This window comes from Mycobacterium parascrofulaceum ATCC BAA-614, from assembly GCF_000164135.1.
GTDB lineage: Bacteria > Actinomycetota > Actinomycetes > Mycobacteriales > Mycobacteriaceae > Mycobacterium > Mycobacterium parascrofulaceum.
This window is the reverse complement of the sequence record NZ_GG770553.1, coordinates 295,785-341,406: the sequence shown is the minus strand read 5'-3', so window position 1 is coordinate 341,406 and position 45,622 is coordinate 295,785. Positions and strand designations below refer to the sequence as shown.

The 45,622-nt window shown below is 70.2% G+C and carries 49 protein-coding genes, 2 tRNA genes and 2 pseudogenes; 30 read left to right on the top strand and 23 right to left on the bottom strand.

The features are described 5' to 3' along the window. Both HMPREF0591_RS01715 and HMPREF0591_RS01710 read right to left on the bottom strand, forming a co-directional pair. A pseudogene (locus HMPREF0591_RS01715) lies at positions 1-305 on the bottom strand (L-selenocysteinyl-tRNA(Sec) synthase); the annotation flags it as partial. Positions 306-323: 18 nt separating this feature from the next. After that, positions 324-418, bottom strand: a tRNA-Sec gene (locus tag HMPREF0591_RS01710). A 27-nt stretch (positions 419-445) separates the two neighbouring features. Here HMPREF0591_RS01710 and selD point away from each other — a divergent pair. The 7 genes from selD (at position 446) to HMPREF0591_RS32065 (ending at position 6,376) form a co-directional block, all read left to right on the top strand. Beyond that, complete coding sequence (gene selD, locus HMPREF0591_RS01705; RefSeq protein ID WP_007166659.1) at positions 446-1,438, top strand: selenide, water dikinase SelD; 993 nt, start codon at positions 446-448, stop codon at positions 1,436-1,438. A gap of 60 nt (positions 1,439-1,498) precedes the next feature. Beyond that, on the top strand, positions 1,499-2,485 hold the full coding sequence (locus HMPREF0591_RS01700; RefSeq protein WP_007166658.1) for an LLM class F420-dependent oxidoreductase: 987 nt from the start codon (positions 1,499-1,501) through the stop codon (positions 2,483-2,485). 177 nt (positions 2,486-2,662) lie between these two features. Beyond that, the gene (locus HMPREF0591_RS01695; protein WP_007166657.1) at positions 2,663-3,592 is read left to right on the top strand and encodes an SRPBCC family protein; all 930 of its coding nucleotides are present in this window, start codon (positions 2,663-2,665) and stop codon (positions 3,590-3,592) included. Continuing rightward, positions 3,589-4,761, top strand: a complete 1,173-nt coding sequence (locus HMPREF0591_RS01690) for a zinc-dependent alcohol dehydrogenase (RefSeq protein WP_007166656.1) — start codon at positions 3,589-3,591, stop codon at positions 4,759-4,761. The genes HMPREF0591_RS01695 and HMPREF0591_RS01690 overlap by 4 nt, the downstream gene beginning before the upstream one ends. A gap of 26 nt (positions 4,762-4,787) precedes the next feature. Continuing rightward, positions 4,788-5,342, top strand: a complete 555-nt coding sequence (locus HMPREF0591_RS01685) for a type 1 glutamine amidotransferase domain-containing protein (protein ID WP_007166655.1) — start codon at positions 4,788-4,790, stop codon at positions 5,340-5,342. A gap of 99 nt (positions 5,343-5,441) precedes the next feature. Further along, positions 5,442-6,131, top strand: a complete 690-nt coding sequence (locus HMPREF0591_RS01680) for a HemK2/MTQ2 family protein methyltransferase (protein ID WP_007166654.1) — start codon at positions 5,442-5,444, stop codon at positions 6,129-6,131. Continuing rightward, positions 6,128-6,376, top strand: a complete 249-nt coding sequence (locus HMPREF0591_RS32065; RefSeq protein ID WP_007166653.1) for a CDGSH iron-sulfur domain-containing protein — start codon at positions 6,128-6,130, stop codon at positions 6,374-6,376. The genes HMPREF0591_RS01680 and HMPREF0591_RS32065 overlap by 4 nt, the downstream gene beginning before the upstream one ends. Here the strand turns inward: HMPREF0591_RS32065 and HMPREF0591_RS01675 are convergent. From HMPREF0591_RS01675 to HMPREF0591_RS01650, 6 genes are read right to left on the bottom strand one after another with little or no spacing between them, the layout of a single operon-like run. Next, positions 6,324-7,343, bottom strand: a complete 1,020-nt coding sequence (locus tag HMPREF0591_RS01675) for an iron-containing redox enzyme family protein (protein WP_040621653.1) — start codon at positions 7,341-7,343, stop codon at positions 6,324-6,326. The genes HMPREF0591_RS32065 and HMPREF0591_RS01675 overlap by 53 nt on opposite strands. Before the next feature lie 43 nt (positions 7,344-7,386). Further along, entirely contained in the window at positions 7,387-9,606 is a 2,220-nt protein-coding gene (locus tag HMPREF0591_RS01670) for a SpoIIE family protein phosphatase (protein WP_007166651.1), read from the bottom strand. After that, entirely contained in the window at positions 9,603-10,229 is a 627-nt protein-coding gene (locus tag HMPREF0591_RS01665) for a SpoIIE family protein phosphatase (RefSeq protein ID WP_007166650.1), read from the bottom strand. The genes HMPREF0591_RS01670 and HMPREF0591_RS01665 overlap by 4 nt, the downstream gene beginning before the upstream one ends. After that, positions 10,222-10,632: an anti-sigma regulatory factor gene (locus HMPREF0591_RS01660; RefSeq protein ID WP_007166649.1), complete on the bottom strand. Its 411-nt coding sequence runs from the start codon at positions 10,630-10,632 to the stop codon at positions 10,222-10,224. The genes HMPREF0591_RS01665 and HMPREF0591_RS01660 overlap by 8 nt, the downstream gene beginning before the upstream one ends. Then, on the bottom strand, positions 10,622-11,011 hold the full coding sequence (locus HMPREF0591_RS01655; protein ID WP_007166648.1) for an STAS domain-containing protein: 390 nt from the start codon (positions 11,009-11,011) through the stop codon (positions 10,622-10,624). The genes HMPREF0591_RS01660 and HMPREF0591_RS01655 overlap by 11 nt, the downstream gene beginning before the upstream one ends. A 21-nt stretch (positions 11,012-11,032) precedes the next feature. Continuing rightward, positions 11,033-11,935 carry an STAS domain-containing protein gene (locus HMPREF0591_RS01650; protein ID WP_007166647.1) on the bottom strand — a complete coding sequence of 301 codons (903 nt, stop codon included), beginning with the start codon at positions 11,933-11,935 and terminating at the stop codon, positions 11,033-11,035. 162 nt (positions 11,936-12,097) lie between these two features. On the opposite strand from HMPREF0591_RS01650, the gene HMPREF0591_RS01645 reads away from it, so the two are divergent. Together HMPREF0591_RS01645 and HMPREF0591_RS01640 are read left to right on the top strand one after the other, a co-directional pair. Continuing rightward, complete coding sequence (locus HMPREF0591_RS01645; protein WP_007166646.1) at positions 12,098-12,466, top strand: STAS domain-containing protein; 369 nt, start codon at positions 12,098-12,100, stop codon at positions 12,464-12,466. Positions 12,467-12,654: 188 nt separating this feature from the next. Next, positions 12,655-13,155, top strand: a complete 501-nt coding sequence (locus HMPREF0591_RS01640; protein WP_040621650.1) for a DUF6328 family protein — start codon at positions 12,655-12,657, stop codon at positions 13,153-13,155. On the opposite strand, the gene HMPREF0591_RS01635 is transcribed toward HMPREF0591_RS01640, so the two are convergent. Next, the gene (locus tag HMPREF0591_RS01635) at positions 13,123-13,815 is read right to left on the bottom strand and encodes an HAD family hydrolase (RefSeq protein WP_007166644.1); all 693 of its coding nucleotides are present in this window, start codon (positions 13,813-13,815) and stop codon (positions 13,123-13,125) included. The genes HMPREF0591_RS01640 and HMPREF0591_RS01635 overlap by 33 nt on opposite strands. Before the next feature lie 119 nt (positions 13,816-13,934). On the opposite strand from HMPREF0591_RS01635, the gene HMPREF0591_RS01630 reads away from it, so the two are divergent. The 3 genes from HMPREF0591_RS01630 (at position 13,935) to HMPREF0591_RS01620 (ending at position 15,086) form a co-directional block, all read left to right on the top strand. Then, entirely contained in the window at positions 13,935-14,333 is a 399-nt protein-coding gene (locus HMPREF0591_RS01630) for an MraY family glycosyltransferase (protein ID WP_007166643.1), read from the top strand. 84 nt (positions 14,334-14,417) lie between these two features. Then, the gene (locus HMPREF0591_RS33380; protein WP_007166642.1) at positions 14,418-14,708 is read left to right on the top strand and encodes a hypothetical protein; all 291 of its coding nucleotides are present in this window, start codon (positions 14,418-14,420) and stop codon (positions 14,706-14,708) included. A 75-nt stretch (positions 14,709-14,783) separates the two neighbouring features. Continuing rightward, positions 14,784-15,086, top strand: a complete 303-nt coding sequence (locus HMPREF0591_RS01620) for a DUF4193 domain-containing protein (RefSeq protein WP_007166641.1) — start codon at positions 14,784-14,786, stop codon at positions 15,084-15,086. A gap of 30 nt (positions 15,087-15,116) precedes the next feature. On the opposite strand, the gene HMPREF0591_RS01615 is transcribed toward HMPREF0591_RS01620, so the two are convergent. From HMPREF0591_RS01615 to ponA2, 5 genes are all read right to left on the bottom strand, one after another. Further along, positions 15,117-15,602, bottom strand: coding sequence for a hypothetical protein (locus tag HMPREF0591_RS01615; protein WP_007166640.1), 486 nt, complete (start codon positions 15,600-15,602; stop codon positions 15,117-15,119). Positions 15,603-15,770: 168 nt separating this feature from the next. After that, positions 15,771-15,844 (bottom strand) — tRNA-Pro (locus tag HMPREF0591_RS01610). A gap of 61 nt (positions 15,845-15,905) precedes the next feature. Then, the gene (gene cds1 / locus HMPREF0591_RS01605; protein WP_007166639.1) at positions 15,906-17,021 is read right to left on the bottom strand and encodes an L-cysteine desulfhydrase Cds1; all 1,116 of its coding nucleotides are present in this window, start codon (positions 17,019-17,021) and stop codon (positions 15,906-15,908) included. Next, positions 17,018-18,016, bottom strand: a complete 999-nt coding sequence (locus HMPREF0591_RS01600) for a metallophosphoesterase (RefSeq protein ID WP_083801921.1) — start codon at positions 18,014-18,016, stop codon at positions 17,018-17,020. The genes cds1 and HMPREF0591_RS01600 overlap by 4 nt, the downstream gene beginning before the upstream one ends. 85 nt (positions 18,017-18,101) lie before the next feature. Beyond that, positions 18,102-20,531: a transglycosylase/D,D-transpeptidase PonA2 gene (ponA2, locus tag HMPREF0591_RS01595; protein ID WP_007166637.1), complete on the bottom strand. Its 2,430-nt coding sequence runs from the start codon at positions 20,529-20,531 to the stop codon at positions 18,102-18,104. Between the two features lie 350 nt (positions 20,532-20,881). Here ponA2 and HMPREF0591_RS01590 point away from each other — a divergent pair, with 350 nt between their 5' ends. After that, positions 20,882-21,232, top strand: coding sequence for a WhiB family transcriptional regulator (locus tag HMPREF0591_RS01590; RefSeq protein ID WP_007166636.1), 351 nt, complete (start codon positions 20,882-20,884; stop codon positions 21,230-21,232). 21 nt (positions 21,233-21,253) lie between these two features. Here the strand turns inward: HMPREF0591_RS01590 and bagB are convergent, their stop codons facing one another. Together bagB and bagA are read right to left on the bottom strand one after the other, a co-directional pair. Next, positions 21,254-22,423 carry an ATPase BagB gene (bagB, locus tag HMPREF0591_RS01585; protein ID WP_007166635.1) on the bottom strand — a complete coding sequence of 390 codons (1,170 nt, stop codon included), beginning with the start codon at positions 22,421-22,423 and terminating at the stop codon, positions 21,254-21,256. Continuing rightward, positions 22,420-23,442, bottom strand: coding sequence for an ATPase BagA (bagA, locus tag HMPREF0591_RS01580; RefSeq protein ID WP_007166634.1), 1,023 nt, complete (start codon positions 23,440-23,442; stop codon positions 22,420-22,422). Before bagA ends, bagB begins: the two co-directional genes overlap by 4 nt. 78 nt (positions 23,443-23,520) lie before the next feature. On the opposite strand from bagA, the gene sp36 reads away from it, so the two are divergent. Genes sp36 through HMPREF0591_RS01570 form a run of 3 tightly spaced genes read left to right on the top strand, consistent with a single transcriptional unit; the run spans position 23,521 to position 24,938 of the window. Next, entirely contained in the window at positions 23,521-23,682 is a 162-nt protein-coding gene (gene sp36, locus HMPREF0591_RS31880) for a Sp36 family protein (RefSeq protein WP_007166633.1), read from the top strand. Continuing rightward, the gene (locus HMPREF0591_RS01575; RefSeq protein ID WP_007166632.1) at positions 23,683-24,147 is read left to right on the top strand and encodes a RidA family protein; all 465 of its coding nucleotides are present in this window, start codon (positions 23,683-23,685) and stop codon (positions 24,145-24,147) included. Then, positions 24,144-24,938, top strand: a complete 795-nt coding sequence (locus HMPREF0591_RS01570) for an MBL fold metallo-hydrolase (protein ID WP_007166631.1) — start codon at positions 24,144-24,146, stop codon at positions 24,936-24,938. Before HMPREF0591_RS01575 ends, HMPREF0591_RS01570 begins: the two co-directional genes overlap by 4 nt. Positions 24,939-25,006: 68 nt before the next feature. Here the strand turns inward: HMPREF0591_RS01570 and crp are convergent, their stop codons facing one another. Beyond that, positions 25,007-25,681 (bottom strand): cAMP-activated global transcriptional regulator CRP, encoded by a 675-nt coding sequence (crp, locus tag HMPREF0591_RS01565; RefSeq protein ID WP_007166630.1) that lies wholly within the window; start codon positions 25,679-25,681, stop codon positions 25,007-25,009. A 99-nt stretch (positions 25,682-25,780) separates the two neighbouring features. Beyond that, the gene (locus HMPREF0591_RS01560; RefSeq protein ID WP_007166629.1) at positions 25,781-26,176 is read right to left on the bottom strand and encodes a hypothetical protein; all 396 of its coding nucleotides are present in this window, start codon (positions 26,174-26,176) and stop codon (positions 25,781-25,783) included. A gap of 173 nt (positions 26,177-26,349) precedes the next feature. On the opposite strand from HMPREF0591_RS01560, the gene nth reads away from it, so the two are divergent. The 4 genes from nth to marP are packed head-to-tail and all read left to right on the top strand — an operon-like array spanning position 26,350 to position 29,737. Next, on the top strand, positions 26,350-27,030 hold the full coding sequence (nth, locus tag HMPREF0591_RS01555; protein WP_007166628.1) for an endonuclease III: 681 nt from the start codon (positions 26,350-26,352) through the stop codon (positions 27,028-27,030). 9 nt (positions 27,031-27,039) lie between these two features. Continuing rightward, complete coding sequence (locus HMPREF0591_RS01550; protein WP_007166627.1) at positions 27,040-27,687, top strand: TlpA disulfide reductase family protein; 648 nt, start codon at positions 27,040-27,042, stop codon at positions 27,685-27,687. A 29-nt stretch (positions 27,688-27,716) separates the two neighbouring features. Continuing rightward, positions 27,717-28,532 carry an NUDIX hydrolase gene (locus tag HMPREF0591_RS01545; RefSeq protein WP_040621645.1) on the top strand — a complete coding sequence of 272 codons (816 nt, stop codon included), beginning with the start codon at positions 27,717-27,719 and terminating at the stop codon, positions 28,530-28,532. Positions 28,533-28,543: 11 nt separating this feature from the next. Further along, the gene (marP, locus tag HMPREF0591_RS01540) at positions 28,544-29,737 is read left to right on the top strand and encodes an acid resistance serine protease MarP (RefSeq protein WP_085981552.1); all 1,194 of its coding nucleotides are present in this window, start codon (positions 28,544-28,546) and stop codon (positions 29,735-29,737) included. Here marP and HMPREF0591_RS01535 read toward each other — a convergent pair. Then, complete coding sequence (locus HMPREF0591_RS01535) at positions 29,730-30,683, bottom strand: alpha/beta fold hydrolase (protein ID WP_007166624.1); 954 nt, start codon at positions 30,681-30,683, stop codon at positions 29,730-29,732. The two genes, marP and HMPREF0591_RS01535, sit on opposite strands and share 8 nt — an antisense overlap. After that, positions 30,684-31,211 (bottom strand): phage holin family protein, encoded by a 528-nt coding sequence (locus tag HMPREF0591_RS01530; protein WP_007166623.1) that lies wholly within the window; start codon positions 31,209-31,211, stop codon positions 30,684-30,686. Between the two features lie 203 nt (positions 31,212-31,414). On the opposite strand from HMPREF0591_RS01530, the gene HMPREF0591_RS01525 reads away from it, so the two are divergent. Then, entirely contained in the window at positions 31,415-32,113 is a 699-nt protein-coding gene (locus HMPREF0591_RS01525; protein ID WP_007166622.1) for a chymotrypsin family serine protease, read from the top strand. A 2-nt stretch (positions 32,114-32,115) separates the two neighbouring features. Here the strand turns inward: HMPREF0591_RS01525 and acs are convergent, their stop codons facing one another. After that, complete coding sequence (acs, locus tag HMPREF0591_RS01520) at positions 32,116-34,065, bottom strand: acetate--CoA ligase (RefSeq protein ID WP_007166621.1); 1,950 nt, start codon at positions 34,063-34,065, stop codon at positions 32,116-32,118. A 116-nt stretch (positions 34,066-34,181) separates the two neighbouring features. Between acs and HMPREF0591_RS01515 the strand changes: the two genes are divergently transcribed. Continuing rightward, on the top strand, positions 34,182-34,724 hold the full coding sequence (locus tag HMPREF0591_RS01515; RefSeq protein ID WP_170826045.1) for a DUF4232 domain-containing protein: 543 nt from the start codon (positions 34,182-34,184) through the stop codon (positions 34,722-34,724). Positions 34,725-34,728: 4 nt separating this feature from the next. On the opposite strand, the gene HMPREF0591_RS01510 is transcribed toward HMPREF0591_RS01515, so the two are convergent. Continuing rightward, complete coding sequence (locus tag HMPREF0591_RS01510) at positions 34,729-35,550, bottom strand: hypothetical protein (protein WP_040620888.1); 822 nt, start codon at positions 35,548-35,550, stop codon at positions 34,729-34,731. Between the two features lie 76 nt (positions 35,551-35,626). On the opposite strand from HMPREF0591_RS01510, the gene HMPREF0591_RS01505 reads away from it, so the two are divergent. Genes HMPREF0591_RS01505 through HMPREF0591_RS01485 form a run of 5 tightly spaced genes read left to right on the top strand, consistent with a single transcriptional unit; the run spans position 35,627 to position 41,443 of the window. Next, on the top strand, positions 35,627-37,252 hold the full coding sequence (locus tag HMPREF0591_RS01505) for a peptide ABC transporter substrate-binding protein (RefSeq protein WP_007166618.1): 1,626 nt from the start codon (positions 35,627-35,629) through the stop codon (positions 37,250-37,252). 4 nt (positions 37,253-37,256) lie between these two features. After that, on the top strand, positions 37,257-38,183 hold the full coding sequence (locus tag HMPREF0591_RS01500; protein ID WP_007166617.1) for an ABC transporter permease: 927 nt from the start codon (positions 37,257-37,259) through the stop codon (positions 38,181-38,183). Next, complete coding sequence (locus tag HMPREF0591_RS01495; RefSeq protein WP_007166616.1) at positions 38,176-39,048, top strand: ABC transporter permease; 873 nt, start codon at positions 38,176-38,178, stop codon at positions 39,046-39,048. Before HMPREF0591_RS01500 ends, HMPREF0591_RS01495 begins: the two co-directional genes overlap by 8 nt. After that, positions 39,045-40,673, top strand: a complete 1,629-nt coding sequence (locus tag HMPREF0591_RS01490) for a dipeptide ABC transporter ATP-binding protein (protein ID WP_085981551.1) — start codon at positions 39,045-39,047, stop codon at positions 40,671-40,673. The genes HMPREF0591_RS01495 and HMPREF0591_RS01490 overlap by 4 nt, the downstream gene beginning before the upstream one ends. 11 nt (positions 40,674-40,684) lie before the next feature. After that, entirely contained in the window at positions 40,685-41,443 is a 759-nt protein-coding gene (locus HMPREF0591_RS01485; protein ID WP_007166614.1) for a hypothetical protein, read from the top strand. A 429-nt stretch (positions 41,444-41,872) separates the two neighbouring features. Here the strand turns inward: HMPREF0591_RS01485 and HMPREF0591_RS01480 are convergent, their stop codons facing one another. Next, complete coding sequence (locus HMPREF0591_RS01480; RefSeq protein WP_040620886.1) at positions 41,873-42,718, bottom strand: HAD-IB family hydrolase; 846 nt, start codon at positions 42,716-42,718, stop codon at positions 41,873-41,875. 481 nt (positions 42,719-43,199) lie between these two features. Between HMPREF0591_RS01480 and ssd the strand changes: the two genes are divergently transcribed. The 3 genes and pseudogenes from ssd to HMPREF0591_RS32855 all read left to right on the top strand — a co-directional run. Continuing rightward, positions 43,200-44,252 (top strand): septum site-determining protein Ssd, encoded by a 1,053-nt coding sequence (gene ssd / locus HMPREF0591_RS01475; protein WP_040621639.1) that lies wholly within the window; start codon positions 43,200-43,202, stop codon positions 44,250-44,252. Continuing rightward, positions 44,249-45,409, top strand: coding sequence for a TadA family conjugal transfer-associated ATPase (locus HMPREF0591_RS01470; RefSeq protein ID WP_007166611.1), 1,161 nt, complete (start codon positions 44,249-44,251; stop codon positions 45,407-45,409). Before ssd ends, HMPREF0591_RS01470 begins: the two co-directional genes overlap by 4 nt. Beyond that, a pseudogene (locus HMPREF0591_RS32855) lies at positions 45,406-45,622 on the top strand (type II secretion system F family protein); the annotation flags it as partial. The gene HMPREF0591_RS01470 and the pseudogene HMPREF0591_RS32855, both read left to right, overlap by 4 nt.

Sequence of the window (45,622 nt, the reverse complement as noted above, 5' to 3'; positions counted from 1 at the left end):
GTCCCGGCCGCGGCGACCACGGCGTCGACGGCGGCCCGCGACAGCGGCGCCCGGCCCAGGTTGGTGTGCACCACGACGCCGGTGGCGTTGAGGACCGGCCGCAGGCTGGACGCGGTGGTGGGCAGCGCGGCGACGGCGTGCTCGGCGACGCGTTCCGGCTCGATCTCCCCGGCGCGCGCCCGCCGCTGGGCGTCGGCGACCACGGACTTCACCAGCGCGCGGCCCAGCACCCGCTGGGCTTCGACCAGGCGAGGATCGGCGAGCAGTGTGTCGGTGCGCGGCACCCGCCGGCGCGGGTCGCTCATGCCGGTGCCGGGGGAGTATGGCGGAGGCGGACGGGAATCGAACCCGCCAGCGGCAGCGTCTGCCGTTCGACGGTTTTGAAGACCGCGCCGGTCACCAGACCGGACACGCCTCCTCGGACCATGCCGACAATTATGTATCCGTGACCTACCGACTGACCCAGTACGCCCACGGCGGCGGCTGCGCGTGCAAGATCCCGCCCGGCGAACTGGAGGAGGTGGTTCGGGGGCTGGGGGCGGGCGCGCCGCGCGACCCGGCCGGCGAGCTGCTGGTCGGGCTGGAACACGGCGACGACGCGGCGGCGGTGCGCATCGCCGATGGCACCGCGCTGATCGCCACGACCGACTTCTTCACCCCGGTGGTCGACGACGCCTACGACTGGGGCCGCATCGCGGCCACCAACGCGCTGTCCGACGTGTACGCGATGGGCGGGCGTCCCGTCGTCGCGGTGAACCTGCTGGGCTGGCCGCGCGACGTGCTGCCCTTCGAGCTGGCGGCCGAGACGCTGCGCGGCGGGCTGGACGTCTGCGCCCTGGCCGGCTGCCACCTGGCCGGCGGGCACAGCGTCGACGACCCCGAGCCCAAGTACGGGCTGGCCGTCACCGGGATCGCGGACCCGAACCGGTTGCTGCGCAACGATTCCGGCAAGCCAGGCACCCCGCTGTCGCTGACCAAGCCGCTGGGTGTCGGCGTGCTCAACAGCCGGCACAAGGCCACCGGTGAGCGCTTCGAGCAGGCGATCGCGGCCATGACCACCCTGAATGCGGCCGCGGCCGCGGCGGCGCTGGCCGCCGGTGTCGAATGTGCCACGGACGTCACCGGATTCGGGCTGCTCGGTCACCTGCACAAGCTGGCGCGGGCCAGCGGCGTGACCGCGGTCGTCGACGCCGCGGCGGTGCCCTACCTGGAGGGTGCGCGGGAGGCGCTGGCGGCCGGCTACGTCAGCGGCGGCACGCGGCGCAACCTCGACTGGGTGGCCCCGCACGTCGACGTGTCCGCGGTCGGCGAGGACGACGCCCTATTGCTCGCCGACGCGCAGACCTCGGGCGGGTTGCTGATCGCGGGCGAGATCCCGGGTGCGCCCGTCATCGGGGAGCTGGTGCCGCGCGGCGAGCACACGATCGTGGTGCGCTGACCGGCCGGCAGTTTGCGCCGCGGGCGTTACGCCCGTGACGAATCGGGTAATCCTGGCGGTATGACGAATTTTGGCTACACTCTCATGACCGAGCAGAGTGGACCCAAAGACCTTGTGCGGCAGGCTATTTCAGCCGAAGAGCGGGGCTTTGACTTCGAGGTTTGCAGCGACCACTTCTCCCCCTGGCTGATGTCGCAGGGGCACGCGCCCAACGCCTGGACGGTGCTGGGCGCGGTGGCGCACGCCACCGAACGGGTGGACCTCTACACCTACGTGACGTGCCCCACCATGCGCTATCACCCGGCCGTCGTCGCCCAGCAGGCCGCCACCGTGCAGATCCTCTCCGACGGCCGGTTCACCCTGGGCCTGGGCACCGGCGAGAACCTGAACGAGCACATCATCGGCCAGGGCTGGCCGACCGTCGAGCGCCGGCAGGACATGCTGCGCGAGGCGATCAAGATCATCCGCGAGCTGTTCGGCGGCCACCTGGTGAACTTCACCGGCGACTACTTCCGGGTGGACTCCGCCCGCCTGTGGGACGTGCCGGAGGTTCCGGTGGGCATCGCGGTGGCGATGGGCGGCACCAAGGCCATCGAGAAATTCGGCCGGCTGGCCGACCATTTCGTCGCGGTGGAACCCGACGGTGAGCTGGTGGACGCCTGGCACGCCGCGCGGCAGGCCGCCAACCTCGCCGGCGGCGGCCGCGTCGTCGGCCAGATCCCGGTGTGCTGGGACCCGGACCGCGACGTCGCCATCCAACGCGCCCACGACCAGTTCCGCTGGTTCGCCGGCGGCTGGAAGGTCAACGCCGACCTGCCGACGCCGGCCGGTTTCGCCGGCGCGACCCAATTCGTCCGCCCCGAGGACGTCGCCGGTTCCATCCCCTGCGGGCCCGACCTGGATGCTTTCGTCGAGGCCGTCCGGCCCTATTGGGAGGCCGGATTCACCGACGTGGCGCTGGTTCAGGTGGGCGGGGAGTCGCAGGACCTCTTCCTGTCCGAGGCCGCCGAGCCTTTGCTTGCCGCGCTGCGGAAGGCAGCAAACTAATCCGACGTTTGACCGGTGACCGCCCGGGTATCCGGCTGCAATCGTGCGCGCCCGCGTGCGGGCCGGTGTGGCGCGCGGATACCGGCTGGCAGCGCGATTACCCGTTAACCAGCAAAGCGGCCGTCTTCCAGCGACTTTGCCCGACATGTGTTCGCCGTAAGGCAAGGAGAGTTGACGATGGGCGATCGATCCGCCAGCACCACGTCCGCGTTGGTCAAGGCACTCAGCGGCGCGAGCTTCGGGCTGGGGGTGAGCGAGTTGGTGGCCCCCAACAAGGTTGCTGCGCTCGCCGGTGTCGACGACACCGCCCGGTCGCGCCGGGTCATCCGCGCGCTGGGCGCCCGCGAATGCGGCCACGGCGCGGCGCTGTTGGCCGGCCCCGGCAGGCTGGTGTGGACCCGGGTGGCCGGCGACGTCTTGGACGTGGCGCTGTTGGCGGCCGGGGTGGCCGCCCGGGGCCCGGGCCGACGGCGCCGGGGCGTCATCTCGGCCGTGCTGCTCACCGGCATCGGGGGGCTGGACCTCTACACCGCGTTGCGCACGGTCGGCGGCGGCGGCCGGCACCTCAACGGGGCCCGGCACCGGACCCTGCGCGCCGCGGTCACCGTGCGGCGCCCGCCCGAGGAGGTCTACCGCTTCTGGCGCGACCTGGAGAATCTGCCCCGCTTCATGCACCACCTGAAGTCGGTCACCCCCGCCGCCGACGGGCAGTCGCACTGGGTCGCCAACGCCCCGGCGGGACAGTCGGTGCGGTGGGACGCGCAGGTCACCGAGGACGAACCCAACAGGCGGATCGCGTGGCAATCGCTGCCCGGCTCGGCGATCGAGAACGGCGGCAGCGTCGAATTCACACCGACCGCCACCGGCGACGGCACCGAGGTCCGCGTCGGCATCGGCTACCACATCCCCGGCGGCCTGTTCGGCAAGGCGGCGGCCACCCTGTTCGGTGAATCCCCCGACCAGCAGGTCAACGACGACCTCCGCCGCTTCAAGCAGATCCTCGAGACCGGCCAGGTGCTGCGCTCGGACGGATCCCCCGAGGGGACGGCCTCGGCCCGCCAGATGCACCAGCAGCCCGCGCAACCGAACGAAGGAGCAAGCGCATGAAGGCCACCGTTTGGGCGGGCCGCAACCGCGTCCAGGTCGAATCGGTTCCGGACCCCAAGATCCTCAACGACCGTGACGCGATCGTGCGCATCACCTCGACGGCGATCTGCGGGTCGGACCTCCACCTGTACGACGGCTACATCCCCACCGTGAAGCGCGGCGACGTGCTCGGGCACGAGTTCATGGGCGAGGTGGTGGAAGTCGGCAAGTCCGTCGGCAACCTGGCCGTCGGTGACCGGGTGGTGGTGCCGTTTCCGATCGCGTGCGGGGCATGTTCCGCCTGTCGGCGCGACCTGTACTCGTTGTGCGAGAACTCCAACCCGAACGCGGGCATCGCCGAGAAATTCATGGGCCACTCGCCGGCCGGCCTGTTCGGCTACTCGCACATGCTGGGCGGATTCGCCGGCGGCCAAGCCGAATACGCGCGGGTGCCGTTCGCCGATGTGGGACCGTTGAAGATCGAGGACGACCTGACCGACGAGCAGGTGCTGTTCCTGTCCGACATCCTGCCCACCGGCTACATGGGCGCCGAGATGTGCGACATCACCCCGGGTGACGTCGTCGCGGTGTGGGGGGCCGGCCCCGTGGGCCTGTTCGCGATCATGAGCGCGTATCTGTTGGGGGCGTCGAAAGTCATTGCCGTCGACCGCGTTCCGTACCGGCTAGAGCTGGCCGAGAAGATCGGCGCCACACCGGTCAACTTCGCCGAGACTTCGGTTCTCGAGGAGCTGCGCGACATCACCGCCGGGCGGGGCCCCGACCATTGCATCGACGCCGCCGGCATGGAAGCGCGCAGCGGCTCGAGACCGGTGGACGCCTACGACCGCGTCAAGCAGGCGGCCCGGCTGGAAACCGAACGGCCGCATGCGATTCGCGAGGCCGCGATGAGCTGCCGCAACGGCGGCACCCTGTCGATCGTCGGGGTGTACGGCGGCCTGATGGACAAGTTCCCCATCGGCGCCGTGATGAACCGATCGCTGACCATCAAGACCGGGCAGTGTCACGTGCATCGCTACATGCGCCCCCTGCTGGAGCGGATCCGCAAGGGCGACATCGACCCGACCATCATCGTCAGCCACCACCTCACCCTCGACCAGGCGGCGCACGGGTACGAGATCTTCAAAAACAAAGAGGACCGCTGCACCAAAGTCATCCTGAACCCGACGTAGCCGAGGATTGGTGAAGGGAAATAGCCATGGCAAATGAATTGGAAGGCAAGAAAGTCGCGATTCTGGCGGCCGACGGCGTGGAGAAGGTGGAACTCGAACAACCGCGGGCGGCGCTCACCGACGCGGGCGCACAAGTCGAGCTGCTTTCGCTCAAGGCCGGCGAAATCCAGGCCCGCAACCACGATCTCGAGCCGGCCGGCACCTTCAAAGTCGACCGGGCGGTGTCGGACGTCGCGGTGGCCGAATTCGACGGGCTGGTGCTTCCGGGCGGCACCGTGAACCCGGACAAACTGCGGATGGATGATTCCGCGGTCCCCTTCGTGCGCGACTTCGTCACCTCCGGAAAACCGGTCGCCGCGATCTGTCACGGCCCGTGGACGCTGGTGGAAGCCGGTGTGGCGGAGGGTCGGACACTCACCTCGTATCCGTCGATCCGCACCGATCTGCGCAACGCGGGCGCCAATGTGGTGGACGAGGAGGTCGTCGTCGACGGCAATCTGATCTCCAGCCGCTCACCGAAGGACCTTCCCGCCTTTTGCGCGGCCATTGTCGAGCAATTCGCCCATGCGCCTGCGAGTTAGCGGAGAACGGCCTTTCCCCACGCCGTTTGAAGCCATCGGTTTGCGGGCATTACACAGGCCATGCAGTGATCGCCCCGGCGATCTGTCGAAAGGCCAAAGTTGACCACAACATATCCAGGACCCGCTGTCTCGGCCGCCGCCAACGTTTATCGGCCGCAAGACGATTCCTGCCTGCTGGTGGAGGTGATGCGGGAAAGCTCGCTCATTCCGGGACGACGCGTTCTCGACCTGTGTACGGGTAGCGGATTCGTCGCGATCGCCGCCGCCGAATTGGGCGGCGCGGACGTGACCGCCTTCGACATCTGCCCGCACGCGGTGGGCTGCTCCCGCGGGAACGCCGCCGCCGCCGGCGTCGACGTCGACGTCCGGAGGGGGACGTGGAGCGACGCCCTGGACTGCGCGCCCTTCGACGTCGTCGTGTCGAATCCGCCGTACGTGCCGACACCGCCCGACGGTGACACGGAATACATCAGCCCCGCCGCGGGGCCGTCGTGGGCGTGGAACGCCGGACCCGACGGCCGGATGTTGCTGGATCCGCTCTGTGAGGCGGCGCCGAAGTTGCTGTGCGACGGCGGGTCCCTGCTGCTCGTGCACTCGGCGCTCGCCGGCGTCCAACAGTCGCTGGATTCGTTGAAGTGGGCCGGCATGGACGCGAAAGTCGTTGCCTCGAAATGGATACCGTTCGGCCCGGTGATGACGGCGCGGGCGCGCTGGCTGGAAAGCGTCGGCTTGATCCCCCGCGGTCGCCGCGAAGAGGAGCTGATCGTGATCCGGGCGGACAAGCGGTGAGCGCCACCCGGGTGCAGGTGGTCCCGGGCGGGCCGGTGCTGGTGTCCGGCCCGGTGCGCATCGAGATGCCCAACGGGGAGGTCGTGGAGTCCGACCGGTTCATGGTGGCGATCTGCACCTGCCGGCGCAGCGAGAAGTATCCGCTGTGCGACACCAGCCACCGCAGGTGCCGGAACCTGGGGCGTCGCGCCGCTAGTCCAGCGCGCTCCGCAACGACGTCCGATCCTGCTCCCACGACGCCATAATCGCGTCCGCCAACCGGTTTTCGACCGCGGCGTGCGCGCGGATTCCGAACACCACGTCGCGATCGAGCTGCGGCTCGCGGGCGACCAGGTCGCCGACCACGTCGATGCGCACGACGTGCTCGTGCACCGCGTCGGCCTCGACATGCTCGGCGTAGAACTCGATGCAGGCCGCCGGCGCCCCCATCCGCTGCAGCGCCCGCACCATCCGCCGGGATCCCGGCGGGGAGGTGATCTCGGTGGACGCGAAGTGCCCGATCGCCGCGCCGCGCAGCTCGCGGTGCAGGCCGAAGAGCGACATCAGGTTGACCGCCGCCAGCGCCTCGGCGGTCACGACCTCCGCGTACGCCAGATAGCCGGTGTCGAGGTTGGCGGCCGCCATCAGGTCGGCGAACAGCTGCTGGTGCAGGCGCGGGCCCTGCCCGGCGCCGTATTCGTCGAATTCGACTGCCACGAAAGCCGCTTTGGCGACGCCCATCAGCCGCGGGATCGCCCACGCGTGCGGGTCGCCCTCCTTGAGGTGATACACCGACCGGTGCACGAAGTATTCACGCATCTGCTGCCAGGTCCCGGTGTCGCGCAGGTAGTACGACGGGCCCGTGCCGTCGGCCGGCTCGGCCGCGATGGCGTCCATTTCCGCGGCCGCCGTCTGGTCCGGGGCGATGGGCCCGACGTCGCGGCGCACGCCCGCCAAAAAGACGCGTTCCAGTTCGCCGCGCAGCGCCAGCAGCGCCGGATTCCACTCCCAGCTGGGGTCCACGCCCGCGAAGCCGCGGTAGTGCAGCTCGTAGCACATGCACAGCGCCAGCTGCAGATCCAGTCCGTAGGGATCCGAATCCCTAACGGAAGCCCCGATCCTGGTGAGGTGGTCGTGTGACGGCGGCCCGATGAGAGCGCGACGAACGGCGGTCGACAGCGGCCCATGGGCCGCCGGCAGGGCGGGTTCGGTCGTGATTGATGCGCGGGTCACGCCCTCGACTACCCGGTATCCGGGGGCGACAAACGGTGTGGCGTCACGCCGGTAGGGCCCCATCCGGCAGCCGAAACGTGATGTCGGCGGTCGTGCCGGTGGGCGCAGGGTCGAGGTCGACTGCGCTGCTGAGCGCCCTCATCAGCAACAACCCGCGGCCGCCGTTGTCCGGGTCGGCGGCCGGCGTCTTCCACGAGCCCTGATCGGTGATCCGGGCCCGGATTTCCCCTTGGGCGAGTTCGGCGTCGAGCACCATCGTGCCCAGGCGCTGTCCGGAGTAGGCGTGCTCGACGCAGTTCGTGCAGGCCTCGTTGACGACCAGCACGATGTCGGCGGCCGATTCGTCCGGCACGCCCGCGGTGCGCAGCCAGTCGGCCAGCCGATGCCGGATGCCGACCAGCCGCTCCGCGCTGGCCTCGGTTTCGATCCGGAGCGGGGATTGGTGATGCCGGTAGACCACCATCGCCACGTCGTCGTCATACCCCGCCGGGGGAGCCAGCTCACGCAGCACCGCGTCGGCGACCGAATCCAGCGGCAGCGCCGTCGTCTTCACCAGAACCGCTGCGGCGCGGGCGATTCCGTCGTCGATGGACTCGTGTTTGCGCTCCACCAGCCCGTCGGTGAACAGCATCAGGGTGGAGCCCGGCGGCAAGACGCGGCTGCTCTGCGGGCGCGGTTGCGGGCGGCGGACCGCGAGCGGGACCGACGCGGCGTCGGTCAGCATCGCGATCGTGCCGGGTTCGGGCCCGACGAGCACGGCGGGCATGTGGCCGGCGTTGCTGTACTGCAAGACCCCGGATTCGGTGTCCAAGACCGCCAGAAAGACGGTGGTGCAGTAGGCATTCGGGATGAGCGACGCCGCCGAGTCGAGTTGCTCGAGCAACAGCGCGGGCTCCGCACCGTTGATCAGCAGCGCGCGCGCCGAGCTGCGCAGCTGGCCCATGACCGCGGCCGCCGGCAGCCCGCGACCCACGCAGTCACCGACGACGATGCCGATGCGGTGATCGCCGATCGGCAGCACGTCATACCAGTCGCCGCCGATCTCCAGCGGCGGGACCGCGGGCTCGTAGCGCACGACGAACCCGGGCGGGGGCTGCATCGTCGGCAGCAGCGCGCGCTGCAACGTCAGCGCGGTCTCGCGGGCGGTCTCGAATTGGCGGACATGCTGCATCGCCAGGCTGAGGTGGCCGATGAGGACGGTGACCAGGAGCCGGTCCTCGGCGCTGACCCAGCGCGGCGTGCGCAGCTCGAGCCACAACGCCAGGTCGCCCGCGCCGGAGAGCACGGCCACCAAACCCTGTGCCTTGCCGGGCTTCTCGGGCCGCTCGACCGTCCTGGCGGTCAGCGGCAGCTGATGGCGCGCGTCTTCGAACGTGTGACGCAACCACGGATCCAGCCCGCGCCAGGATGTTTGAGACGCCTCGCCCGCAACCTGGACGATCGGTTCGCCCTCGCCGTTCGGCCAGGAGATCGCGACCACCCGTTGCACGTCGATGGCCGTGCTGCATTCGGCGAGGGTGATGGACAGCAGCTCGTCCACGCTCTTGGCCACCGCCACCGCCGTCGCCAACCGCAGGACGGCGCTCTCGCGCGCGGCGAAGGCCCGTTCGGCGGTGATGTCGCGGATGGTCCCCACGAAGACGCTTTGTTCGCTGCCGCTTCCGTGAACGGCGTTGATGCTCACCGTCACCCACACCAGGTGCCCGTCGTGGTGCCGGATCGGTGTCTCATACGCGGTGGTGCCGATGCTCTGGACCAGGGCCTGCTGCTGCCTTGCGCCCTGTTGGTCGACCAGCCACGGATGTGGCCACCGGTAGGGCAGGCCCTCGGCCGGATAGCCGAGTATGTCGATCAGCGCGTTGTTCATCTCGATCACGGCGCCCCGGTGATCGGCGACGAAGAACCCCTCCTGCAGCGAATTGACCAGCGCGGTGCGGAATTTGTCGCGGTCGGCCAGCCCCTCGGCGCGGGCCCGCTCGCGCGCGTAGCGCCTGGTGCCGTCCAAGAATCCGCGGGTGGCGACGTCGAGCGGGACGAGCATCTGCAACAGGAACTCCAGCGCGATCGGCGCGTCGATTTGGACGTCCTCGGCGACTTCGAGGATCAGCTGGACGTGGCGCTCGATGATCGCGAGGAGGCTGACCTCTTCTTGCAGGGCCCGCCGCCCGAGCTCGTACGCGACGGCCAGGCTGTCCTCGTCACGCGCCCGCAGGTAGGTGCGCAACGCCGCGGCGTACTGGGCGTGGAAGTCGTCGTCGCTCATACGGAGACTCCCCGATGACGGGCGGTCAGCACCATCGCGTCGTCGGTTTCCTTGGCGTCCTTGCCGAGCAGCTCTTCGGCTATCACGACGGCGGAGGCCGAGAAGTCGACGTGGTCGAGGTAGTCGCCGGCGATCCCGTCGGTGCTCATCACCAGCAGGTCCCCGGGGCGGATCGAAACCACCTGCGCCGGAAGGACTTCCGGGATGCGGTAGCCGACGATGCCCGCGGTCAGCCGCGCGCTGGAGCGGATCTGGACGCCGGTCGCGGACTTGGCCACCAGGTCGGCCGTGACGTTGCCGACTCCCGTCCAGGTCAGGGTGTTGGCCGCGAAGTCCACCCGCGCCAGGGTCATCGCGACGCCCCGGGTGCCCTCCAGCACCCGGTGGCAGAGCTGGACGAGGACTTCGAGCCGTTCGGAGCCGGAGCGGGTGACGGCGTCGATGGCGCGCAACGCGGCGGTTGCCGCCTCCGGTCCGTGGCCGAGGCCGTCCACCACCCCGAACAGCGCGGCCTCGCCGTCGACGTCGACCGCGAGGCCCCGGTCGCCGGAGATGTACTCGCTGGGCAGCGGGCGACCCGCCCGTGCCCATTCGATCGGCCCGATGCGGCCGTTCTCATGCACGGGGCGGCACCCATTTCCACATTTCGACGACCGTCCCCCGACCGGGCTCCGACTCGACGAACAACCTGTCCATCAGCCGGCGCGAACCGGGCAGGCCCATCCCCAGCCCCCGGCCGGTCGAATAGCCGTCCTCCATCGCCCGCTCGACGTCGGCGATGCCGGGTCCCTGGTCCTCGGCGCGCACCACCAGGGCCTTGCGCCCTTCCCGGTCGGCCACGAACACCCGAACGGCGCCGCGACCGGCGTAGCTGGTGATGTTGCGCGCGATCTCGGAGATCGCCGTGGCGATCATGGTGACGTCGGTGAGGGAGAATCCCAGATCGAGTGCGAGTTGGTGTCCCGCCTTGCGGGCGTCGACGATGTCGTCGGGGTGGTCGATGTCGACGACGATGTCAGCCCCCACCGTCGCGCCCGATCGTTGGTTTACGCTGTCCCAGTTGGCGATTCAGCAGGGCCAGGCCCTCCTCGAGGTCCAGCGCCGTGTTCATGTCGTCGAAGGCCAGGCCCAGCTGGACCATCGCGAAGGCCACCTCCGGCTGCAGGCCGACGATGACGGTGTCCGCGCCGCGCAGCCGGGTCATGTGCGCGATCGTCCGCAGCGATCGGGCCGCGAAGGAGTCCATCACGTCGATGGCGGTGACGTCGACGATGATGCCCTGCGCGCGGAACTGGCTGACCCGCTCCATCAGGTCGTAGCGGAGCCGCTCGGCGTCGGAGTCGCTCAGGGCTGCCTGCACCGAGGCGATCAGGATCGCACCCTGTTTGAGGATCGGTACCGGCATGGGGCCTCGCGTTCCTGATGTCTAGCCGGTCTGCTCGCCGGTGCGCGAGACCTCGTAGCCCAGCAGCCGCTCGGCCTCCTCGATGCCGCCCTGCAGGTCGCCGACGGCGTTCATCTTCGACAGGTCCAGGCCGATCGTCACCAGCGTCAGGGCGATCTCCGACGACAGGCCGGTGATGATCACGCTCGCGCCCATCAATCCGGACGCGTCGACGGTCTGCACCAGGTGGTTGGCCACCGTGGAGTCGATGGTCGGCACACCGGTGATGTCGATGACCACCACCTTCGCGCGGTTGGCGCGGATGGCCCGCAACAGTTGCTCGGTGACCTGGCGGGCGCGCTGGCTGTCCAGCACGCCGATGATCGGCAGGATCAGCAGCTGTTCGCGGACCTGCAGGACCGGCGTCGACAGCTCGCGGATCGCCTCCTGCTGCTGGCGGATGATGCGCTCGCGTTCCTGCACGAAGCTGACGGCCACGGTGTTGGCGATCCGGTTGGCCGCCGGTTCGTAGGCGTCCAGCACCCGGTTGAGCATCTCGAACTCGGTCTGGTACTTCTCGAACAGCGAGCGTGCCAGCACGTCGCGCAGCAGCAGCACGATGCCCACGACCTCGTCGGTCTCCACGCCGCGGGGAATGATGCGTTCGGACAGGTCACGCGCGTAGGCCTGCAGTGCCTCGACGCTGCCGGTCTCGAGCACCTCCACGTAGTTGTCGTAGACGGCCGTCGCCTCGGAGAACAGTTCTTCCGGTGTCATCGCGGTGAGCAGTTCGGCCTCGGTGATCCTGCGCGCCCATTCCTCGCGCAGGACGGTCCGGTTCTGCCGAAGATGCTGGACGAGCTGTGGTAGCAGGCCCTCGCTGGAGATGCTGATCGCCTGCGCGGTGGCACCCGCGCCGCTGAACTCCGCCGGCGAATGTGACATCTGGCCTCCCGACTGCCGGTCCGGGCCCCGCCCCGTGCAGGCTCGATTTTGCGAGACTAGCGTGGGTTGTCGCGGGGCAGGTGTTGAGGGCATATTCTTCTCGCAGTTCGCAACGCAGGCTAGGCTTGCACCACACTTAAAGCCCAGGACAAAGGACCGCCATTGTCAGCTCCCGATTCGATTACCACGTTGGTCGAGGACCATGATGGGGTGTCCGTGGTCAGCGTCAGCGGCGAAATCGATTTGGTCACGGCGCCGGCGCTCGAGCAGGCCATCGGCGCGGTGGTTGCGGACAATCCGGCGGCACTGGTGATCGACCTGTCCGCGGTGGAGTTTCTGGGTTCGGTGGGGCTGAAGATCTTGGCGGCGACGTATGAGAAGCTGGGCAACGCGACGGGGTTCGCGGTGGTCGCGCGGGGTCCGGCGACTCGGCGGCCGATCCACCTGACCGGGCTGGACAAGACCTTCCCGCTGTACCCGACGCTGGACGACGCGCTGACCGCGGTGCGGGACGACAACGTCAGCCGCTAGCCCGTCGCGCGGCGCAATGCCCCTTGGGCGCCAACGTGTTTGGCCGAATTGCCGGCGTCGCCGCGCGGACATGGATTCCCCATCGCCGGGCCCGGAATTCACTGCGTATCGCACAAGCCGGTAGTCACTGTCGCGGCCCGGCCGGCGAAACGGCGCCGGCGCACGCGGCGGGTGCGATGATCACGGCCATGGATGTCGACAATCCCCAAGACGACCAGCGGTGGAACAGCCGCGAGCGTGGGGAAACCGAACTGCAACGGCTGGACCGCAATTGGAACAGCCTGCTGCAGGAGCTGCGCGTGGTCCAGACGGGCGTGCAGCTGCTCACCGGATTCCTGTTGACGCTGCCGTTCCAGCAGCGTTTCGACATCCTCGCCCCGTCGATGCGCAGCCTGTATCTCGCGACGGTGGCATGTTCGGTCGGCGCAACGGTGCTGCTGATCGCCCCGGTCGCCATGCATCGCCTGCTCTTCCGGCGCCACCGCCTCAAGGTGCTGGTGTCCGCCGCGCACCGCTGCGCGTATGCCGGGCTGGCGCTGCTGGGCATGGCGCTGACCGGGGTCACCATCATCGTGTTCGCCGCCGTGGCCGGCAACCGCCCGGGCCTGGTCGCGGGTACGTGCGCGGTGGTGCTGTTCCTGCTCTTCTGGTCGCTGCTACCGCTGCTGCTGCGGACCCGCGGCATGTAGCGCGAGCTCGGCGATACTGGTCTCGTCGAGATGGTCGAGCAGGTCTTGCGGATCGGCGAATATCGGTGACGCGCCCGCCGCCTGCAGCTCCTCGCGCGCGATGCCGCCGCTGAGCAGCCCGATGCACGCCAATCCGGCTCCGGACGCGGCATGGGCGTCCCAGACGGCGTCCCCGACGAACACGGCGTGGTCGGCGTCGACCCCGGCGCGGTCCAGCGCGACCTGCACGATGCCGGGCTCGGGCTTGGCGGTGTCGACGTCGCGCGACGAGGTCATTGCGGAGATGACGTCGTCGCAGTCGAGGACCTTGCGCAGGATCTCCAGCTCGTCGTCGGGCGCGGAGGTGGCCAGCACCACCTGCAGGCCGAGCTCGGCCACGCGGCGCAGGAGCGCGCGGGCCCCGGGCAACGGCGCGAGCAGCGAGGTGCTCTCCCGGTAGTAGCGGCTGTGCCCGTCGCTCAGGCGCTCCTGGACCTCGTCCGGGGCGTCACCGGAGAGGGTGCGCACCAGCGTGGAGCCGTCCATGCCGATGCAGCGGTGGATCTGCCAGGCGGTCACGGGCAGCCCCTCGGCGTCGAAGGCGCGCAGCCACGTGTAGACGTGCAGATAGTTGGAGTCGACCAGGCTTCCGTCGACGTCGAACAGGACGGCGGGTTTCATCTGCGCGGCATACCCACGCCGGGCCCGGCTGACACCGGGGCATCGTCTCGTTTGGGTTCGAAGGCGGCGGGTAACCGCCGTGGTGGTCCGCGAGACGGTTGCGGTTCTCTAGTAGCGGGATGGCCCTGTTGGTGCGGCGTCCCGACCGGCAGGCCGCCAACCGCGCGAATCACCCCGGCAGACAATACTTCTCGCGAGGAGTGACGTTGGATTTCCGCAAACCTGACCCGGTCGATCACCAACGGACCGCCCGTCGGCACGCGGGCGAAACCGTCACCTACGGCGCGAACGCGCCCGGCCTGGCCGGTTCGGCCGTCGCGGTGGTTGCCCTGACCGTGGGCTTGTTCGCGTTGGCGACGGGTCACGCGGCGGCGGGCTGGACGGCCGTGGTGCTGGCCGCGGTGCTGGGCGCCGCAAGCGCGGTCTGGTTGGTGCGGACGCACCGTCGGGTGCGCGAGACCGAACTTGCCTGGCACGCCGCCAATTCCGACGAGCCCGCCCCGCCGCCGACCAGCTGAGCGCTGTGAGCTAACGAACACCGGCCGGCGGTCGGGTGCCCACAGGGACGTTTGAAAGCGCCGCTGACCGGGTAAAAGCGGATCATGGTCGCGCCAGTTTCGTTGCGAGCAGCAAACTACCCAGCCGAGCACGCGCCGGAGTTTCCGGTACTCGGACTCGTCGCCGTTGGGGTCTGGGCGGTCAGCCTGGCGATCGGTTTGGTCGAGCTGCTGCTGGGGCACGAAGGTGTCGCGATCGCGGCGCTGCTCGTGTCCGTCATCGCGCCGTGGCTGGGGCTGGCGCTGGCCCATTACCCGTCCGCCGTCAAGCGGCTGCGGCGCCTCGAGCCGCGGCGGCCGAACTTTTTCGGACCCACCGGTGTAACCCGCGCCTGAACGGGGTACTGCCTGCGCCAACGGGTGGGTACAGGAAAGTGCGTCAGCCCGGCTCATCAGCAGGAAGGAACCGCCATGCCGACCGCAAGCGACTATGACGCACGCCGGGTCTCCGACACCGAAGCCCCGGACAAATCGGCGATTCGCGAGCTAGCACCGACGTTGCAGGGACCCGCCACCGCCGTGGTCGACGAGGATCCCAACGACGTGCACTTCTTCGAGCTGCCCGGCGCCGACCTGTCCGGTGAAGAGTTGTCGGTGACGGTGATTCCTCAGCAGTCCGACGAGTTCACCTGCTCCAGCTGCTTTTTGGTGCAGCACCGCAGCCGGTTGCGCAGCTCGAACGCGGGCGTGTCCATCTGCGCCGACTGCGCGTAGCGCCGCTGAACCGCTGGGGCACAGGCCCATTCAGGCCTGCGCCCATTCGCGTTCGCACACCGCGCAACGCCGGATGACCATGGCCCAGCCCGGTTCGTCCCGGGTGGCTCCGCGGATCAGGTGGGCGGAGTTGTCGCCGCAACCGGGGCAGAGGCAGACGGCCCGGTAGGGCTCCGCGGCCTGGTCCGCCATCAGGCGGAGATTTTCCGCGCGGGAGAACGGCACGATCGCCAGCGGCTCGGGGCGGGCCGGGGGGTGCGGATTGTCGAACCACAACAGGCAGCAGGTCACCGTCGCCACCGCGGTGAAGACGGCCAAAATCATCGTGGGGATGTCCCAGGGCCAGTTCGGCGGGATGGGCGTCACCACGAGCACCACCAGCGACCCGCAGACCAGAAAGCCGATGACGGCGCCGGGCTTGGCAAACCGGTAGCCCCCGACGTTCAGGGCTTCCCACGCGCGAATCTCCTGCTGCCGCTGGGCGATCTCGGCCAGGGTGGGGTGGCGGCACGGCACCGCCGCCGGGCGACCAGCAAATTTTGTCGCCGTCCGGCCAACCCCGCGCGGCTTCCCCTGCCCGGACGACGGGCTCACCACGCCATGCGGGAAAAGCTTAATGGCAAAGCCGCGGCGCCGCAGTGTCAAGCTCTGCGGCCGGCCGCCATGCCAGCTAACACAACCGGGTCGGGGTGGCGGGATTTGAACCCACGGCCTCTTCGTCCCGAACGAAGCGCGCTACCAAGCTGCGCCACACCCCGCTTGAAGCTCCGACAGCCTATCGCACCGGCCCGTCGGCTGGCCAAACCGCGGGGTGGCCGGTCACTGCCACAGACAGGAGCGCTCGAACTCCACCAGCTCCGCGGCGGGGCCGCTGGTGTCGAGACCCTGCGCGCGGACCCACTCGTCGTCGAAGAAGGTGTCCAGGTAGCGCTCGCCGCTGTCGGCGAGCAGCGTGACCACCGAACCGCCGCGCCCCTCGGCGACCATCTCGGCGAGCAGGCCGAAGGCGCCCCACAGGTTGGTGCCCGTCGAGGGCCCCACCCGGCGTCCCAGGACGGCGCTGACGTGGCGGGCGGCGGCGATGGAGGCCGCGTCGGGCACCGCCACCATGCGGTCGACCACGCCGGGCAGGAACGACGGTTCGACCCGCGGCCGGCCGATGCCCTCGATCCGGGACGAGGTGGACATGACGATGTCGTAGCGGTCCTCGGCGTAGGCGGGGAAGAACGCGGAGTTCTCCGGGTCGACGACGCACAACCGGGTCGCGTGCCGCCGGTAGCGGATGTAGCGGCCGATCGTCGCGCTGGTGCCGCCGGTGCCCGCGCCGACCACGATCCACGCCGGAATGGGGTGGGTCTCCTCGCCCATCTGCTCGAAGATCGACTCGGCGATGTTGTTGTTCCCCCGCCAGTCGGTGGCGCGTTCGGCGTTGGTGAACTGGTCCAGGTAGTGCCCGCCGGTGTCGCGGGCGACGCGTTCGGCCTCGGCGTACACCTCGGCCGAGTTCTGCACGAAATGGCAACGGCCGCCCTGGGCTTCGATCAGCGCCACCTTGGACGAGCTCGTCGACGCCGGCATCACCGCGACGAACGGCAGGCCCAGCAGGGCCGCGAAGTAGGCCTCCGACACCGCCGTCGACCCCGACGAGGCCTCGACCACCGTGGTGCCCTCGTTGATCCACCCGTTGCAGAGCGCATACAGAAACAACGAGCGCGCCAGCCGGTGCTTGAGGCTGCCGGTGATGTGTGTGGTCTCGTCCTTGAGGTACAGCGCCACGTCGACGTCTGAGCCGTTTCCAGCCCACGCCTCCGGCAGGGGGTAGCGCAGCAGGTGCGTGTCCGCGCTGCGGCGGGCGTCGGCCTGGATCAGCCGGACCGCGTCGTCCGTCCAGCACCGCGCGCGGCTGCGGACCGCGATGCGGGTCCGCTCGGTCAACGCACCGAAACTGTCGGCTGCGAACGGCTCAGGTCGCTGGCCGAATCGCGACCGCCCATCGGGGTGGCGATCAACGTCAGCAGGGTGGCCTCGGGCCGGCAGCAGAACCGCACCGGCGCGAACGGCGAGGTGCCGATCCCGGCGGAGACGTGCAGCTGCAGGTGGGCACCCCACCGGGACGGCCCCTTGGCGCGGGAGCGGTCCAGTCCGCAGTTGGTCACCAGGGCGCCGTAGACCGGCAGGCAGACCTGCCCGCCGTGGGTGTGGCCGGCCATCACCAGCTGGTAGCCGTCGGCGGCGAAGCGGTCCAGCACCCGCGGCTCGGGCGAATGGGTCAGCCCGAGGCGCAGATTGGCGGCCGGGCTGGCCGGGCCCGCGATGGTCTCGTAGCGGTCCCGGTCGATGTGCGGGTCGTCGACCCCGGCGGCGGCGACGTGCAGGCCGGTCACCTCGAACTCGCGCCGCGTGTGGGTGAGGTCGAGCCAGCCGCGCTCGGTGAAGGCGGCCCGCAGATCCTGCCAGGGCAGCGGCTCGCCGCGGACCCGGTGCGACGGGTTGAGCACGTAGTTCAGCGGGTTCTTCAGGCGCGGCCCGAAGTAGTCGTTGCTGCCGAACACGAAGACGCCCGGGCGCGACAGCAGATCCCCGAGGGCCTGCACCACCGCGGGCACCGCCTTGGGGTGGGCCAGGTTGTCGCCGGTGTTGACCACCAGGTCGGGTTCCCAGTTGCTCAGCTCGCGCAGCCACGCCTGTTTGCGCCGCTGGCCGGGCAGCATGTGCAGGTCGCTGATGTGCAGCACCCGCAGCGGCGTGGAGCCCGGCGTCAAGACCGGCATGGTGATCTCGCGCAGGACGAAGGCGTTGCGCTCGACGACGGCGGCATAACCGACGGCGGCGGCGGCCGAACCGAGCGCGGCGGCGCCGGCGCGAATCAGCGTGGGCAGCGCCCCGCGGCGACGCGGTCCGCGCAGCGGAGCGCGAAGAAGGGGGGCCATGGAGCTTGCATCAGCCATGCTGGCAGCCTACTGCCGGTTGCGCTTTGGCAACGTAAAGCTTGCGCGGCGGCGTCCAAGGTTGCGGCTACGGGGGCGGTTGCCCCGGCGGGGGTGGCGGCGGCGCCAGCAGCGGGATGGTGATCGGGGGCAGCCCCGGGATCTCCACCACCTGCGACCCCACCGGCGGTGGCGCGCCCTCCGGCGGTGGCGGCGGCGCCGGCGGGATGCCGTTGCTGACCTGGATGGTGATGATCGAGCCCGGAATGGTCGCGCCGCTCGGCGTGGTTCCGACCACCTCGCCCTGCTTGGCGCTACTGTTGACGAAGTTGCTCTGGTCGGCGACCTGGAAGCCCGCCTCCTTGAGCCGGGTGCGCGCGGCCTCGATGTCGAGGCCGGCGACGCTGGGCACCCGCGACCCGGGCGACCCGTCGACGTAGCGGGGATCGGTCGGCGGCAACTGCACCGGCCCGAAGCTGGTGGCGATCGGCTTCATCGCCGTGAACCAGGTGCGCGCCGGCTCGTTACCGCCGTACAGATTGCCGTCGCTGCAATGGCGCAGCGGCGACGAGCACAGGTCCGTCGGCGTCGTCGAGTCGTCGTAGATGTAGTTGGCCGCCGCGTAGTGACTGGTGAACCCCACGAAGCCCGACGAGCGGTGCGCCTCGGTGGTGCCCGTCTTGCCCGACACCGGCAGCGTCCAGCCCGCGGCGCTGGCCGAACCGGCCGCCGTTCCGCCGCCCACCGCGTCCTTGCTCATCGCGTTGGCCAGGGTGTTCGCCAGCCCTTCGGGCACCACCTGATCGCACGTCTCGGTAGTCACGGCCACCTCGTTGCCGTGCCGGTCGATCAGCTTGTCGACCGGGTTCGGCGGGCACCAGGTGCCGCCGGAGGCCAGCGTGGCCGCGACGTTGGACAGCTCCAGCGCGTTCACCTCGATGGGGCCCAGCGTGAACGAGCCGATGTTCTGCCGTTTGACGAAGTCGGCCAGGCTCTCGTTGCTGTCGGGGTTGTAGTCCCGCGCGGTCCCGGGCTCGGCGTAGGACCGCAGGCCCAGCTTGATCGCCATGTCCACCGTGCGCGTCACCCCGACCTGCTGAATCAGCTTGGCGAACGCGGTGTTGGGCGAGGTGGCCAGCGCCTCGGTCACGTTCATCGAGCCGCGGTAGTTGCCGGCGTTGACCACGCACCAGGTGTCCTTGGGGCAGCCCTTGGCCCCGCCGCTGCCCATGCCCTTGGCCTGGAAGCGCCCCGGAACCTCCAGCGTGGCGTTGATGCCCATCCCCATGTCCAGCGCCGCCGCCGTGGTGAAGATCTTGAAGACCGAACCCGCGCCGTCGCCGACCAGCGAGAAGGGCTGCGGCCGCATGGTTTCCCCGGCGTCGAGGTTCAGGCCGTAGGTCCGGTTGCTGGCCATCGCCATCACCTTGTGCGACGTCTTGCCGGGCTGGATCACGCTCATCACGCTGGAGATGCCCGGCAGGGTCGGGCTGGCGAACTGGTCGATGGCCGACTTGACCGGGACCTGCACGTCCGGGTCGAGCGTGGTGCGGATCAGGTAGCCGCCGCGGGCCACCTGTTCCTTGCTGATGCCCGCGCGCGACAGGTACTCCTGGACGTAGTCGCAGAAGAACGCGCGGTCGCCCGCCGCGATGCAGCCGCGCGGCAGCTCGTTCGGCTGCGGCAGCACGCCCAGCGGGGTGGCCTTGGCCGCGCGCAGCGCGTCGGCTTCCTGCGGAATGTTCTCGATCATGGTGTCCAGCACCAGGTTTCGCCGTGCCAGCGCGCCCTCGGGGTTGGTGTAGGGGTTGAGCGCGCTGGTCGACTGGACCATGCCCGCCAGCAGCGCCGCCTGCTGCCAGTTCAGGTCAGAGGCGTTGATGCCGAAGTACGTCTGCGCCGCGTCCTGCACCCCGAACGAACCGTTGCCGAAGGAGACCAGGTTCAGGTAGCGCGTCAGGATCTCGGGCTTGGTAAAGGTCTTGTCGAGGGTGAGCGCCATCCGGATCTCGCGCAGCTTGCGCGCCGGGGTGGTCTCCACGGCGGCGCGCTTCTCGGCGTCCGTCTTCGCCGTCACCAGCAACTGATAGTTCTTGATGTACTGCTGCTCGATGGTGGAACCGCCGCGGGTGTCCACGTCGCCGCGCGCATAGCCGGCCAGGCCGGTCAGCGTGCCCTTCCAGTCCACCCCGTTGTGGTCGGCGAACCGCTTGTCCTCGATGGAGACGATCGCCAGCTTCATCGTGTTGGCGATCTTGTCGCTGGGCACCTCGAACCGGCGCTGCGAGTACAGCCAGGCGATGGTGTTGCCCTTCGCGTCGACCATCGTCGAGACGGCGGGCACCTCGCCCTCGAGGAGCTGGGCCGAGCCGTTGGCGACGACTTCGGAGGCCCGGTTGGACATCAGCCCCAGTCCGCCCGCGAACGGAAACATCAGCGCCGTGGCGACGACACCGGCCAGCAAGCAATATCCCGCAAGCTTGAGGATCGTGAGGGAAGCCGGGGGGCGGTCTGACATGGCTACTACAGTAGCGGCCGCCCGTCACGCCGCCACGCTGCGCGTTCACCGACTTTTTGGGCTTGCGCTCGGGCGCGGTGGGCGGGATAAAATTTGCGCGTGCGTCAGCGGGCAGTGCCCCCGCACGTGTGCTAGATCACTACTTCCCTTACCGTTCTGAGACGAGACGGCACGCCCGTCCCAAAAAAAGCGTTATCGGACTGTTGCGCAATTGGCAGCTGACCACCTAACTTAGACACACGGTGAGATTCAGGTAACACCGATGTACACAGTGTGGCGTAGATCGCAGGTGTGGATCTGCACCCCAGGAGGGCGGCCGCGAGGGCGGCCGGTAGGGAAGGGAACAGTTCGTGTCAGGAACACGGCCTGCGGCGCGTAGGACAAACATTGCGGCCGCACAAGGGGTACTCCGCAGCGTTGATGCCGAGGAACGGATCGCCTGGGTTTCCAAAGCACTGTGCCGGACCACGGACCCGGACGAGCTTTTCGTTCGGGGGGCCGCCCAACGCAAAGCCGCCGTCATCTGCCGGCACTGCCCGGTCATGCAGGAGTGCGGCGCGGACGCACTGGACCACAAGGTTGAGTTCGGCGTCTGGGGCGGCATGACCGAGCGTCAGCGCCGGGCGCTGCTCAAGCAGCACCCCGAAGTGGTGTCCTGGGCGGACTTCTTCGACAAGAGGAGAACCCGCAGCGTCGGCTGACCCAGCGGTTCGCCGGGGCCCCTAGCGCAGGGGCCCCCGGGCCGCGGCCCGGGGCGCGTCGTCGCCGGCCGGAGCGATCTGATCGGCGAGCGCCCGCAGCGCTTCGAGGTCCGAGACGTCGAACGGCAACGACGGCACCCCGATGACGGACACGTGCGGGTTGGCCCCGGTAAACCGCGACAGCAACCTGATTTCCCGCTTGGCGGTCTGCGCGCGCTCGGCGTGAATCGTGAGCACGGCCGCTGCCAGCGACGCCGCCTCGGAATCGGGCTCGGCCGCCAGCGTCTCGGTCCCGTCGATCGCCCGCTCGGCGGGCAGCGAACACAGCGTCGGGTGGGTGCGATTCAAGACCAGGCCAGCCAGCGGCATGTCCTCCTGAGACAGCCGGTCGACGAAGAAGGACGCCTCGCGCAGCGCGTCGGGTTCGGCGGCCGACACCACGACGAATTGCGTACCGCGCCTTTTCAGCAGCGCGTAGGTGCGATCCGCCTTCTCCCGGAAGCCGCCGAAGGTGGCGTCCAGCGACTGCACGAAAGCCGCCGCGTCGCTCAACATCTGCGAGCCGAGCACGGTGGACATCGCCTTCATCGCCAAACCCATTGCGCCGGTGACCAATCGGCCGATACCCCGGCCGGGCGCGAGCAGCAGCCGCCACAACCTGCTGTCCATGAAACTGCCCAGGCGCTTGGGCGCGTCCAGGAAGTCCAGCGCGTTGCGCGACGGCGGGGTGTCGACCACCACCAGGTCCCACCGGTCCTCGGCCAGCAGCTGGCCGAGCTTCTCCATCGCCATGTACTCCTGCGTGCCAGCCAGCGAGCTGGCGACCGTCTGATAGAACTGGTTGTCCAGAATCGCTTGCGCGCGACCGTTTCCGGAGTACTGGAGCACCATCTCGTCGAACGTGCGGCGCATGTCGAGCATCATCGCGTGCAACTCGCCGCGGACCTCGGGCGCCAGGGGCACCCGCTGCGGGGTGTTGCCGAGGTCGTTGACCCCCAGCGCCTGGGCCAGCCGCTTGGCCGGGTCGATCGTCAAAACGCAGACGTTGCGGCCGTATTCGGCCGCGCGCAACGCCATCGCCGCCGCGGTGGTGGTCTTGCCCACCCCGCCGGCGCCGCAGCACACCACCACCCGGTTGCTGGTGTCGGCCAGGATCGCGGCCATGTCGAGCCTGCTCGGTGTGGTACTCATCGAACCCCCTGCTGGGCAAGCGATTCCGAAAGCTCGTAGAGGCTTCCGAGGTCGACGCCGTCGGAGATCGCCGGCAGCTCGAGCCGCGGCACCCGCAACGCGTCCAGTTGCTGGGCGATCTCGGCGCGTGCGGCGATGACGGTCGCGTGCTCGATGGTCTCGGTCAGCAGCCCGGCGAAGTCGGCGTCGTTCAGCTTGATCCCCGCCATCTCCAGCCCCGCCCGCACCGAGTCCGCGTCCACGTGCCCCTCGGCGGCCTTCGCCAGGTCGGCGGGCTGCAGATGCGAGGCGATGTTGCGATTGACGATCACGCTGCCGATCGGCAGCTCCATCTCGGCGAGCTCCTCGATGGCTTCCAGCGTCTCCTGCACCGGTAGCGCCTCCAGCAGGGTGACCAGGTGGATGGCGGTCTGCTCGGAGTGCAACAACTTCACCACCCCTTCGGCCTGCCCGTGCACCGGCCCGCCCTTGGCCAGGTCCGACACGGCCTTGGTGACGTCCAGGAAGCGGGCGATCCGCCCGGTCGGTGGCGCGTCGACGACCACCGCGTCGTAGACGGGGTTCTTGGCCCCCTTGTTCAGGCGCACCACCGATTCCTTGATCTTCCCGGTGAGCAGCACGTCGCGCAGGCCCGGCGCGATCGTCGTCGCGAACTCGATCGCGCCGATGCGGCGCATCGCCCGCCCGGCGATGCCGAGGTTGTAGAACATGTCCAGGTACTCCAGGAACGCGGCCTCGATGTCGATCGCCAGCGCGTTGACCTGACCGCCGCGTTCGGCGGTCGCGATCTTGACCTCCTGGTAGGGCAGCGGCGGGACGTCGAAGAGCTGCGCAATGCCTTGCCGCCCTTCGACTTCCACCAGCAGCACCTTGCGGCCGCCGGCGGCCAGGGTCAGTGCCAGCGCGGCCGCAATGGTCGACTTGCCCGTGCCGCCCTTCCCGGTGACGAAGTGCAGGCGGGCTTTCGACAGCCGCGCCGGCCAGCCGACGGCGCCACTGCCGCTCGATGTGTTTGCCACCTTCGCATGCTAGCCCGACCGGCGCGCGGCCCCCGGGCAGGCCAGAAGCCGTTCACGTCCGACCGATAAGCTCGCGCCATGAGCCAACCGACCGCATGGGAATACGTCACGGTCCCGCTGCTGACGCACGCCACCAAACAGATTCTCGACCAGTGGGGTGCCGACGGCTGGGAGCTGGTGTCCGTGTTGCCCGGGCCCACCGGCGAGCAACACGTCGCGTATCTGAAGCGCCCCAAGTAGATGACGGCGTCGGCCCGGCTCGCGCAACTCGGTGTCACGCTTCCCGAGGTGGTGGCGCCGCTCGCCGCCTATGTGCCCGCGGTGCGGACGGGCAACCTGGTCTACACCGCGGGCCAGCTGCCGATGCAGGCGGGCCAGCTGGCGGTGACCGGCAAGGTGGGGGCCCAGCTCGGCCCCGAAGAGGGCAAGGCGATGGCGCGGATCTGCGCGCTCAACGCCCTGGCGGCCGTCGATTCGCTGGTGGGCATCGACGCGGTGACCCGCGTGGTCAAGGTGGTCGGCTTCGTCGCATCCGCTCCCGGCTTCAACGGCCAGCCCAGCGTCATCAACGGGGCTTCCGAGCTGCTCGCCGAGGTGTTCGGCGACGACGGCGCGCACGCGCGGTCGGCCGTCGGGGTGTCCGAGTTGCCGCTGGACGCGCCGGTGGAAGTGGAGCTGATCGTGGAGGTCGGCTCACGACCGTGACCGAGGCACCCGAGTCGCCGAGCCATCCCGCCTACGGCAGGCTGCGGGCGGTCACCGACACGGCCTCGGTGCTGCTGGCCGACAACCCCGGATTGCTGACGCTGGAGGGCACCAACACCTGGGTGCTGCGCGGCCGGGGCAGCGACGAGCTGGTGGTGGTGGACCCCGGGCCCGACGACGCCGAGCACATCGCCCGGGTCGCCGGGCTGGGCCGCGTCACGCTGGTGTTGATCAGTCACCGGCACGGCGACCACACCGACGGCATCGACAAGCTCGTCGAGCGGACGGGCGCCACGGTGCGATCGGCGGGCAGCGGGTTCCTGCGCGGCCTCGGCGGCCACCTCACCGACGGCGAGGTGATCGACGCGGCCGGCCTGAAGATCAAGGTGATGGCCACGCCCGGCCACACCGCCGACTCGTTGTCGTTCGTGCTGGAAGACGCCGTGCTCACCGCGGACAGCGTGCTGGGCCGCGGCACCACCGTCATCGACAAGGAAGACGGCAGCCTGGCCGCCTACCTGGAATCGTTGCGGCGGCTGCGCGGCCTGGGCGCGCGCACGGTGCTGCCCGGTCACGGGCCGGACCTGCCGAACCTGCAGGCCGTCGCGTCGGGCTACCTGATGCACCGGCACGAACGGCTCGAGCAGGTGCGTGCGGCGTTGCGCGACATCGGGGACGACGCCACCGCGCGCCAGGTCGTCGAACACGTCTATCTAGACGTCGACGAGAAACTCTGGGACGCGGCCGAATGGTCCGTTCAGGCGCAGCTGGACTATTTGCAGCGAGGCTGAAAATCCGCAGGAGAAGTGCGAGTAACGGCCTGCGAAATTACAGGCTCGACGCAATTTTCTCCCCGCGCTTAGCGCGCTCGGCGGGCCAGCCTTTCGGAATCCGAAATCAGCACGCTCTTGCCCTCCAGCCGGATCCAGCCGCGGTGGGCGAAATCGGCGAGCGCCTTGTTCACGGTTTCCCGGGAGGCGCCCACCAGCTGGGCGATCTCCTCCTGCGTCAGGTCGTGGGTGACGCGCATCGCGCCGCCCTCCTGGGTGCCGAAACGCTGGGCGAGTTGCAGCAGCTGCTTGGCCACCCGGCCCGGCACGTCGGTGAAGATGAGGTCGGCCAGGTTGTTGTTGGTGCGGCGCAGCCGTCGGGCCAGCACCCGCAACAGCTGCTCGGCGATTTCGGGGCGGTCGGCGATCCACGCCCGCAGCGCGTCGCGGTCCATCGACACCGCGCGCACCTCGGTGATGGTGGTCGCGCTGGAAGTCCGTGGGCCCGGGTCGAAAATAGACAACTCGCCGAACATGTCCGACGGGCCCATGATCGTCAGCAGGTTCTCCCGGCCATCGGGCGAACGACGGCCGATCTTCACCTTCCCCGAGACGATGATGTACAGCCGGTCGCCCGGCTCGCCTTCGGCGAAGACCGTGTGGCCACGGGGAAAGTCGACGGGTTGCAGTTGCTTGGTCAGCGCGGCTACCGCGCTGGGCTCAACCCCTTGGAAGATTCCTGCCCTTGCCAGGATCTCGTCCACATTGCCTCTTCAGATTTCCAATGAATGGTGATACGGGCAGGTTAATACCGTGCTCGCGTGATGAGTCTAGCGGTAGGACATTTTGTCCAACGTGCAACGCTACACACGATTGACGTGTCGAGGGGCCTCAAACTGCGGATTGATCCGCGAATGCGGCTGTATGCGTGTCGGCAACGTCAGTTCGCCGTGGTCGACGAAGCTGGCGGCGAACGACGGCGCCGCGTGCCGCGGCCCGGCCGTCAGCCCGGCCAGCGCGGCCTCCGCGAGCTCGCGGGCCTCGCGCCGATGCAGGTATTCCAGCGCCTCGGGCATGCCCTCCCGGGCCAGCGTGCGCATGTCGACGAGCTCGACGGTTTCGAAGAGCTCGGTGACCGCGATCATTGCGACGTCCTCGCGGGCCAGCCCCCGTTCGAGCCGGCCCAGTCCGAGCGCCGCCAGCATGAGCAGCCCCGGAACGCAGGCCACCAGCAACCATGACACAAGGAGAGTAAACATGGCCTTCAATCAACACGAGGTCTCGGCGAGATCACGAAATCAGTACTCTGTCGTAGGTGACAGCGGCGAAGTCCTCCGGGCGTAACAAGTCCGCGTCAGCCCCCGCGGCCGGCGACGGCGCGCGGCGCTGGTCCGAGGAGACCCGGGTCGCCCTGGTGCGACGGGCCAGGCGGATGAATCGGGCGCTGGCGCAGGCGTTTCCGGACGCGCACTGCGAACTGGACTTCACCACGCCGCTGGAGCTGACGGTCGCCACCATCCTATCCGCGCAGAGCACCGACAAACGGGTGAACCTGACGACGCCGGCGCTGTTCAAGCGGTACCCGTCCGCGCTGGATTACGCGCAGGCCGACCGCGGCGAACTGGAGAACCTGATCCGCCCGACCGGGTTCTTCCGGAACAAGGCGACCTCTCTCATCGGCCTCGGGCAGGCCCTCGTCGAGCGGTTCGACGGCGAGGTGCCGTCCACGATGGAAGACTTGGTCACGCTGCCCGGGGTGGGCCGCAAGACCGCGAACGTCATCCTGGGCAACGCCTTCGGGGTCCCCGGCATCACGGTCGACACCCACTTCGCGCGGCTGGTGCACCGGTGGCGGTGGACCGCCGACAAGGACCCGGTCAAGATCGAGCGCGCCGCCGGCGATCTGATCGAACGCAGCGAGTGGACCATGTTGAGCCACCGCGTCATCTTCCACGGCCGCCGGGTGTGCCACGCGCGCAAGCCGGCCTGCGGCGTGTGCGTGGTGGCCAAGGACTGCCCCTCCTTCGGCCTCGGTCCCACCGAGCCGCTGCTCGCCGCGCCCCTGGTGCGGGGGCCCGAAACCGAGCACCTGCTGGCGCTGGCCGGCCTGTAGGTCACGGCCTTGACGCGGACCACGCGCTGGACGATCGCGATCCTTGCGGTGGTCGCGGCGCTGACCGCGGCGCTGGTCGCCGAGCTGCGCGACGATTCCGCGACGACGCCGACGCCCGGCACCGCCCGGAACGCGCCCGACCGCGAGCACCGCGACGCCGACACGGCCGCGGCGCTGGCGGGTCCGCGGCAGCGGGCCGACCTGGCGCCCTGTCCCACCGCCGGCGACGGTCCCGGCCCCGCGGCGCTGCACGGTGTGACGGCCGAGTGCGCCGCGGACGGTTCGGTTGTCGACGTCGCGCGCGCCCTGGCGGGCCGCCGGGTGGTGCTCAACCTGTGGGCGTATTGGTGCGCGCCGTGCGCGGCCGAGCTGCCCGCAATGGCCGAGTATCAACGCCGCGCCGGGCCGGACGTGACGGTGCTGACCGTGCATCAGGACGAGAACGAGACGGCCGCGTTGCTGCGGCTGGCCGAGCTGGGCGTTCGACTGCCGACGCTGCAGGACGGCCGCCGTCGAGTGGCGGCGGCCCTGGGCGTCGCGAACGTGATGCCAGCGACGGTGGTGCTGCGCCCGGACGGTAGCGTTGCGCAGATGCTGCCGCGGGCCTTCGACAGTGCCGACGAAATCGCCGCCGCGGTCGGAAATGACAAGGGATAAGCCGAAAATTGGACCGACTGGAGCGCCCGGTGAGGGTCGGGGGTACGCACCCGCCCGCGGGAGGTGGGGGGCCCGACGGCCCGCGCGGGACGGTTCCGCTGGCGCCCGACGCCTCGCCGCCGTGGCTGCGCCCCCTGGTCGATAACGTCGAGCGGATGCCCGACGCGTACCGCCGCCGGCTGCCGGCCGACGTGCTGGCGATGATCACCGGCGCGGCGGGATCGGTGCTGCGCGGCAGCGGGCGCGAAGCCGCCGTCCTGGTGTTGTTTTCGGGGCCGGAGTCCGCGCCGCCCGACGGCGGCGTCCCCGACGACGCCGACCTCCTGGTCACCGTGCGGGCCTCGACGCTGCGCCACCACGCCGGCCAGGCCGCCTTTCCCGGCGGCGCCTCCGACCCGGACGACGAAGGCCCGGTCGGGACCGCCCTGCGCGAGGCGCGGGAGGAGACCGGGATCGACGTCTCCCGGCTGCGTCCCCTGGTGACGATGGAACGCACCTTCATCGCGCCGTCGCGGTTCCACGTCGTCCCGGTGCTGGCCTATTCGCCGGATCCCGGCCCGGTGGCCGTCGTCAACGAGGCCGAAACCGCGATCGTGGCGCGGGTTCCGGTGCGCGCCTTCATCAACCCGGCCAACCGGCTCATGGTGTACCGCGGCGACCTCGGCCGCCGGTGGGCCGGCCCGGCGTTTCTGCTGAACGAGATGCTGGTCTGGGGATTCACTGGGCAGGTGATCTGTGCGATGCTCGACGTCGCCGGCTGGGCCCAGCCCTGGGACACGACCGACGTCCGCGAGCTGGACGCGGCGATGGCGCTGGTCGGCGAGCAGGGTGGGCCCGACCGATGAACTTGAACTCGATGACCCCGTCGCAGTGGCTTGACGTGGCCGTGCTCGCGGTCGCCTTCATCGCGGCCGTCTCGGGCTGGCGATCGGGCGCGCTGGGCTCCCTGCTGTCGTTCGTCGGCGTGTTGCTGGGCGCGATCGCCGGCGTGCTGTTGGCGCCCCACCTGGTCAGCCACATCGCCGCGCCCCGGGCCAAGCTGTTCGCCGCCCTGTTCTTGATCCTCGCGCTGGTGGTCATCGGCGAGGTCGCGGGAGTGGTGCTGGGCCGGGCGGTCCGCGGCGCGATCCGCAGCCGCGCCATCCGCACCGTCGACTCCTTCATCGGGGTGGGCGTCCAGCTCGTGGTGGTGTTGACCGCCGCCTGGCTGTTGGCGACGCCGCTGACCCAGTCCAAAGACCAGCCGGAGCTGGCCGCCGCGGTCCGCGGCTCACGGGTGCTGGCGCAGGTCAACGAGGTCGCCCCGCCGTGGCTGAAGACGGTGCCCAAGCGGCTGTCGGCCCTGCTGAACACCTCCGGCCTGCCCGCGGTGCTGGAGCCGTTCAGCCGCACCCCGGTGATTCCGGTCGCCTCGCCCGACCCCGCGCTGGCCAACAATCCGGTGGTGCGGGCCACCGCGCCGAGCGTCGTCAAAGTGCGCAGCCTTGCGCCGAGCTGTCAGAAGGTGTTGGAGGGCAGCGGATTTGTGATCGCACCCGACCGGGTGATGACCAACGCGCACGTCGTCGCCGGTTCCAACAGCGTGCAGATCTACGCCAGCGGCAGCCCGCTGGACGCCACCGTGGTGTCCTACGACCCGTCGGTCGACATCGCCATCCTCGCGGTCCCCAACCTGCCGCCGCAGCCCTTGACCTTCGCGCAGGCCGAGGCGAGAACCGGTACCAGCGTCGTGGTGCTGGGTTACCCCGGGGGCGGCAACTTCACCGCGACCCCCGCCCGCATCCGTGAGGTCATCAAGCTCAGCGGGCCCGACATCTACCGCGACCCCGCACCGGTCACCCGGGACGTCTACACCATCAGAGCCAATGTGGAGCAAGGCAATTCGGGTGGCCCACTGATCGACCTGGACGGGCGCGTGCTCGGCGTGGTGTTCGGTGCGGCCGTCGACGACCCCGACACGGGCTTCGTGCTGACGGCCGACGAGGTGGCCAGTCAGCTCAACAAGATCGGCGACACGCGGCAGGTCGGCACCGGGTCCTGCGTCAGCTGACCACCTGGTCGAGGAACCTCGTGAGGTGCCTGTTGACTTCCCCGGGCACCTCTTCGTGGCTGAAATGCCCTGCGCCGGCAATGGATACGTAGCGTCCGTGCGGCGCGTAACGCTGTGTCCGGTCGACCGGGTCGGCCAGCACGTACGGGTCGGCGTCGCCGCGTAGGTGCAGCAGCGGCACGCTGAGCCGCTGGGACATCGACTTCATGAAGCGGCGGCCCTCGTCGCGCAGCTGGCTGCGCACCGCCCAGCGCTGGTACTCCAGCGCGCAGTGCGCCGCCGACGGAATCTGGATGGCCGTCCGCAGGTGGCGGATGGATTCGGAAAAATCTTCGGAGGCAAGCCATTTGGCGCAACTGCGGCTGCGGATCAGACGCTCGATCTCGGCCCCGTTGTCGCGGGTCAACAGGCGCTCCGGCCAGATCGGCACCTGGTAGCGCAGCAGTGTCGCCAGCAGCGCGTACCCCTGGTCGCGCCGGGTCAGGGTGGACCGGCGCAGCGCAGCCGGATGGGGCGAGCTGATCAGCGCGATCGCCGACACCAGCCGCGCGTGCAGCAGCGCGGTGGCCCAGCAGGCCAGCCCCCCGTCGGCGTGCCCGACCAGCGTCGCCGACGAGTGCCCCAGCGCGCGAATGAGTCCGGCCGTGTCACCGGCCAGCGTCCAGCCGTCGTAGCCGCGCGGCGGCTTGTCGCTGCCGCCGTAGCCGCGCAGGTCGACCGCGACCACCCGCGCCCCGGTCAGCCCCCGCAACTGGTGCCGCCACGACCACCAGAACGAACCGAAACCGTGCAGCAACATCACCAGGGGCCGGTCGGTGGGCGGTGCGGCATGGTCCGCGCCGGCGGGCAGCGCCTCGACCACATGGAACCGGATGCCGTTGGCGTGCACGTCCAGATGGCGCCACGGCCCGTCGATCCGGGTTACCGACGGATCCGGCGGCGCCATCTACCAACCCGAGGGATCGGTATCGGGCTTTTCGTGCTTGCCGCGCTCGGCGAGCTGATTGGCCTGGCCCGGCGCCTTGTCGTGGCCCGGGGTGAGGGCGGTGCGGGTCTCCTTGACCGATTCGATGGTCTCCCGCGGGCCGCGGATGCGGCGCACCTTGAGGAAGCCCAGCAGCGCCAGTAGGGCCCCAACCACCACCTGGGCCCCGAACACGATCAGGAACGCCGCCCAGCGCCACAGCCAGGTGTCGAGCAGCTCGGCCACGAAGAAGAAGAAAAAGAACGTGGAGTAGAACAGCACCACCAGCGCGGCGATGAAGAACACGCTGCCGGTCAGGCCCTTCTTGACGTCCCGGGTGATCTCCGCCCGGGCCAGCTCGACCTCGGCGCGCACCAGCGTGGAGACCTGCGTGGTGGCGTCCTTGATCAGGTCGCCGATCGACGGTTCGGCCGGCCGGGCGTGCGGGTCGGCCAGGGGGATCGTGGTCAGGGTGCTGGGCACACCGTTCTTGCCATCGGGTTTGCTCACAGACGGTCCCCTCTTTCGTCACTGCCCGGCGCTGTCGTCGCGGTTCATGTTGCCATGCGGCGCCATGCCAGACGAGGCCAGCCGAGGTGGCGGCCGTCCACCGGCCGGGGAAGTGGTGCGCGCTCGGCAGGGCGGGCGGGACCCCCGGCCGACTAGACTTGCCACGCCGGTCCGGATTCCGGCCTGTCGATGGGAGTGGTGCTGTGCAGACGGCGCACCGGTGCTTCGTGGCGGCGATGGCGGCGGTCCTGGTGACCCTGGTCGGTTGCCCCGCGCGCGCCGCGGCCGCCGACGTCAGGATCCCGATGGGCGGCGGCGCCGGCATCGTCATCAACGGGGACACGATGTGCACCCTGACGACCATCGGCGGCGACACCGCCGGTGAGCTGATCGGCTTCACCTCCGCCCACTGCGGCGGCCCGGGCGCGCAGGTCGCCGCCGAGGGCGCCGAGAACGCCGGCGTACTGGGCACCATGGTGGCCGGCAACGACAACCTCGACTACGCGGTCATCAAGTTCGATCCCGCCAAGGTGACACCGACGGCCAACTACAACGGTTTCCCGATCAACGGCCTGGGCCCCGACCCGGCCTTCGGCGAGATCGCCTGCAAGCAGGGCCGCACCACCGGTAACTCGTGCGGCGTCACGTGGGGACCGGGCCAGGACCCCGGCACCATCGTCATGCAGGTCTGCGGCCAGCCGGGCGACTCCGGGGCGCCGGTGACCGTCAACGGCCTGCTGGTCGGGATGATCCACGGCGCGTTCAGCGACAACCTGCCGACCTGCGTCATCAAGTACATCCCGCTGCACACGCCGGCCGTGGTCCAGTCGTTCAACGCGGTGCTGGCCGACGTCAACGCCAAGCACCGGCCCGGCGCGGGGTTCACGCCACTACCGGCCTGACGCTACTTCGCGGCCTGGATCGCGTCGAACACGCCGGGGTCCAGCAGCGTCGACGTGTCGCCCAGCTCCCGCTTGTCGGCGACGTCACGCAGGAGCCGGCGCATGATCTTGCCGCTGCGCGTCTTGGGCAGTTCGGGCACGATGTGGATCTCGCGCGGCTTGGCGATGGGTGAGATCTCCCGGGCCACCTCGGCCCGCAGCTCGTCGACGATTCCGTCGTGCACCTCGTACTCGGCGCACAAGACGACGAACGCGCAGACGGCCTGCCCCGTGGTCTCGTCGGCCTTCGCGACCACCGCGGCCTCGGCCACCCCGTGGTGGCCGACGAGCGCCGACTCCAATTCGGCGCTCGAGAGCCGGTGCCCCGACACGTTCATCACGTCGTCGATGCGGCCGACCACCCAGATGGCGCCGTCGCGGTCGTAGTAGGCGCTGTCCCCGGCGAAGTACCAGCCCTGGTCGGCGAACCGGGACCAATAGGTCTCGACGTAGCGCTCCGGATCGCCCCAGATGCCGCGCAGCATCGACGGCCACGGCTGGTCCAGGACCAGGTAGCCGGTGACGTGTTCGCCGTGATGGACGGTGGGCGTCAGGTGATCGCCGTGGTCGTCGACGATGCTCGCGGAGATGCCCGGCAAGGCCCTCATCGCCGAACCCGGCTTGGCCGCGGCGACCCCGGGCAGCGGGGAGATCATCGCGGCGCCGGTCTCGGTCTGCCACCAGGTGTCCACGATCGGGAGGCGGTCGGCGCCGATCACCGTGCGGTACCAGCGCCACGCCTCCGGGTTGATCGGCTCGCCCACCGTTCCCAGCAGTCGCAGGCTGGACAGGTCGTGCGCGTCGGGGATCTCGCGTCCCCACTTCATGAACGTCCTGATCAGCGTCGGCGCGGTGTAATAGATTGTCACGCCGTACTTTTCGATGATCTCGAAGTGCCGGTGCTGGGTCGGCGAGTCGGGCGTGCCCTCGTAGAGCACCTCGGTGACCCCGTTGGACAGCGGGCCGTAGACGCCGTAGGTGTGCCCGGTGACCCAGCCGATATCGGCTGTGCACCAGAACACGTCGCGCTCGGGCTTGATGTCGAAGATGTAGTAGTGCGTGTAGGAGCTCTGGGCCAGGTAGCCGCCGCTGGTGTGCACGATGCCCTTGGGCTTGCCGGTGGTGCCGGAGGTGTAGAGCAGAAACAGCGGCTGCTCGGCGTCGAAGGGCTCCGGGGTGTGTTCGGGCGACGCCGCGTCGACGACGTCGTGCCACCACAGGTCGCGGTCGTCGTTCCACGACACGTCGATTCCGGTGCGCCGCACCACCAGGACGCGCTCGACGGGGCTCTCGGGATCGTTGACCGCCTCGTCGGCCGCGTCCTTCAGCGGTGCCGGCTTGCCGCGGCGGAATTGCCCGTCGCTGGTGATCACCAACTTGGCCTGGGCGTCGGAGATCCGGGCCCGCAGCGCCTTGGCGGTGAAGCCGGCGAACACGACGCTGTGCATGATGCCCAGGCGCGCGCACGCGAGCATCGAGATCACCGCCTCGGGGATCAGCGGCATGTAGATCGCGACCCGGTCACCGGCCACCAGGCCCAGGCCGGTCAGCGCGTTGGCCGCCTTGCACACCTGCTCCTGCAGTTCGGCGTAGGTCAGGCTGCGGCTGTCGCCGGGCTCGCCCTCCCAGTGGATGGCGACGCGGTCGCCGTTGCCGGCCTCCACGTGGCGGTCCACGCAGTTGTAGGCCACGTTGAGCTTGCCATCGGCGAACCACTTGGCGAACGGCGCCTGCGACCAATCCAGCACCTCGGTGAAGGGGGTCGCCCACGACAACCGGTTCGCCTGCTCGGCCCAGAAGGCCAGGCGGTCCTCGTCGGCCTCGCGGTAGAGTCCCTCACCCGCGTTGGCCTGCTCGGCGAACGCCGCCGGCGGGGGAAACGACGACGGGCCTACGGCGTCGGTGGCGGTCACGGGCTTCCTCCTAGTGTCGAGGCTCGTCGATCGTCAGAGAGCCTAGCGCCGCAAGGTGAAAAGGGAAGCGCCAAATCTGAGGTCAAAGCGCACGCCGCGAGCGCATAATCACCGGTGTGCCGGGTCGCGGGCGGCGTTTGCGCCGACTAGTTCCCAGTTTCGCGTTGGTCGCAACGGGTTACGCGGCCACCGCCGTGCTGGGGTCGCCGGCGTGGGCCATGCCGACCGACTCCGCCGACGCCCCGGCCCCGTGCTGGTCGGACCAGATCGCCGTCACCGCCGCGCCGACGCAGGCCGCGGTGGGCCACCGCTCGTCGACCCTGGTGTTCAGCCTCGCCGGCGGCGCCGAGCCCTGCACGCTGACCGGGTACCCGGGTGTGGACTCGGGCTCCGGCGGCCCGCTGATTCACGCCGAGCCCACGCCGCGCGGCTACATGGGCGGCCTGCCCGGGGGCGCCGACGTGCCGCCCACCGCGATCCTTTCGCTGTCCACCCAGGCGCAGGCCGTCGTGGAAAGCATGGCCATCGACGCCAACGGCGAACCGTGCCCGACCTACACCGACCTGCTGGTCAACCCGCCCGACACGACCGTGGTGCTGACCGTGCCGGCCGTCATCGACGCCTGCACGCTGCAGGTGCACCCGATCACCCCGGTCTGAGCCGTCACGAGTCGGCCCTGGCCAGGCAGTAGACGCGGGCCGGCTCCGGATAGCTTTCCGCCTTGGATCCTTGTGGGCATTGCGTCTTGTCGGTACTCCCGTCGATGCGTTGCGCGACCTTGACCTGTGGAACTCCGGTATGGGACTGGCAGTTCCCGAGCCGCATCGTCATATCAGGGGCGCCGGGGTTCTGAATTTGGTAGCACTGTCCTTCTTTGAGATTGAGGGCGAAACACAGGATCGAATCGTCGTCCGTGAAACGGTCGTACACGGAGTGATCGCGTTTGCCGTCGGGGCATGCCGCCGAGGGGCCGCCCTTGAAGGCGAGTTCGTAGACCGCCGACGGGTTGGCGCAGTCGTTGTCCGGCCGGGAGCTGAAGCGCTCTGCCTTGAAGGTTGATTCAGTGATGCACTCGCCCACCTGCATCGAGGTGTTGCGGGCTCGCTCACCCTCCCTCGATACCGCACGCGGCACGTTTAAGAGGATGTTCAGCCCGCCCAGTCCCAGCAGGACGGCGCCGACGGTGATCAGCGTGGTGGCCGACTTGCTCGTTCGTGGCCGGGGCGGCACGGCGGGCGGGTAGCCGGGGTAGGGCGGGTAGGGCTGCTGAGCGGGGTACGGGCCCGGATACCCCATCGGCGTTGGGGGAGCCGGTGGATATGGATAGCCAAGTTGGTACGGCGGTGGGAACCGTCGATGGCTGCGCGAGCGCTCCAGCAGGCCGGCGATCAGACAGATCAATCCGGTTGCGGGAAGGCCGAATGTAAAGATCAGTTCCCCCGCCAGCAGACCCGGTCTGTCCGCAGCCAGATACGCGACAGTCATGCCGAGATCCTAAATTCGCGGACCCGCGCCGGGCACTTCACCGCGGGCGCGGCGGCAGGCCCTAGGGTCGGGTGTCATGCGTCGGACGCGGGTGCTGCTCCTGGCCGCCGCCCTCGCGCTGGCGGTCGGTTCGGTGCCGGGCTGCGGCGGCGGAGCGCTGACCCCCGAGTCGGTGGTCGTCAACGGCGGTGAACCGCCCAACCCGCTGATTCCGACCGCCACGAACGACAGCCTCGGCGGGCGGATCCTGGATCGGCTGTTCGCCGGTTTGGTGTCCTATGACGCCGCCGGCAAGCCGTCACCGGAGGTGGCGCAATCGGTCGAGACCACCGACAACGTCAACTACCGGATCCTCCTCGAGCCCGGCTGGAAGTTCACCGACGGCTCGCCGGTGACGGCGCATTCGTTCGTCGACGCGTGGAATTACGGGGCGCTGAGCACCAACGCCCAACTGCAGCAGAGCTTTTTCAGCCCGATCGTCGGGTACGACGAGGTCGCCGGTCCCACTAAGGACGGGAAGCCGGCCCGGACCACCATGTCCGGGCTGCGGGTGGTCAAAGATCTCGAGTTCGACGTGCGGCTCAAGGCGCCGACCGTCGACTTCACGCTGCGGCTGGGGCACAGTGCGTTCTACCCGTTGCCGGACATGGCCTTTCGGGACATGGCTGCGTTCGGCCGGCACCCGGTCGGCAACGGCCCGTACCAGCTGGCGGACGGTCCCGACGGCCCCGCCTGGGAACACAACGTCAAGATCGATTTGAAACCCAACCCCGACTACCGCGGCAATCGCAAACCCCACAACAAGGGCCTGCGGTTCGAGTTCTACGCCAACCTCGACACCGCCTACGCCGACCTGTTGTCGGGCAATCTGGATGTGCTGGACACGATTCCGTCCAGCGCGCTGACGATCTACAAGCGCGACCTGGGCGGCAACGCGGCAAGTGGGCCGGTCGCGGTCAGCCAATCGCTCGACACGCCGTTGCGGCTGCCGCATTTCGGTGGCGAAGAGGGTCGGCTGCGCCGCTTGGCGTTGTCGGCGGCCATCAACCGCCCGCAGATCTGCCAGCAGATCTTCAACGGCAGCCGCAGCCCGGCGCGTGACTTCACCGCCAGCTCGTTGCCCGGATTCGATCCGCACATCCCGGGCAACGACGCGTTGGACTTCAATCCCGAACGGGCACGCCAACTCTGGGCCCAAGCCAACGCGATCTCGCCGTGGGGCGGGCGGTACCGGATCGCGTACAACGCCGACAGCGGCCATCAAGAGTGGGTGGACGCGGTGGCCAACAGCATCAAGAACGTGCTGGGCATCGATGCCGTCGGCGCGCCGCACCCCACGTTCGCGGGTTTCCGCACCCAGATCAGCAACCGCAGCATCGACACCGCCTTTCGCGCGGGCTGGATCGGCGACTACCCATCGATGATCGAATTCCTGGCCCCGCTGTATGCCACCGGGGCGGGCTCCAACGACGTCGGCTACTCGAACCCGGCGTTCGACGCCGGGCTGGCCGCCGCCGAGGCCGCGCCGAACCTGCGGCAGGCGGATGTGCTGGTCAACAATGCCCAGCGAATCCTGCTGCGCGACATGCCCGCCGTGCCGCTCTGGTACTACATCGCGGTGGTCGGATGGTCGCCGCAGGTGAGCGGCGTCAAGCTCACCTGGAACGGCCTGCCCGACTACGAGAACATCGTCAAGGCCTGACGGGATGGGTTCCTACATCGCGCGCCGGATCGCCGTCATGGTGCCCGTTTTCCTCGGCGCCACGCTGCTGATCTACGGCATGGTCTTCCTGTTGCCGGGGGACCCGGTGGCCGCGATGGCCGGGGACCGTCCGCTGACGCCCGAGGTCGCCGCGCAACTGCGGGCCCGCTACCACCTCGACGACCCGTTCGTCGTGCAGTACCTGCGCTACCTCGGCGGCGTCCTGCACGGCGACCTGGGCCGTTCCTACTCCGGGCTGCCGGTGAGTGACGTTCTGGCGCACGCCTTTCCGGTCACGCTGCGGCTGGCGCTGATCGCCCTGGCCGTCGAGGCCGTGCTGGGCATCGGCTTCGGGGTGATCGCCGGCCTGCGCACCGGCGGGCTTTTCGACGCGGGCGTGCTGATCGCCGGGCTCGTCATCATCGCGGTCCCCATCTTCGTCCTGGGGTTTCTGGCCCAGTTCGTCTTCGGGGTGCGGTTGGGCATCGCGCCGGTCACGGTGGGGGAGCGGTCGACGTTCGGGCGCCTGCTGCTGCCCGGCATCGTGCTGGGCTCGGTGTCGTTCGCCTACGTGGTGCGGTTGACCCGGTCCGCGGTCGCCGCCAACGCGCACGCCGACCACGTCCGCACCGCCACCGCCAAGGGGTTGTCCCGGCCGCGGGTGGTGATGGTGCACATCCTGCGCAATTCGCTGATCCCGGTGGTGACCTTTCTGGGCGCCGACCTGGGGGCGCTGATGGGCGGAGCCATCGTGACCGAAGGCATCTTCAACATCCACGGCGTCGGCGGCGTGCTGTACCAGGCCGTCACCCGCCAGGAGGCGCCGACCGTGGTGTCGATCGTGACGGTGCTGGTGCTGGTCTACCTGGTGACGAACCTGGCGGTGGACCTGCTGTACGCCGCGCTGGACCCGAGGATCCGGTATGGCTGAGCGGTCGAGGCGCAGTGGCTTCTGGCGCGACACCTGGCGCGGGTTGCGCGCGCGCCCGAAGTTCGTCATCGCCGGCCTGCTGATCCTGTTCATCGCCGCGGTCGCGCTGTTCCCCGCGTTGTTCACCGCCGCCGACCCCGCCTACGCCGACCCGGCTCAGAGCCTGCTGCCGCCGTCGCGCGCCCACTGGTTCGGCACCGACCTGCAGGGTCACGACGTCTACGCCCGCACCGTCTACGGCGCGCGGGCCTCGGTCACCGTCGGGGTGGGGGCGGCCCTGGCGGTGTTCGTCGTCGGCGGCGCGCTCGGCGCGCTGGCCGGGTTCTACGGCGGCTGGATCGACGCGGTGGTCTCCCGGGTCGGCGACGTGTTCTTCGGCTTGCCGCTGCTGCTGGCCGCCATCGTTCTGATGCAGGTCATGCGCCACCGCACGGTGTGGACCGTGATCGCCGTCCTCGCGCTGTTCGGCTGGCCGCAGGTGGCCCGCATCGCGCGGGGGTCGGTGCTCGCGGTGCGCGGCAGCGATTACGTGCTGGCCGCGAAAGCCCTGGGGCTGAGCCGCTTTCAGATCCTGCTGCGGCACGCGCTGCCCAACGCCCTGGGGCCGGTCATCGCGATGGCCACCATCGCGCTGGGCGCCTTCATCGTCACCGAGGCCACGCTGTCCTATCTGGGCGTCGGGCTGCCGCCGTCGGTGGTGTCCTGGGGCGGCGACATCAACCTCGCCCAGACGCGGCTGCGGGCGGGGTCGCCGATCCTGTTCTATCCCGCCGGCGCGCTGGCGACCACGGTGCTGGCCTTCATGATGATGGGCGACGCGTTGCGCGACGCCCTGGATCCGGCGTCCCGGGTGTGGCGGCCGTGACCGACAGACCACTGCTGGCCGTCGAGCGCCTCGAGGTTCGCTTCGGCGCTCACCCGGCCGTCCGCGCCGTCGATCTGAGCGTCCTGCCCGGCCATACGGTCGCGGTGGTGGGCGAGTCGGGCTCGGGGAAATCCACCACCGCGGCCGCGATCCTCGGGCTGCTGGCGCCCGGCGGCCGGATCACCGGCGGGCGCATCGTCTTCGACGGGGCCGACATCGCCGGGGCCGACCGCCGCACGCTGCGCTCGATCCGGGGCCGCGAGATCGGTTACATCCCCCAGGACCCGATGACCAACCTCAACCCCGTGTGGAAGGTCGGCTTCCAGGTCGCGGAAGCGCTGCGGGCCAACACCTCCGACCGTCATACGCGACGGCGCGCGGTGGAGCTGCTCGCCCAGGCCGGCATGCCGGACCCGACCAAGCAGGCGGGCCGCTACCCCCACCAACTGTCCGGCGGCATGTGCCAGCGGGCGTTGATCGCGATCGGGTTGGCCGGCCGGCCGCGACTGCTGATCGCCGACGAGCCGACGTCCGCCCTGGACGTCACCGTGCAGCGGCAGGTGCTCGATCACCTGCAGGGGCTCACCGCGGAACTCGGCACCGCCCTGCTGCTGATCACCCACGACCTGGCGCTGGCCGCCGAGCGCGCCGAGTCCGTGGTCGTGATGCGCGAGGGGGTCGTGGTGGAATCCGGTGCGGCGCGCTCGATCCTGGCCGACCCGCAACACGAATACACCCGCCGGTTGGTGGCCGCCGCGCCGTCGCTGGCGGTGCACCGCCCGCCCCGGCCGCGGCCGGCGGAGCGCCGCGCGTCCGACGACATCCTGGTCGCCTCGGGACTGACCAAGACCTACCGCGAGTCGGGTGGGTCGCCCGGGTGGTGGCGGGGGAGGCGGGCCGATTTCCGCGCCGTGGACGGGGTTTCGTTCCGGCTGCGGCGCGCCGGCACGCTGGCGATCGCCGGCGAGTCCGGTTCGGGCAAGTCCACGCTGGCGCACATGGTGCTCGGTCTCCTGGCGCCCAGCTCCGGCACGGTCGTCTTCGACGGCACCCGGGTCGACGCCGCCCTGAGCGCCGAGCGGCAATTGGCCTTCCGGCGGCGGGTGCAGCCGGTCTTCCAAAACCCCTACGGCAGCCTGGATCCCAGGTACACGGTGTTTCGCGCCGTCGAGGAACCGCTGCGCATCCACCGCGTCGGTGACCGCGGGGAGCGCGAGCGGGCGGTACGCGAGCTCGTCGACCAGGTGGCGCTGCCGTCGTCGATATTGGGGCGGCTGCCCCGCGAGCTGTCCGGTGGCCAACGCCAGCGGGTGGCGATCGCGCGGGCCCTGGCGCTGCGGCCCGAGGTGCTCGTCTGCGACGAGGCGGTCTCGGCCCTCGACGTCCTGGTGCAGTCCCAGATCCTCGAGTTGCTGGCCCGCCTGCAGGCCGAACTGGGGCTGGCCTACCTGTTCATCAGCCATGACCTGGCGGTGATCCGGCAGGTCGCCGACGAGGTCCTGGTGATGCGCGCCGGCCGGGTGGTGGAGCAGGCCCCCACGGAGGAGCTGTTCACCCGGCCCCGGCACGAGTACACCCGCCGGCTGCTGGAGGCCATCCCGCGGGCCCCGGCGCCGCCGGGATAGGTTGGCACCCTGTGACCGCCGATCCACTGGCCCCGCTGCTGGAGTTGCCGGGCGTCGCCGAGGCCAGCGACCGGGCCCGCGAGGCTCTGGGCCGCGCGCATCGCCACCGGGCGAACCTGCGCGGCTGGCCGGTGACCGCCGCCGAAGCGGCCTTGCGGGCGGCGCGCGCCTCGTCGGTGCTCGACGGCGGTCCCGTGCGGCTGGAGGACCTCGCCGACGCGGCGGCCGTCAGCGATCCGGTGTTCGGCGGGGCGCTGCGCGTGGCCCAGGCGCTCGAAGGTGGGGAGGGGCCCCTGGTCGGGATCTGGCGGCGGGCACCGCTGCAGGCGCTCGCCCGGCTGCACATGCTGGCGGCGGCCGACCAGGTCGAGGAGGACCGGCTGGGCCGGCCCCGCGCCGACGCCGGCGTCGGGCCGCGGCTGGAGCTGCTCGCGGAGTTGGTGAGCGGCGGCACGCGGGCCCCGGCCCCGGTGGTCGCCGCGGTCGCCCACGGCGAACTGCTGACGCTGCGGCCCTTCGGCAGCGCGGACGGCGTGGTGGCCCGCGCGGTGTCGCGGTTGGTGACCATCGCCAGCGGGCTGGATCCACACGGATTGGGTGTGCCCGAGGTGAGTTGGATGCGCCAGCCCGCGGACTATCGCGACGCCGCGCAGGGCTTCGCGAACGGCAGCCCGGAGGGGGTGGGGGCCTGGCTGGTGCTGTGCTGCCGAGCGATCCGGGCCGGCGCGCAGGAGGCGTTGACGATCGCCGATTCACTGTCCAGTCGGTAGCTGGCGGCGGCGAAAAACGCCCTCAGACAATGCAAGACAATGCAAAGCGGGCGACGTCCCGAAGAATTCGGTCCGCCGCCCGCTAGCACGGAACTCGGTTACCATGCGTGCATTTCGGGGCTGCGTGGGTTGGCCTCGGCGATCTTGCGATGCTTCCGGTTGCAACCCCACCCAAAGGGTCGTCGACACCGTCCACATATCGCAATTACGCAGGCCCGCAACACTTCTGCCATTATCGCGGCTATGACTCCGCGTGGGTGCCGAGCACCGTGCTGGGCGCCCGGATCGGGAGATCGAACCTTCTCTTCCGGATCGACCTAGGCCTCACCGGGCTTCCGTGGTTCCTTTGTACTACTAGACCCTTAGCGCAGCAAGGCCCAATTTTGCGAAAATTGCGAAGGTCCGCGCCATGGCGTTTGCTGCCGGAGGCTAGAACGCGAAGCGGCGCAACAGCGAATAGGTGACGGCGCCGGCCGCCAACGCACTGACGCCCACGGCGGCGGTCGTCGCGATCGCGGCCCCCGAGGGCGCCGGGATGCGGTCGCGCAGCGACACCGGCCGGGAGAACGACAGCACCGGCCAACCGCGTTCGACGGCTTCCCGCCGCAATCCGCGGTCGGGGTTGACGACGCTGGGATGGCCGACGGATTCGAGCATCGGCAAATCGGTGATCGAGTCGGAGTAGGCGTAGCAATGCTCCAGCGGGTAGCCCTCACGGGCGGCGAGCTCGCGGATCGCCTGGACCTTGCCCTCGCCGTAGCAGTAGAACGCGATCTCGCCGGTGTACCGCCCGTCCTCCACGACCATGCGGGTCGCCATCGCATGGGTGGCGCCGAGCGCCCGGGCGATCGGCGCCACGATCTCCTCGCCGGAGGCCGAGACCACGACCACGTCCCGCCCGCACAACTTGTGGGCGGCGATCAGATCCGCGGCCTCGGCGAACACCAGCGGGGTCACGATCTCGTGCAGCGTTTCGTTGACGATGGACTTGACCTGTTCCACGTCCCAACCGGCGACCATGTTCGTCATGTGAATGCGCATCCGGTCCATCTGGTCATGATCGGCACCGGAGAGCAGATAGATGAACTGGGCGTAGCTCGACTTGAGCACCGCGCGGCGGTTCAGCAGTCCCTGGTTGAAAAACGGTTTGCTGAACGCCAGCGTGCTGGACTTGGCGATGATCGTCTTGTCCAGGTCGAAGAAGGCCGCGGTGCGGGCCCGGGCCGCGGTGGTTGCCGCCGTGTGCTGTTCCGCGCCCGGGTCGAAGACGGTCACCGACCCAGCATAGGTCGCCCGTCCGGCGGGGCTGCGGTTCCGGGCCCGAATGGGCCGCTCAGCTACTTGGGACCACCGGTAACGCCAATGTTTTTGCGGCTCAACCTGTTCTTTCATAGAAAGAGCTATTGCGTTACCGCGGCTTGTCATGTGTATAGTAAGCATTACTCGGCCTGAGCCGAGGGTGTATCAGCCCGACCCCCCGGGGCTGATACACGACGACCCTCGCCTCCTCCCCCCCTGGCGGGGGTCGTCCCTTTTCTCCGGTCTTTTCCGCGTGTACGGAACGCCCAACGCGATCGCCCAAGTGGTTGCGGACGTGTCCTCCCGCGTGCGCCGGCAGAGGGCCGACCAACCTCTTTGTGCACACTCGCGTCTCTATCCACAGATCCGGCGTTTGGGACTGGTGTCCAATATCGCGCCGCCGCAGAGTGGGCGCGTGACAAGCACCTCGCGCACCGAGCCGGTGGCGTCCGCGGGCGTGTTGGCGGTCTTGGCGGACCCGGAATTGCGCCGGGAGTTGGATCGCGTGGCCGCGGCGGTGGGCGTCCGGGTCGTCCATGCCGGCGGCGCCCCGAGCCGCAAGACGTGGTCGGCCGCCGCGGCCGTGGTGCTGGACGAGGCTTCGGCCGACCGGTGCGCCCGGGGCGGACTGCCGCGCCGCACCCACGTGAGCGTGCTGACGCCAACCGACCCGGCCACCGCCACCTGGGCGGCGGCCGTCGCGGTCGGCGCGGCGCACGTGCTGCGGCTGCCCGAGCGGGAGCGTGACCTGGTGCGTGCGCTCGCCGAGGCCGCCGAATCGTCGCGCGGCGACGGGGCGCGCGGCGACGTCGTCGCCGTCATCGGCGGGTGTGGCGGGGCGGGCGCGTCGGCACTGGCCGTCGCCCTGGCGCAGGCCGCCGACGACGCGTTGTTGGTCGACCTCGACCCCTGGGGCGGCGGGCTCGATCTCCTGCTGGGCGCCGAGGACGCGCCGGGGCTGCGCTGGCCCGACCTGGCGCTGCAGGGTGGCCGGCTCGACTGGCCGGCCGTGCGTGCGGCGTTACCGCGGCACCGGGGAGTGAGCGCGCTGTCGGGCACCCGGCGCGGATACGAGCCGGCGGCCGGGCCGGTGCACGCCATCGTCGACGCCGGTCGGCGCGGCGCGGTCACGGTCGTCTGCGACCTGCCGCGCCGCCTCACCGGCGCGGCGCAGGCGGCGCTGGACGCCGCCGACCTCGTCGTCGTGGTCAGCCGCTGCGACGTGCCCGCCTGCGCGGCGACGGGTGCGCTGGCCCCGGTGCTGGCCGGCGTCAACCCGAACGTCGGGTTGGTGGTGCGCGGCCCGTCTCCGGGCGGGTTGCGGGCGGCCGAGATCGCCGACATCACCGGGCTGCCCTTGCTGGCGTCGATGAAGGCGGAGCCGCGCGTCGCGGAGCAGCTGGAGCGCGGCGGCCTGCGGCCGGGACGACGGTCGGCGCTCGCGGCGGCGGCCCGCCAGGTGCTCGCCGTGATGGCGCGCGGGCCGGCGCGAAACGGCGGGGCCGCGTGAGTGGGTCGCTGATCGACCGGGTGCGCGAGCGGCTCGCTGCCGAGTCCGCCCCGCTGGGTCCGAATGTCGTGGCCGCCGCGATCCGGGCCGAGTCCGGCGGGATGCTCGGTGACACCGAGGTGCTGGCGAATCTGCGGGTGCTGCAGAGCGAACTGACCGGCGCCGGCATCCTCGAGCCGTTGTTGTGCGCGGACGGCACCACCGACGTGCTGGTCACCGCGCCCGACGCGGTGTGGGTCGACGACGGGAACGGTCTGCGGCGCACCCAGGTTCGGTTCGCCGACGAGCCGGCGGTGCGGCGCCTGGCGCAGCGGCTGGCGCTGGCCGCCGGCCGGCGCCTGGACGACGCGCAGCCGTGGGTGGACGGCCAGCTGGCCGGTGTCGGCACCGGGTTCGCGGTGCGCTTGCACGCGGTGCTGCCGCCGGTGGCGGCCGCGGGCACCTGCCTGTCGCTGCGGGTGCTGCGCCCGGCCGCCCAGGACCTGGCGGCCCTGATCGCCTCGGGCGCCGTCGCCCCCGAGGCCGCCGCCCTGGTCGCCGACATCGTCGCGGCCCGGCTGGCGTTCCTGGTGTGCGGCGGAACGGGGGCGGGCAAGACCACCCTGCTCGCGGCCCTGCTCGGGGCCGTGGCGCCGACCGAACGGATCGTGTGCGTCGAGGACGCCGCCGAGCTGGCCCCCCGGCATCCGCACTTCGTCAAGCTGGTCGCGCGGTGCGCCAACGTCGAAGGCGTCGGCGAGGTTGCGGTACGCCAACTCGTACGTCAGGCCCTGCGGATGCGGCCCGACCGCATCGTCGTCGGCGAGGTGCGGGGAGCCGAGGTGGTGGATCTGCTGGCGGCGCTGAACACGGGCCACGACGGGGGAGCGGGCACGGTGCACGCGAACAGCCCGGCCGAGGTCCCCGCACGGCTGGAGGCGCTGGGCGCGCTGGGCGGTCTCGACCGCGCGGCCCTGCACAGCCAGCTCGCCGCGGCGGTCCGGGTGCTGCTGCACGTCGCCCGGGATCGCGCGGGGCGGCGCCGGCTCGACGAAATCGCCGTGCTGCGCCAGGTCGAGGGGCGGGTTCGGGCGGTCACAGTGTGGCGCGCCGACGGGGGCGCGACCGACGACGCCGGGCTGCTGCGCCGCCTGCTGCAGGACCGGATGCCGGCATGAACGGCCTGACGGCCGGCGCCCTGCTGTTGGCGCTGGCGCTGATCGTCCTCCCGCCGTCACCGCGGCGCCGGCTCGCGCCGCGGCCGGCGAACAGGCGGCGGCAACGCGTCCCGGGTTGGCTTGCCGCCGGTGCCGCGGCCGCCACGGTAGTGGCGCTGCTGCCACTGACCACGGTGCTGGCCGTCGCGGTCGTGGGCGCCACCGCGGGCCTGC

Excerpts from the sequence above, each read along its gene's own strand:
- HMPREF0591_RS01700 (WP_007166658.1), top strand. The coding sequence starts at position 1,499 with ATGACGAATTTTGGCTACACTCTCATGACCGAGCAGAGTGGACCCAAA.
- HMPREF0591_RS01695 (WP_007166657.1), top strand. The coding sequence starts at position 2,663 with ATGGGCGATCGATCCGCCAGCACCACGTCCGCGTTGGTCAAGGCACTC.
- HMPREF0591_RS01690 (WP_007166656.1), top strand. The coding sequence starts at position 3,589 with ATGAAGGCCACCGTTTGGGCGGGCCGCAACCGCGTCCAGGTCGAATCG.
- HMPREF0591_RS01685 (WP_007166655.1), top strand. The coding sequence starts at position 4,788 with ATGGCAAATGAATTGGAAGGCAAGAAAGTCGCGATTCTGGCGGCCGAC.
- HMPREF0591_RS01670 (WP_007166651.1), bottom strand. The coding sequence starts at position 9,606 with ATGAGCGACGACGACTTCCACGCCCAGTACGCCGCGGCGTTGCGCACC.
- HMPREF0591_RS01655 (WP_007166648.1), bottom strand. The coding sequence starts at position 11,011 with ATGCCGGTACCGATCCTCAAACAGGGTGCGATCCTGATCGCCTCGGTG.
- HMPREF0591_RS01650 (WP_007166647.1), bottom strand. The coding sequence starts at position 11,935 with ATGTCACATTCGCCGGCGGAGTTCAGCGGCGCGGGTGCCACCGCGCAG.
- HMPREF0591_RS01640 (WP_040621650.1), top strand. The coding sequence starts at position 12,655 with ATGGATGTCGACAATCCCCAAGACGACCAGCGGTGGAACAGCCGCGAG.
- HMPREF0591_RS01635 (WP_007166644.1), bottom strand. The coding sequence starts at position 13,815 with ATGAAACCCGCCGTCCTGTTCGACGTCGACGGAAGCCTGGTCGACTCC.
- HMPREF0591_RS01630 (WP_007166643.1), top strand. The coding sequence starts at position 13,935 with ATGGCCCTGTTGGTGCGGCGTCCCGACCGGCAGGCCGCCAACCGCGCG.
- HMPREF0591_RS33380 (WP_007166642.1), top strand. The coding sequence starts at position 14,418 with ATGGTCGCGCCAGTTTCGTTGCGAGCAGCAAACTACCCAGCCGAGCAC.
- HMPREF0591_RS01620 (WP_007166641.1), top strand. The coding sequence starts at position 14,784 with ATGCCGACCGCAAGCGACTATGACGCACGCCGGGTCTCCGACACCGAA.
- HMPREF0591_RS01600 (WP_083801921.1), bottom strand. The coding sequence starts at position 18,016 with ATGGCCCCCCTTCTTCGCGCTCCGCTGCGCGGACCGCGTCGCCGCGGG.
- ponA2 (WP_007166637.1), bottom strand. The coding sequence starts at position 20,531 with ATGTCAGACCGCCCCCCGGCTTCCCTCACGATCCTCAAGCTTGCGGGA.
- bagB (WP_007166635.1), bottom strand. The coding sequence starts at position 22,423 with ATGAGTACCACACCGAGCAGGCTCGACATGGCCGCGATCCTGGCCGAC.
- sp36 (WP_007166633.1), top strand. The coding sequence starts at position 23,521 with ATGAGCCAACCGACCGCATGGGAATACGTCACGGTCCCGCTGCTGACG.
- HMPREF0591_RS01575 (WP_007166632.1), top strand. The coding sequence starts at position 23,683 with ATGACGGCGTCGGCCCGGCTCGCGCAACTCGGTGTCACGCTTCCCGAG.
- HMPREF0591_RS01560 (WP_007166629.1), bottom strand. The coding sequence starts at position 26,176 with ATGTTTACTCTCCTTGTGTCATGGTTGCTGGTGGCCTGCGTTCCGGGG.
- nth (WP_007166628.1), top strand. The coding sequence starts at position 26,350 with ATGAATCGGGCGCTGGCGCAGGCGTTTCCGGACGCGCACTGCGAACTG.
- marP (WP_085981552.1), top strand. The coding sequence starts at position 28,544 with ATGACCCCGTCGCAGTGGCTTGACGTGGCCGTGCTCGCGGTCGCCTTC.
- HMPREF0591_RS01535 (WP_007166624.1), bottom strand. The coding sequence starts at position 30,683 with ATGGCGCCGCCGGATCCGTCGGTAACCCGGATCGACGGGCCGTGGCGC.
- HMPREF0591_RS01510 (WP_040620888.1), bottom strand. The coding sequence starts at position 35,550 with ATGACTGTCGCGTATCTGGCTGCGGACAGACCGGGTCTGCTGGCGGGG.
- HMPREF0591_RS01505 (WP_007166618.1), top strand. The coding sequence starts at position 35,627 with ATGCGTCGGACGCGGGTGCTGCTCCTGGCCGCCGCCCTCGCGCTGGCG.
- HMPREF0591_RS01500 (WP_007166617.1), top strand. The coding sequence starts at position 37,257 with ATGGGTTCCTACATCGCGCGCCGGATCGCCGTCATGGTGCCCGTTTTC.
- HMPREF0591_RS01495 (WP_007166616.1), top strand. The coding sequence starts at position 38,176 with ATGGCTGAGCGGTCGAGGCGCAGTGGCTTCTGGCGCGACACCTGGCGC.